Below are 56,215 nucleotides of genomic sequence, written 5' to 3' on the forward strand. Positions count from 1 at the left end.
TGATCCCGCGCGGGAGACCGGCGGTGGGGGCGGCCGGGGGCGGGATCAGGAACGGGCGGGGGAGGGGGTGGGGAGGGACGGGTGTGACCCCGCACCGGAGGGAGGGACGGACGGAGGGGGAGTGTGACGCGGGATGACGCGGGGTGAAGGCGTGTGACGGACGGGGATCACGGGCGACGGGGGCAGCCCTAGATTCGGGGCACATCCGCACGAGCGAGGGGAGGGCCCGCGGCGATGAGCTTCCTGACGGACTGGCACGAGTGGCATGCGGCGCGCGAGCGCTACGCGGGGTCGGAATACGGGCCGTCCGCGCTGGAGTCCACGAACTGGCTCATCACCGAACCCGCCGCGGTCGACGGCGTACCCGGACTCTGGGCCCTCACCGGGGACGGCGGCATCCGCGGCAGTGAGCTCGGACCGTCGGGGTCGGTCGTCACCCTCCGCGGCACCCAGACCCTGCGCCTCGGGCGGCGCGAGCTGCGTGTGTTCGACCGCAACGGACTGCTGGCGCTCCGCGTCTGGAACCCGGCTCGTCCGCAGCGGGAGTGGTTCACCGCGATCGACGCCTACGCCCCCGACGAGCGATGGCGGATCCCGGCCACGTTCGAGCCCGCGCCGGACGAGCGGATCGTCGTCACGGCGGTCGACGGCGAGGAGCGCGAGACCCCGATCGCCGGACGCCTGCGGTTCGAGCTCGCCGGGGCCCCGCACGAGCTCACGGTCACCCGCAGCGGGAGCGGAGCGCTGAGTGCGGTCTTCGCCGACGGGACGAACGGGCTGGAGACGTACCGGTTCCGGTTCCTCCCCGTCGACGAGCCCGCCGCCGACGGGTCCGCCGTGATCGACTTCAACCGGGCGTACCTGCCGCCGTGCGCCTTCTCCGACCAGTTCATCTGCCCCCTGCCCACACCAGGCAACCGCTACTCCACGCCGATTAGGGCCGGGGAACGCGTCGTCGTGCTCGGCGGCTGACCACGGCGGCAGCGTGCGCCTTAAGCTGGATCCGTGCACGGTGAATACAAGGTTCCTGGGGGCAAGCTCGTCGTCGTCGACCTCGAGGTCGAGAACGACCGGATCGCGCGGTTCCGGCTCGCCGGGGACTTCTTCCTCGAACCGGACTCCGCGCTCGACGACATCAACGCCGCCGTCGAGGGCCTCCCCGCCGAGTCCGACGCCACGGCCATCGCCGCGGCCGTCCGCGGTGCCCTCCCCGAGGGGGCGCAGCTGCTCGGCTTCAGCCCCGAGGCCGTGGGCACCGCCGTGCGTCGCGCTCTGGTCACCGCGCCCGGGTGGCGCGACTTCGACTGGGAGATCGTCCACGAGAAGGCGGTCTCGCCGCGCATGAACCTCGCCCTCGACGAGGTGCTCACCTCCCGCGTCGGCGAGGGGCGTCGGCGTCCGACCCTGCGCATCTGGGAGTGGGACGAGTCGGCCGTCGTCATCGGGTCGTTCCAGTCGTACCGCAATGAGGTCGATCCCGAGGGCGCCGCGAAGCACGGCTTCGACGTCGTCCGCCGCATCTCCGGCGGCGGGGCGATGCTCATGGCGGCGGGACAGATCATCACCTACTCGCTGTACGTGCCGGCCTCGCTCGTGGCGGGCATGACCTTCGCCGACTCCTACGCGTTCCTCGACGACTGGGTGCTGCAGGCGCTCCGGTCGCTCGGCATCGACGCCGTCTACCAGCCGCTCAACGACATCGCGAGCCCGACCGGCAAGATCGGCGGCGCCGCGCAGAAGCGCCTCGCGAACGGAGGTGTGCTGCACCACGCCACCCTCTCCTACGACATCGACGGCCAGATGATGACCGAGGTGCTGCGGATCGGCCGCGAGAAGCTCAGCGACAAGGGGACGACCTCGGCAGCCAAGCGCGTCGACCCGCTGCGGAGCCAGACCGGACTGGAGCGTGCCGAGATCATCGAGCGCTTCAAGGACACGTTCCGCTCGCTCACCTCCGCCGAGGGCGGCGGCATCACGCCGGACGAGTACGCCGATGCCCAGGCGCTGGTGGAGTCGAAGTTCTCGACCGACGCGTGGCTGCACCGGGTTCCGTGAGCCCTGCGACAGGCTCAGGCCCTTCGACAGGCTCAGGGACCCAGGGCCCTTCGACAGGCTCAGGGACCCAAGGGGGCGGCCCAGAGGCCCAGGTCCCGGGGCGGGTGTCGGTGATCGAGGGGGACAACCTCGCGGTCGCGGCGACCCTGCCGTCCGGATCCTTCACGCTCGTCTACCTCGACCCGCCGTTCAACACCGGGCGGGTGCGGGAGCGGCAGGTGGTCACCGTCCGCCGCACGTTCCCACCCCAGGAAGAGCCGGCGGATCCGGACGGGGGCAGCCCCGCATCGGCGGAGCCTGCGGCGGAGGGCCGGAGCCCTGAACGGGCGCCCGGCGAGCCCGAGGTGCGACACGGCTTCCACGGGCACCGGTATGAGCGGGTGCGCGGCATGCTGCGCGCCTACGACGACAGCTTCGACGACTACGGCGCCTTCCTCATGCCGCGGCTGGAGGAGGCCTGGCGGCTGCTCGCCGACAACGGCACCCTGTACCTGCACCTGGATTACCGCGAGGCGCACTACGCGAAGGTCATGCTCGACGCGGTGTTCGGCCGGGACTGCTTCCTCAACGAGCTCATCTGGGCGTACGACTACGGCGCGAAGTCCCGGCGGCGGTGGCCCACCAAGCACGACACGATCCTGGTGTACGTGAAGAACCCGCGGACGTACGTGTTCAACTCCGACGACGTCGACCGGGAGCCGTACATGGCGCCGGGACTGGTGACCGCGGAGAAGGCCGCGCGCGGCAAGCTCCCGACGGACGTGTGGTGGCACACGATCGTCCCGACCACGGGGCGCGAGAAGACGGGGTATCCGACGCAGAAGCCGGAGGGCATCCTGCGGCGCATCGTGACCGCGTCGAGCCGGCCGGGCGACCGGGTGCTCGATCTCTTCGCGGGCAGCGGCACGACCGGAGCCGTGGCCTCTGCACTCGGGCGGGAGGCGGTGCTCGTCGACGACAACCCGGAGGCGGTGCGGGTCATGGCCGCGCGCATCCCGCACGCGGAGGTCCGCCGGGCCTGAGCGGGCCTGGTCGGCAGCGGCCGTCAGATCCCGATCGAGACCTTCCGCAGGGTCTCACTCACCGTCCAGACCGTCCGTATGCCGGCCGTGAGCCGCATCACGGACCCGGGGCCGAGCTCCACCGGAGGGAGCGCGGGCGCGGTGAACGTCACGGTCGCGCGACCGGAGAGGACGACGAACACCTCGTCCTCCTCGACGTCCACCGCGGTGCCCGGCGTCATCTCCCAGACGCCGATCTCGATCCCGCCTGCGTCGTCGAGCACCGTGTATGCCGTGCTCGGCGCGCCGTCGCGGACGTCTTCGTCGGGCAGCGGGGTGTGCGTGAGCGCGAGGCGTCCGGCCTCGACGACGGCCCCCGGGGCGAGCGCGGTCACGAGTCGAAGCCCATGCCGAGGGCGTCGAGCGTCTTCAGGAACAGGTTGCGGCGCCCCTCGTTGTGGTCGGCCCTGTCCATCGCGGCGCGGACGAGGTTGATCCCGACGGACGCGGCCGGCTCCGGCGGGAACGGGATCGGCTTCTCGCGCACCATCCGCAGCTGCGTGCGCTCGGTCTCCTCGCCGGCGAGTTTGTCGAGCATGACATCGGCGGCGAACCGGGCGGCGCCGACCCCGAGGCCGGTGAACCCTGTGGCGTAGGCGACCCGGCCGCCGCGGGCGGTGCCGAAGAACGCGCAGAACCGGCTCGACGAGTCGATCGCCCCGGCCCAGCGGTGCGTGAAGCGGAGGCCGGCGAGCTGCGGGAAGGTGGTGAAGAAGTGCGAGGCCAGCCGCCGGTGGCTCTCCATCCGATCCTCGTAGGCGGGGCGCACCTTGCCGCCGAAGTGGTAGACCGCGTCGTAGCCGCCGAACAGGATCCGGTCGTCCGCGGTGAGCCGGTAGTAGTGGAACTGGTTGGCGCTGTCGGCGAGCCCCTGGCGGTTCCGCCAGCCGATGGAGGCGAGCTGCTCGGCCGACAGCGGCTCCGTCATCAGCACGTAGTCGTACACGGGCACCGTCATGAGGCGGTTGCGCTTGAGGAGCGACGGGAACACGTTCGTCGCGAGCGCCACCGCGTCGGCGGTCACCCGGCCGTGCTCCGTGACGAGGGTCACCGGACCCGAGTCCGCGCCCTCGATCCGCCGGACGATGCTGTGCTCGTGGATCTCCACGCCGAGCTCGACGGCCACCCGCGCGAGCTCCAGCCCCAGCTTCGCCGGGTGTACGAGAGCGCAGCCGTCCCGGTCCCACGCGCCGGCGAGGAACGTGGGCGAGTGCACCTCCGCCTGCACCGCCTCCCGGTCGAGGAAGCCCTCCTCCTCGCGCAGCCACTCGACCTGATGCGGCTCGACGGCCACCGCGAGCTGGCCCGTCCGCTCGAACTCGGCATCCATGTCGTACCGCCGCACGGTCTCGGCGATGCCGTCGAGGTTCTCGTGGCCCAGCTCCTCCAGGCGGTCGATCTCCTCGGGCCAGCGGTTCACGCCGTTCTCGTGGCCGTGCGTGAGGCTGGACTCGCAGAAGCCGCCGTTGCGCCCGGACGCCGCCCAGGCCACGCGGGACGCCTCGAGGAGCACCACCCTCCGTTCCGGATCCCGCTCCTTCGCGCGCACGGCTGTCCAGAGTCCGGTGTAGCCGCCGCCGACGACCACGAGGTCCGTATGCACGGTGCCGCGGAGCGGCGGGTGCGCGGGACGCTCGACGTCGTCGAGCCAGAAGACCGACAGGGCCGTGTCGCGCAGGGCGTCGTCGATGACGGACTGCGGAGGACGCCGGCGTTCGAAGACCGTGGTGCCCATGTTCACTCCGATGCGAGGGGAGCGCGTCAGCGCGTTCCCCAGTTGTAGAGGTCTTTGTAGAGGCCGGCGTAGAGCAGGCTCTCCGTCTGGATGATGCCGGGGATGGTGCGGATGCGGGTGGCGATGAGGTCGAGCAAGTGGTCGTCGTCCTCGCACACCGCCTCGACGAGGATGTCGAACGTCCCGAGCGTGACGACGACGTACGCGAGCTCCGGGATCGCCGTGAGTTCCTCCGCGATCGCGCGGGGGTCGCCGGACACCCGGATCCCGATCATCGACATGCGGTGGAAGCCGAGCTGCAGCGGGTCGGTCACGGCGACGATCTGGATCAGGCCCGATTCGGTCAGTCGCTGCACCCGCTGGCGGGCGGCGGCCTCACTGAGCCCGACCTCGCGGGCGATCTCCGCATAGGGACGCCGACCGTCCTCCTGCAGCAGTTCGACGATGCGCTTCGAGATGTCGTCGAGGGCGGGGGGAGGCGTCTTCGGACTCATGTACCGATCGTGACATTCGTATGGGTGCTACGCAACTGAATCCGTCGATCTGTGGACGAAAAGCTACAGATTCCGCGTTCGGATGGCTACCATGGCGCTATGTCCTCACCGTCGACGATGACCGTGCCCCTGCAGAACTTCATCGGCGGTCGCGCCGTCACCGCAGCGGGGAGCGGGCGCCTGCCGCTCATCGATCCGGTGACGGAGGAAGCTTACGGCGAGATCCCGATCTCGGACCGTGCCGACGTGGATGCCGCGTACGCCGCGGCCGCGGAGGCGTTCCCGATCTGGCGGGACACGCCGCCGTCCGCGCGCCAGCTCGCCCTGTTCCGCATCGCCGAGGAGATGGCCGCGCGGGCCGAGGAGTTCGCCGACCTCGAGTCGAAGGACACCGGCAAGCCGCGGGCGACGCTCGTCGCCGACGAGATCCTGCAGTCGGTGGACCAGCTGCGGTTCTTCGCCGGCGCCGCGCGGAGCCTCGAGGGTCGCGCTGCCGCGGAATACCTCCCCGGGCACACCTCCTTCGTGCGGCGGGAGCCGATCGGCGTGATCGGGCAGGTGACGCCGTGGAACTACCCCCTGAACATGGCGGTATGGAAGATCGCTCCCGCCCTCGCCGCCGGGAACACCGTCGTGCTGAAGCCGGCGGAGTCCACGCCGCTCACCACGCTGCTGCTCGCGGAGATCGTCGCGCGACACACCCCCGCCGGCACCCTCAACGTCGTGCTCGGCGACCGCGAGACCGGAGCGGCCCTCGTCGACCATCCGACGCCGCAGATGGTGGCCATCACCGGCTCGGTGCGGGCGGGCATGGCCGTGGCCCGCTCCGCGGCCGACGACGTCAAGCGCGTGCACCTGGAGCTCGGCGGCAAGGCGCCCGCGATCGTCTTCCCTGACGCGTCGATCGAGAAGGCGGTCGAGGGCATCGTCACCGGGGCCTTCTTCAACGCGGGTCAGGACTGCACCGCGGCGACTCGGGTGCTCGTGCACGCGTCGGTGCACGACGAGCTCGTCGCCGCACTGGTGGAGCGGACCCGCACGCACGCGCGGACCGGGGCCCCGGACGAAGAGGGCGTGCTGTACGGGCCGCTGAGCAGCGCGGCCCAGCTCGCGCAGGTGCAGGGCTTCGTCGACCGGCTTCCCGCGCATGCGACGGTCGCGACCGGCGGGGCGCGGCAGGGCGACCGGGGCTACTTCTGGGAGGCGACCGTCGTGACCGGCGTGCAGCAGGACGACGAGGTCGTGCAGGGCGAGATCTTCGGACCGGTGCTGACCGTGCAGCCCTTCGACACCGAGGAGGAGGCGCTCGCGATGGCGAACGACGTGCCGTATGCGCTCGCCGCATCGGTGTGGACGCGGGATCATGCCCGCGCCCTGCGCCTCTCCCGCGACCTCGACTTCGGGTGCGTGTGGATCAACACCCACATCCCGTTCGTGTCGGACATGCCGCACGGTGGTTTCAAGCACTCCGGATACGGGAAGGACCTGTCGCAGTACGGCTTCGACGACTACACCCGGATCAAGCACGTGATGAGCGCGCTGGACTGACGGCGGGACGGCTCAGCGCGGGGCGAGGTGCTTGACGCGGCGGTGCTCGCGGAGCGTGAACTGCGGACGCTGATCGATCTTCGTGGCCCCGTCGAGCTCCCACCCGTGCCGGGCGTAGAAGCCGTCGGCGCGGTCGTTGCCGTCGAGCACCCAGAGGTAGGCGCGGGTGTGGCCGGCGTCGATCATGCGCTGCTCGGCGGCGTCGAGGAGGGCGTGCCCCGCCCCCGTCGACCACGCGGTGGGATCGGCGTAGATGCCGTACAGCTCCGCATCGTCCAGGCCGTCGGGGTCGCGGCCGGAGCCGAACGACGCCCAGCCGACGACGGTGCCGTCGCGCTCGGCCACCAGGGTCCCGAGGCTCGTGGGGAGGGGGTCGGCGAAGATGCGGCGCCACCCGTCGGCCCGTTCCGAGACGGACAACCCGTCCAGCACCTCCTGGTCGATGAGGCCCTCGTAGGCCGCCTGCCACGAGCGCACATGCACTCCGGCCACGGCCTCGGCATCGTCGGCGACGGCGTCTCGGATCACCAGGGGCGTCATCCCTCCACCCTATGCGGACCCCCCCCGACGTCCCTCGGTCCCCTCCCGTCCCTTCCCGTCCCTTCCTCCTCCGACACCCGGGCACACCTGCACGACCCGGGTACGTCTGTGGGGACGAATCCCGAGTTCCGTCGTGCAACCGTGCCCGGGTCGTGCAGCTGTCGCGGGCGTGGACGAGACCCCGGTTGCACGACAGCCTCCGGCCCCGTCCCCCGGCCCCGTCCCTCCGCCCCGTCCCTCCGGTCACACGTACCTCCGGGGTCCGGTCACACCTGCACGACCCGGGTACGTCTGGGGGACCGAAACCCGTGTTCCGTCGTGCAACCGTGCCCGGGGCGTGCAGGCGACGCCGCCGGAGGAGACGGGTCGACGGGTGCGACACGATGTGGCAGGCTGGCGGGCACCGACTCCGCACGAGAATCGACCCCCCAGAGGTTCCGCCGCATGTCACGACCCCTCGCAGGACCGCAGACCCTGCTCCGCACGCTCAACGGCCGCGCGATCCTCGAGCGTCTCGCCCGGAGCGGACCGCAGACTCGGGCCGAGCTCATGGCGGCGACCGGCCTCTCCCGCACGGCCGTGACCCAGGTGCTGCGGATGCTCGACGCCGCGGGAGCCGTCACCGCGGCCGGAGTCGACCGCGACACTCGCGGACCGGCGGCCGGCCGCGTCGCGCTGCACCCGGCCCTCGGCTTCGCGGCAGCGGTCCACGTGGACCATCACGCGGCCCACGTCGTCCTCGTCGACGCGACCGGCGCCGTCAGGGCCGAGCGGCACGGAGCCTTCCCCGCGGGCGAAGACCGCGTCGCGCACATCGCCGCCCTCGTCGCGGCCTGCCGCCGGTCCGTGAAGGGCGCGCTCCACCTCGCCGTCGTCGGAGTGCCCGGCATCGTCGCCGCCGACGGCGCGATCCGCGACGACCAGGGACCGGACGGCGGCGCCTTCCGCTCGGCCCTCGCGACCGCCCTCGACTGCCCGGTCCGCGTCGAGAACGACGTCAACCTCGCCGCCCTCGCCGAGTCGACCACCGGCGTCGGCATCGACCTCGCGAGCTTCGCACTGCTGCTGCTCGATGACGACCTCGGCGCCGGAATCGTGATCGACGGGGCGCTGCACCGCGGGTTCTCCGGCGTGGCGGGCGAGGTCATGTATCTCCCGCAGACGCCGGTGCCCATCGGTGCCCCGGTCGCGGGCGCCACGGTGGTGCGCGACCTCGCCCTCGGCCTCGGACTGGATGTCGACGCGCCGTTCCTCGCCCACCTGGAGGCGGCGCGGCACGGCGACGAGGCGGCGCAGGCCCTCGTCGCCGAGATCGGACGGCGGCTCTTCCTCGCGGCGGGCAGCGTCGCGCTCGTGCTCGATCCCGAGGCCTTCATCCTCGGCGGGGAGGCGGTGCACCCGGCGCTCCTGGACGCGATCGAGCGCGTCGCGGACGAGTTCTCCGCGCAGCTGCCGCTCCGCTTCCTCGCCTCGGCGTTCGGGCCGGAGGCGCCGCTCGTCGGAGCCGTGGGCGAGGCGGCCTCCGCGCTCCGTGCCGATGTCTTCACCCGGATCCTCACCCCCTCCCGCGCAGCCGCCGCCGGCCGCTGACCGCCCGCCCGACAGGACACGCCATGACCGCCTCCTCCGCCCTCGCCGACCGACTCGGACTGCCGTCTGGTGCCAGGGCGGTCATCCTCAACGCCGACGACTTCGGGATGTGCCATGCCGCCAACGCCGCGATCTCCGGTCTCCTCGTGCGCGGCCGGATCGACTCGGCGACGGTGATGGTGCCCTGCGCGTGGTCCCCGGAAGCACTCGCCTTCGCCGCCGCGCACCCGGACCTCGACGTGGGCGTGCACCTCGTGCTCACGAGCGAGTGGCGCCGGTACCGATGGCGCCCGCTCACCGGCGCCTCGACCCTGGTCGATGCCGCCGGCTTCTTCCCCGCCGACGTCGCGACCGTGGAGCAGCACGCCTCCGAAGCGGATGTCGCGGCCGAGATCGCCGCCCAGCTGCAGACCGCGCTCGACGCCGGCGTCGACGTGACCCACCTCGACAACCACATGGGATCCGTCTACGGGCTGCTGACCGGCCGTGACTTCCTGCGCGCCGTCTTCGAGCTCGCCGCCCGGCACGGCCTCCCCTTCCGCCTGCCCCGCGAGATGGAGGGGGCGGACGCCGATCCGATGCTGCAGGCGAAGCTCACCGAGGCCGCGGCGGTGGCCGATGCGTTCGGCGTCGAGATCGTCGACCGGCTGTGGACGCACCCGTTCGAGCTGCGCGGCGAGGGCACCGCCGACGAGGAGTCGTACGAGCAGGTCCGAGACGGCTTCCTCGCGGTGCTGCGCGCCGTCCCGCCCGGGGTCACCGAGATCTACCTGCATCCGATGGCCGACGGCGAGGAGCTGCGCGCCGCGGTGGACTTCGCGGCGGCCAAGCGCGGCTACGAGCTGCGGCTGCTCGACGATCCGCTCGTGCAGCAGACGATCGCCGAGGAGGGCCTGGTCCGCGTCGGCTGGCGCGCGCTGCGGGACCTGCAGCGGGGAGACGCCCGGTGACGGCGCTCGGCGAACGGCTGCGCGACCGCCGTCTCGACGCCGCTCCGTCCCGCGCCCAGACCATCGCCTTCGGGGCCTCAGGGTTCCCGACGCAGCTGATGACGCAGACGTTCTCGGCATTCGTCGTGTACTTCTACGTCTCGCACCTCGCCGTCCCCGCGGGGTGGGTGGCGGCGGCGATGATCGCGCACGGCATCCTCAACGCGGCGCTCAACCCGGTCGTCGGGGCGCTCTCCGACCGGATCCGCACGCCGTGGGGCCGCCGCATCCCGTGGATCGGGCTCGGCATCGTGCCGCTCGTCGTGGCCTTCGCCCTCGTCTGGATGCCGCCCGCGCTCCCGGCGGCCGGGCTCATCGTCTGGTTCCTCGTGGTCGTCGCGGTCTACGACATCGCCTTCGTCGTGGTGGTGCTGAACATCTCCGCGCTGTTCCCGGAGATCTTCCGGACCACGGAGGAGCGCGCCCGCGGGAACGTGCCGCGGCAGATCTTCGCGATCCTCGGCATGGTGCTCGGCACGGCCGGCGCTCCAGCGCTCTACGACGCGATCGGCTGGCCGGGGATGGCGCTCGTGCTGTCTGGTGTCTGTCTCGTGCTGCTCGCCTGGTCGTTCCTCGGCGGGATGATCGAGCGCCGGGTACCGGAGGCCGCCTCCGAGGCGATGCGCTGGCGGGACCAGCTCATCTACACGTTCCGCAACCGCGCCTTCGTGCCGTACGTGCTGGGCTCGCTCTGCGTGCAGACCTCGATCGCCGTGATCCTCGCCGCCGTGCCGTTCTACGTCCGCTACTCGCTGGGGGCGGCCGAAGGCGAGGGGAGCCTCCTGCTCGGCGCCATCTTCGTCACGGCCATCCCGTCGATCGTGCTGTGGAGCGCGGTGGTCCGGCGCACCTCCCCGCGCACGGCCCTGCTGTGGAGCGTCGGGGTGTTCGGGGTCGTGGTGCTCGGCTACCTCATCCCGACGTCCGTGGGGGCGGCGGCTCTCGTCGGCATCGCGGTCGGCGTCGGCGTCGGCGGGCTGCTGCAGCTCCTCGAGGTCGTGCTCGCCCAGATCATCGACGACGATGCGCATCGCACGGGCCACCGCCGCGAGGGCGCCTACTTCGGCGTGAACGGCTTCGTCGTCCGCGGCTCCGTCGTCCTCCAGGCGATCGTCGCCGCGGCCGTGTTGACCGCGACCGGCTTCGACGCCGAGCTCGGCGACGCGCAGCCGGAGGCCGTCGACGGCGGCATCCGGCTCATGCTGGCGGTCATCCCGCTGGCGTTCACCGCCGTCGGGTGGCTGTGCTTCTGGCTCTACCCTCTGCGCACGCGCGACGTCTGAGGTCAGCCGGCGGCGCGGCGGGCCTCCCAGCCCGTGCGCACCATCTCGTCGACCGTGTAGCGCATGGTCCAGTCGAGGTCGCGGGCCGCGAGTTCGCCGGTCGCCACGATCCGATCCGGGTCGCCGGGGCGGCGCGGGCCGATCTCCGGGGTGAAGTCGATGCCGGTGACACGGGCGACCGCATCCATGATCTGCTTCACGCTGAGGCCGTCGCCGGAGCCGAGGTTGTACGCGGGCTCGATCGGAGCGCCCGAGGCCAGGCGCTGCGCTGCGGCGACGTGGGCGGCGGCGATGTCGCCGACATGCACGTAGTCGCGGACGTTCGTGCCGTCAGGGGTGTCGTAGTCGTCGCCGAAGATCTTGGGGGTGCGGCCCTCGATCAGCGCCTCGAAGACGATGGGGAAGAGGTTGTGCGGGCTGACGTCGTAGACCGTCGGGTCGGCCGAGCCCACGACGTTGAAGTACCGCAGCGAGGTGTGGCGCAGCGGGCGGTCGGAGTCGGCGGTGGCGATCGCCTGGTCACGGAGCAGCCATTCGCCGATGAGCTTGGACTCGCCGTACGGGCTCGCGGGCTTCTTGGCGGTGTCCTCGACGACGAGCGACACGTCCGGAGTGCCGAACACGGCCGCCGAAGAGGAGAAGACGATGTTCGCGACGCCCGCCGCCGCCATCGCCTCCAGGATGATCCGCGTGCCCTCGACGTTCTGGGCGTAGGTGTGCAACGGGCGCTGGACCGAGACGCCGGCGTACTTGTAGCCCGCCACGTGGATCACGCCCTCCGCCTCGTGCGTGCGCAGCGTCTCCTCGACGAGGGCGCGGTCGAGGATGCTGCCCTGCACGAACGGCACGCCCTCCGGCACGAAGGAGGCCAGACCGCTGGAGAGGTCGTCCAGCACGACGGGGGAGAGGCCGGCCTCCGCGAGGGCGCGGACGACGTGGGCACCGATGTAGCCGGCGCCGCCGGTGACGATCCAGGACATGCGTTCCTCTCCTGCCGCGGCGGTGGCGGCTCGACCCTTCATTGTGTCAGGCGTCGCGGCGCGGACCTGCGGACGGGCTGACCTCGAACAGGTGCGGGGCGACGAAGCCCTCGGCAGCGAACCGCCCCCGCACCGCGTCGGCGAGGTGGGGCACGGCGTCGCGGTCGACGAGGGCGATCGCTGCGCCCCCGAACCCGCCGCCGGTCATGCGCGCACCCACCGCGCCCGACGTGAGGGCGGTCTCCACGGCGGCGTCGAGCTCGGGCGTCGAGATCTCGAAATCGTCGCGCATGGACGCGTGGGAGGCGACGAGGAGGTCGCCGATGCCGCGCGCGCCCGCGGTGCGCAGGGTCGCGACGGTGTCCTGCACGCGCTGATTCTCCGTGACGATGTGCCGCACGCGGCGGAAGGTCACGTCGTCCATCAGGCTCTCGGCACGGGCGAGGTCGGCCACCGCGACGTCGCGCAGCGCCGGCACGCCGAGGATCGCGGCCCCGCGCTCGCACGCGGCGCGGCGCTCCCGGTAGCCGCCGGTGGAGTGCGCGTGCGTGACACGGGTGTCCATCACGAGCACCGCGAGTCCGGCATCGGCCATGCCCAGCGGCACGACCTCGGCGGCGAGGGAGCGGCAGTCGAGGAAGATCGCGGCGTCGGGCTCGCCGAGCATCGAGGCCATCTGGTCCATGATCCCGGTGGGCGCGCCCACGGCCTCGTTCTCCGCCGTCCGCCCGACGCGGGCGAGGGCCACGGCGTCGAGATCGGTGCGCCAGAGCTCGTTCAGTGCCGCGGCCGTCGCGCCCTCGATCGCGGCGGACGACGAGAGACCGGCACCGACCGGGACGTCGGAGGCGATCGCGATGTTCAGGCCGGAGACCGCGGTCATGCCGGCCGCTGCACGGAGCGCCCAGGCGACGCCCAGCGGGTAGGCGGCCCACTCCGGCACCGCGGGCTCCGTCCCGGGTGGGGTGGGGAAGAGGCGGTCCAGCTCGTCGAGGGCCACTTCCACCGGCTCGTCCGCGAAGGTCGAGGCGACGCGGAGCCGGCCGTCGGCGCGGCGACCGACCGCGGCGACCGTCCGCTGCGGGATGGCGAACGGGAGCACGAAGCCGTCGTTGTAGTCGGTGTGCTCGCCGATGAGGTTCACGCGTCCCGGCGCCGACCAGACGCCGTCCGGGGTGCGCCCGGCGAGGGCGGCGAAGAGCTCGGCGGCGGCGTCGTGTGCGGAGGTCATGCGGAGGCTTCCTGATCGGTGCGGGCGATCGCTTCGCGGAGTCGGGCGGCGCCCTGCTCGGGCGCGACCTCGGCGGCCCACGCCCACATCGCGGCCTCGGAACCTGCGAGGAACTTGAGCTTGTCGGCGGCGCGGCGCGGGCTCGTGAGCTGCAGGTGCAGGCGCACGGTGTCGCGGCCGACGTGGACCGGAGCCTGGTGCCAGGCGGCGATGTACGGCGTCGGGCTGTCATAGAGCGCGTCGACACCGCGGAGGAGGCGGAGGTAGAGCGGGGCGAGCTCGTCGCGCTCCTCCGCCGTGGTCTCGGCGAGGTCCGGCACGTGCCGATGCGGCATGAGGTGCACCTCGAGCGGCCACCGCGCCGCGAAGGGCACGAACGCCGTCCAGTGCTCGCCGCGGAATACCACCCGTTCGGACGCCTGCTCCTCGGCGAGGATGCGGGCGAAGAGGTCGGGCGCGGTGCGGTCGACCGCGTCCAGCACCCGGGCGGTGCGCGGGGTCACGTAGGGGTACGCGTAGATCTGGCCGTGCGGGTGGGGGAGCGTGACGCCGATCGCCTCGCCGCGGTTCTCGAACGGGAAGACCTGCTGGATGCCGGGGAGGGCGGACAGGGCGGCGGTGCGGTCGGCCCAGGCCTCGATCACGGTGCGGGCGCGGGTCACGGTCTGCGTCCCGAAGGAGCCGGAGTGCTCGGGGCTGAAGCACACGACCTCGCAGCGGCCGACCGCGGTACGGGTGCGCCCGAGTCCGAGGGCCGCGAGGTCGTCGAGGCCGCGCGGGGGGTTCGTCGCCCCGGGGGCGGTGCCGACCGGCTCGGCGAGGGCGGGGCCGAACGCGGGGGAGCGGTTCTCGAACACGGCCACGTCGTACCGGGACGGCACCTCGGACGGATTCCCCGGCGTCTGCGGCGCGAGCGGGTCGGCGTCGGCTCCCGGCATCATGACGCGGTTCTGGCGGTTGGCGGCGACGGTGATCCAGTCGCCCGTGAGCACGTCGAGCCGCATGGTCGCGGTGTCCGGCCGCGGGGCCAGGGTGCGGGCGTCGACCGACCGCTCGGCACCGAGAGTGGTGTCCGGGTCGTCGTAGTAGATGAGGTCGCGGCCGTCGGCGAGGGTGGTCGGGCGCTTGACGACACCGGCGCCGAGACGCTCCGTGGGGACCTCCGGGGATGCGGGCGTGTTCACGTCAACATGGTAGGCACGGCCGCGTGCTAACGTCAACACGACGGAGTTGTGAACGGAGGTTCCCGTGGCCGAGAAGCCCACGACGGCCGCGCGCGTGTCCATGGCCACCGTCGCGGCGCGCGCCGGCGTCTCGGGGCAGACCGTCTCCCGCGTCGTCAACGGCAGCCCCCGGGTCGACCCGCAGACCCGGGCGCGGGTCGAAGCCGCCATGGCCGAGCTCGGCTACCGACCGCACCGGGCGGCGCGGGCTCTGCGCACCGGGCGCAGCCACACCCTCGGCCTCGTCGTGACCACTCTGGCCACGGTCGGCAACTCCCGGATGCTGCAGGCCACGGCCGAAGCGGCGGCGGATCGTGGATACGCGCTCACCGTCGTCACGGCCGCGGACGGCGTGGAGGCCGCGTTCGCCCGGCTCGCCGATCAGGGCGTGGACGGGGCTCTCGTGCTGAACGAGGCCTCCGCGCTCGTCCCCGCCGCGACCCTGCCGCCGGAGCTGCACCTCGTCGTCGTGGATGCCCCCGCCGGCGCCGGAGCGGCCGTGGTGCACAGCGATCATGCCGCGGGAGCGCAGGCCGCCACCCGCCACCTGCTCGATCTCGGGCACGAGACCGTCCACCACCTCGCGGGACCGGCGGGCTCGTTCGCCGCGGCCGAGCGCGAGCGGGGCTGGCGCGAGGCCCTGGCGGATGCCGGCGCCGTGCCACCGCCGGTCGTGCGCGGCGACTGGAGCGCGGAGTCGGGCTTCGCCGCGGGCGCGGCTCTAGGCGCGACCGCGGTGTTCTGCGCCAACGATCAGATGGCGCTCGGGCTGCTGCGGGCGGTGGCGGAGTCCGGGCGCGCGGTTCCGTCGGACGTCAGCGTGGTCGGCTTCGACGACATCCCCGAGGCGGCGAACTTCCTCCCGCCGCTCACGACCGTCCGGCAGGATTTCGCGGCGCTCGCGCAGCGGGCGGTGACAGCGCTCATCGCGGCTGTGGAGGGCGACGGGACGGCGACAGACCGCGCCGCGCCCGTGGTGGTGCCGACGCGGCTCGTGGAGCGGGCGAGCACGGCACACCGCTGACGCTCATCCGCGGGGCAGCTGCTCGTCGGGGCGAAAGGTCGTCGCGGCGCCGTCCGGCCACGACACCGTCGCGTCCCCTTCCTGCAGCTCGAGTTCCGGTGGAAGGGGCGAGCCCCCGAGCAGCACGCCGACCGCGATCCAGGTGTCGGGTCGCACCGGCGCGGAGAGCCACGGGGTGACGGTCTCCGGGCCGAGCGGGGTCACGTCCCGCGCCCGCCGGACCCCCGCGGTCGCGTCGTCGAGGCCGTGGAGGCCCACCACCCGGCTCCGCGTCTCCCCGCCGGGGGTGAGGGCGGCGGTGACGGCCGCGGGGCCGGTCTCGACGACGGTGGCGGCGGACAGGGCCCACCCGCCGATGCGGAGGACGTCGCCGTCGTGGATCGCTCCGTCCGGCCCTGCGCCCGCCCGCACCCGCACGAACCGCACCTCCCACGGTCCGCGCACCGCCGACACCACATCGACCACCGGGCCGACCGTGGTCTCGACGGCCGTGCCGCCTCCGCCGACGTCGAACTCCACGCGGACGCCGTCGTGCCAGTGCACGGGGCCGGAGGAACCGCCGAGCGCCGTGCCGTCCGTCTCCCTCAGCATTCCCGTCAGGAAGCCGGAGCGGTGGCTCGCTCGGCCCCCGCGCACCACGGCGACCGTGCCGTCGAGCGGGTCGCGTGCCCCGGGGCCGGCGAGAACGGGGGCGGTCGCGGTGCTGTACCCGAGCTTCGCGTACAGGGGAGCATCGGGCTGGAACGCACCGGGGGTGCGGTGGTCGGTGCCGTGGTTGACCACGCGCACGATGCCGTCCGCGGTGCCCGTCGCCAGCCACCCCGGGGCCAGGAGGACGCGGGTGAAGGGCCCCCGATCAATCGGCACGGGCTGTTCGACGGCGGTCCAGAACGGATGCGTGGCGGGGAGGGCGAGCGGCAGGAGACCCTTCGCCGCCCAGTACGGGGAGCCGGGGCCGGAGTAGTCCTGGGCGAGCGGGCGCCAGGCGCCGTACCAGCCGAGGGGCAGCACTCCGGTCGCATCCGGCGCACCGCGGGCGGTGAAGTGCCGGACCTGACCGCTCACCGTCCGGCGCAGGAGGCCGGGGTCATGCCGCGAGGTGCCGGAGAACGCCGCGACCCCGGCCGCGGCGGCCGTCGCGAAGCGGTAGGTGAGGCTGCGTCCCTGGATGAGCGGTCCGCCGTCGGCGCCGACGAGGTGCAGCGCGTCGTCGAGGAACGCGTCGAGCCGGCGGCGGTACCGGGCGACCCGGTCCGTGTGCCGCGGCTCCGCGCCGACCATGTCCGCCCAGAGCAGCGGATAGAAGGACAGCGCCCAGCCGGCGTAGTGGTCGAACGACCGGGCGGCGCCGTCGGCGCTCCAACCGTCCTCGCGTTCGAAGCCGTCGAGGAGCGCGAGGTCGGTCGCGCGATCCGCGGCTGAGTACGGCCCACCGACGCTCTCCAGGAACTGCTCGACGAGCACCCGGAACCACGCCCAGTTGTTCGGCGGGTAGCTGCCGCCGACGAACGCCGCGAGGTAGTCCACGGTGTGGGTCCGCGCCGTGTCGTCGAGGCGCGCCCACACCGTGTCGCGCGTGAGGTGCAGGCCCAGCGCGAGCGCCGCCGCCTCGACCTTCGCCTGGTCGACCTCATCGGGGCGCGGCCACCGTTCGGCACCGTCGGGGTCGACGCCCGCAGCGAGGCCCCGGGCGTAGCGGTCGGCCAGCGCCTCCGTGCCGAGCGGGTCGCCGGCGATACGGAACGCGGCCAACAGGAACGTGCGGCTGAACCCCTCGAGCGCATCGACCGCGGAGCCGAAGCCACCGGGGGTGCCGGGGTAGCGGATGCCCGCGCCCGCCGGGCTCGCGTGACGGGCGGCCCCGTCGAGGATGGCATCGGCGACCGTCGTCAGGTGCGCACGCGTCCATCCCGTGTGCGGGGAGAGCGCGCGGTCGTCCGGAGGCAGCGCGAGGAGTGTCATGCGCTGTGCGCGAGGTCGGCGCGGTGCACGGGGTGTCGAGGCGGACGACCGGCCACCCACGCCTCCAGCTCGTCGAGGGCGGCGTCGGCCAGCCGGTGCGCCTCGGTGCCGAGCGAGCCGGCGAGGTGCGGGGTCACCGCGACGTTCGGCAGGTGCAGCAGCGGGTGGTCGGGCGGAAGCGGCTCCGGGTCGGTGACGTCGAGGATCGCATCGAGGCGACCGGCGGCGCACTCCACGAGCAGGGCGTCGTGGTCGAGGAGGGCTCCCCGGGCGGTGTTGAGCACGGTGGCGCCGTCACGCAGGGCGGCGAGCTGCGCGCGGCCGATCATCCGCCGGGTCGCGGGCAGAGCGGGGGCGTGCAGGGAGAGCAGATCGACGGCGGGGAGCAGGGCGTCGAGCGGGACGAGCCGGGCACCGGCCGCGGCCACCTCCTCGGCGTCCGCGTACGGGTCGGCGACGAGCACCTCGAGGCCGGGGAAGGGGTGCAGCAGGTCGACGACGCGGCGCCCGATGCGGGAGAACCCGACGATGCCCACCGTGCGGTCGAGGTTGCCGATGCGGCCCCCGACGCGGGGGCCGACGCGCAGGTCGTGCTGTGCGTCGGCGGTACGGAGCGGGAGGAGGGCGCGCTTGCCGGAGAGCAGGATCATCGCGAGCGTGTACTCCGCGACGGGAGCCGCGTTGGCCTCGGCGGCCGAGGTGAGCAGGATGTCACGTTCCCAGAACGCGTCGGACACGAGACCGCGCACGCTCCCTGCCGCATGGAACACCGCGCGCAGCCGGGGGAGCCGATCGAGCAGGGGCGCGTCCAGGACCGGAGCGCCCCAGCCCGTCACCAGGACCTCCACGGCGGCGAGGCGGTCGTCCAGCGTCGGGGCGTCGAGAGCGGGAACGTGCAGCGGACCGCCGGGCGCGGCCAGGGTCTGCAGGCGGGCGCGCCGCGCGTCGTCGAACACGAGGTCCCACGCCTCCGTCGAGAGAGCGGCGAGGACGGCTGGTCGAGGGGTCATGGGTCTCCGGGTATCTCGGGTATGCGCTTGCCGAAGCGCGCGGTTCCAGTGAAGACTGTGCGTTCCAGTGCAGGCAACGTGATCGAACCGAAACCCTGCTGATCGAACACACTCGAACAACGAAGGCGAGAACCGGATGCTGATCCCCCGCGGCACCCTGAGCGATCTGTGGCGCGAGCACGGCGCCGTCGATCGGCCCGTCGTGCCGCCGAGCACCGACCGGGAGGCATGGACGTCCGTGGCGCCCGAACTCCGCGCGACGATCCTGGCGGCGGCGGACGGCGAGCGTCGCACCGCCTGGGCGCAGCCGCTCCTCTCGCAGTGGGCCGCCTACGCCCGCACCGGTGACCGCGCCGGCTGGGAGGGGGCGGTGTTCCGTCGCGACCTCCGGCTCCGTCGCGCCGTCCTGGCCGCTGCCGTCGACCCGGTGGCCGAGCGGCTGGACGAGGTCGCGGACGGCCTGTGGCTCCTGGCCGAGCAGTCGACCTGGTGCTGGCCTGCTCACGACGACGCGTTCGCCCGCGGGCGCCGTGTGCCCGACATCGAGCGCCCCGTCCTCGACCTCGGTGCGGGGGAGGCGGCGGCGCTGGCGGGGTGGGCGGTGCTGGTGCTCGGCGAGGATCTCGACGCGCACGCCCCCGGTCTGGTCGCACGGGTACGGGACGAGACGGTCCGCCGGGTGCTGCGCCCGTTCGTCGACCGCCGCGAGTGGGCATGGGAAGGGTCGGAGGAACGCGTGCACAACTGGGCGCCGTGGATCCACGGCAATCTGCTGCCGGCAGCGCTCGCCTTCGCGGACGAGCCGCTGCGCGCGCGGGTACTCGCCCTCAGTATCGACGGCCTCGATCGCTATCTCGCCCAGCTTCCCGCCGACGGCGGCATCGACGAGGGCTTCGCCTACTGGTGGCAGGGAGCGGGGCGGGCGTTCGATGCGCTCGGCCTCCTCGACGCGCTCACCGCCGGTGCGGTGGCCGCCGCGATCCAGGACGGACGCCTTGCCGGGCTGCGCGAGCTCGCCCTCTTCCCGGAGCGCGTGCAGCTCGGGGAGGGGTGGGTGGCGAGCTTCTCGGATGCAGAGGCGCGCACGGGGGAGGCCCTCCCGTGGTCCGTGCTCCACCGGGCCGCCGTCCTGTGCGGTCTGGAGGCGACGGCCGCGTTCGCCGCGCGGCACCGCCGTCCGGGGCGCGTCATCGGAGACGAGGCCGATGTCGTCGCCGGCCTCGGCCGGACGCTGGCCGAGCTGTTCGACGCCGACTGGCATGCGGCGCGTCCGGGGCCTGCGCCCCTGCCCGGACGCGTCGAGTTCACCTCCCTCGGCGTGGGTCTGCGCCGCGAGCGGAGCGGCGATCCGCGGGGGCTCGCGGTCGTCGTCAAGGGCGGTCGCAACGATGAGAACCACAACCACAACGACCTCGGCGCAGTCGCGATCGCGGTCGACGGCGTCCCGGTCGTGATCGACGTCGGTCGGGCGACGTACACCGCGGCGACCTTCTCGGATGCCCGTTACCGCCTGTGGCACGTCACCAGCGGCTGGCACTCCACGCCGCTGGTCCGCGGGCGCGAGCAACAGCCCGGCGGCGCCTGGCGGGCCGCGGTGCAGGCGCGGAGCGACGGCTGGACCCTCGACCTCGGTACGGCGTTCCCCGGCGGCGACCCGTGGTGGCGGACGGTGCTGCTGCGCGGCGGCGCGGTGACCGTGCGCGACGAGAGTCCGGCCCTCGCCGACCCGGCCACCCGCCTCGTGCTCGTGTGCGCGGGGACGCCCGAGGTGCACGGTGACGGCGTCCTCCTCCCGGGTCCGGATGGGAAGCGGGGTCTGCGCATCGCCCACGATCCGGCGGACGTCGTCGTCGAGAGCAGGGCCGTGGACGATACGCTCCTCGAGCGTTCGTGGGGACCGGTGGTCTCGCGCGTCCTCTTCGCGCCGCTCGACCGACCGGAGCGCTGGGAGCTGCAGGGGAGGGCGGCATGACCGAGGAGCGCCCGACCCCGCGTTTCGGCCTCTCCCGCCGGGAACGGATCCTCGACGAACTGCGCCGCACGGGGGCGGTGCGCGTGGCCGATCTCGCCCGCGACTTCGGGGTGGCGGAGCTCACCATCCGCCGCGACATCACGATGCTGGCGGACCGCGGGCTGCTGACCAGGGTGCACGGCGGAGCGGTGCTGCGGAGCGCGCTGGACACGACCGTCGCGCGGGCGGCTCTCCCCGGGCCGCAGTTCCGCATCGGGATGGTGGTGCCGTCGCTGAGCTACTACTGGCCGCAGGTCGTCGTCGGCGCCCGGAGTGCCGGGGCGGAGGCGGGGGTGCAGCTCGTGCTCCGCGGCGCCAGCTACGCCGCGCAGGACCAACGCCGCCAGATCGCGGCGCTCCTGGAGTCCGGGACGGTGCACGGGCTGATCGTGGCCCCCGAGACGCAGGGTGCCGACGGACACGCGCTGCTCTCCTGGCTGGACACGCTCCCGGTGCCGGTCGTGCTCGTGGAGCGCCGGACCCCGCCCGCTCTCGCCCTCACCCGGATGCAGACCGTGGCGACCGACCACGCGTTCGGGGGCGCGCTCGCCGCCGGGCACCTCGCCGCACTCGGACACCGGCGGGTCGGGATCCTCACCTCTCCCCAGTCACCGACCTCCGCCGGGCTGCGGCAGGGCTGGTCGCGGGCCGTCGCCGAGCTCGGGCTCACGGTGTCGGTGGACCGCGACACGGCCCTGGACCGGATGGAGGGATCGGCGCAGGCGGAGGTGGTTTCGGCGCTGCTCGCCGACATCCGTGAGACGAGGGCGACGGCGCTGCTCGTGCACTCCGACCCGCAGGCGCTCCTGCTCCAGCAGCATCTGCAGGACGCGGGCTGGCGGCTGCCGGACGACCTCTCGCTCATCGCCTACGACGATGAGGTCGCCGAACACGGGTCTCCGCCGCTCACCGCGCTGCGGCCGCCGAAGCAGCACGTCGGGCGCCGTGCGGTCGAGCTCATCCGCGACCGCCTGCGCGAGGGCCCGAACCGGCCCGCGGAGCGCGTGGAGGTGGCTCCGGCGCTGCACGTGCGCGCCAGCACGGCCCCTCCGCGCTAGGGGCGGTTGCGAGGTCGTGCGTCTCATGCCATGATCTCGGAAAGCGCTTACCAAGATTCTCCTGTCAGCGCCGACAGCTTCCACCGAGAGGAACGGACCGAGATGGCACAGGCCCCCACCCGCGAGATCGGGATCATCATGAACGGCGTCTCCGGGCGCATGGGATACCGGCAGCACCTGGTGCGGTCGATCCTCGCGATCCGCGACGAGGGCGGGATCGAGCTCCCGGACGGCACGCGCGTGACCGTGCGGCCGATCCTCGTCGGACGCAGCGAGGCCAAGCTCGCCGAACTGGCCGCGAAGCACGGCATCGAGGACTGGACGACCGACCTCGACGCCGCCCTCGCCGACCCGCGGTGGGAGATCTACGCCGACTTCCTCGTCACGAAGGCCCGGGCGTCCGCGATCCGCAAGGCCATCGCCGCCGGCAAGGCGATTTACACCGAGAAGCCCACCGCCGAGTCGCTGGACGAGGCCCTGGAGCTCGCCCGCCTCGCCCGCGACGCGGGCGTGAAGACCGGCGTCGTCCACGACAAGCTCTACCTCCCCGGGCTGCAGAAGCTCAAGCGCCTCATCGACTCCGGCTTCTTCGGCCGCATCCTCTCCGTCCGCGGCGAGTTCGGCTACTGGGTGTTCGAGGGCGACTGGCAGCCCGCGCAGCGTCCGAGCTGGAACTACCGCACCGAGGACGGCGGCGGCATCATCACCGACATGTTCCCGCACTGGAATTACGTGCTGGAGAACCTCTTCGGCGAGGTCAAGAGCGTCTACGCCCAGGCCGCCGTGCACATCGCCGACCGCTGGGACGAGAAGGGCGAGCACTACACGGCCACGGCCGAGGATGCCGCCTACGGCATCTTCGAACTCGACGGCGGGGCGATCGCCGAGATCAACTCCTCGTGGACCGTGCGGGTGAACCGCGACGAGCTCGTCGAGTTCCAGGTCGACGGCACGCACGGCTCCGCCGTCGTGGGGCTGTTCGGTGCCAAGATCCAGCCGCGCAACGCCACGCCGAAGCCCGTGTGGAACCCCGACCTGGAGGACAGCCACGACTACGACGCCGACTGGCAGCAGGTGCCGACGAACGACGTGTTCCAGAACGGCTTCCGGCAGCAGTGGGAGGAGTACCTCACCTCGTTCGTCCTCGGCACCGACTATCCGTTCGACCTGCTCGCCGGCGCGCGCGGGGTCCAGTTCGCCGAGGCCGGACTCGCGTCCAGCGCCGAGGGGCGCAAGATCGTGCTCGAGCCGCTGACCCTGGACCGGGCATGACCACGCTCCGCCTGCTCGCCGCCGACGGCCGCACCGCCGACACGGAGCTCCGGGAGGCCGACGCCGTCACACGGCCGCAGGGCCCGCTCCGCAGCCGGGTGGCCTACGCCGCCGCGCACGTCGTTCCGAAGGCGTACGCGGACAACACCCCGGGGCAGCCGGCCGACATCGACTGGGACGCGACGCTCGCGTTCCGCCGCAACGTGTACTCGTGGGGACTCGGCGTGGCCGACGCGATGGACACCGCACAGCGCAACATGGGGCTGGATGCGACGGCGGTGCGCGAGCTCATCACCCGCAGTGCGGAGGTCGCCCGCGAGGAGGGCGGCGCGGTCGTCGTCGGGGTCAACACCGACCACATCGAGGAGGCGCGCATCCCGCTCGATCAGGTGATCGCCGCCTACCTCGAGCAGCTGCACTTCGCCGAGGAGCAGGGGGCGGGGCCGGTGCTCATGGCCTCGCGGCACCTGGCCAGGGTCGCGGAGAGCGCGGACGACTACCGCCGCGTGTACCGGGAGGTGCTCTCCCGCGCATCGGTCCCCGTCGTGCTCCACTGGCTCGGCACCGCGTTCGATCCGGAGCTGGCGGGGTACTTCGCGCCCTCGTCCTCCGGGGGGAGCGGCGGTCCCGCGTGGCAGGAGGCCGCCGAGGTGCTGCTCGACATCATCGGCGAGAACCGCGCCGCGGTCGCCGGCGTGAAGATGAGTCTGCTCGACGCGGAGTCCGAGGTCTGGGTCCGCGAGCGGCTGCCGGAGGGCGTGCGCATGTTCACCGGCGACGACTTCCACTACGTCGGCCTCATCGGCGGGGACAGTCTGACCGATGCGGCCGCGCCCGAGGGGTCCGCGTCACGCGGCCACTCGGATGCGCTGCTCGGCGCGTTCGCCGCTCTCGCCCCGGTGGCCTCCGCCGCGATCCAGGCGCTCGACGCGGAAGACCCCGAGCGGTACCTCGCCCTCCTCGGACCGACGGAGGAGCTGAGCCGACAGGTGTTCGCGGCACCGACCTTCTATTACAAGACCGGGGTCGCCTTCCTGTCGTGGCTCAACGGTCATCAGCCGGCGTTCCAGATGGTCGGGGGGCTGCACTCCGCGCGGAGCCTGCCGCACCTCAGCCGCATCGTCGAGCTGGCCAACGGAGCGCTCGCCCTGGAGCGGCCGGAGCTCGCGCGGGAGCGCTGGCACGGCCTGCTCCGGCTGAACGGGGTGGACGCATGACCGCCTCGCGGAGCCTGGCGGCGGAGAGTGAGTCCCGGGCGGCCGGCGTCGGGACCGTGCCGCACCCGCGGCTCTCGATCAACCAGGCCACCGTGAAGCACGCGGATCTCGCGACGGCCCTGCGCGTCACGGCGGCCGCGGGGGTCGAGGCCATCGGCCTGTGGCGGGAACCCGTGCAGGAGGTGGGCCTCGATGTCGCCGCCCGCATGCTGACCGATTCCGGCCTGCGCTTCACGACGCACTGCCGCGGGGGCTTCTTCACGCTGCCCGTCGGTCCGGAGCGCGAAGCCGCGCTCGACGACAACCGCCGGGCGATCGAGGAGGCGGCCACCCTCGCGGCGGCCGGTGCGGAGGGCTCGACCGCAGTGCTGGTCCTCGTGGCCGGGGGTCTGCCCGAGGGGTCGCGCGACCTCCGCGGGGCGCGCGAGCGTGTCCGCGACGCCATCGGCGCCCTCGCGGACGACGCTCGAGCCGCCGGGGTCACCCTCGCGATCGAGCCGCTGCATCCGATGTACGCCTCCGACCGCGCGGTGGTCTCCACCCTCGGTCAGGCGCTCGACATCGCCGCGGACTTCGACCCTGCCGTGGTCGGAGCCGCCGTCGACACGTTCCACATCTGGTGGGATCCTCAGGTGCTCGACCAGATCGCCAGGGCCGGACGCGAGGGCCGCATCGCCACGTATCAGGTGTGCGACTGGAAGACCCCCCTCGCCGCAGACCCCCTCCTCTCTCGGCACTATCCGGGGGACGGTGTGATCGACTTCGCACCCCTCACCCGGGCCGTGCAGGACACGGGCTACGACCGTGACATCGAGGTGGAGATCTTCCACGCCGACGTCTGGGCCGACGACCCGGCTCGTGTGGTCCGCCGCACGGCCGAGGCCTTCGCGACGGCGGTCGCCCCCCACCTGTGAGTCCCGGTGGCCCCCGTCCCCACCGAGGTTCCGGATCGGTTCCGGACATGGTCCGGGTCCGGTCCGGTCATGGTTCCAGATGCACGACCCAGTCCCGGATGCACGACCCGTTCCCGGGTGTCGGTCGTCCCGTCGTGCTCAGGTCGTGCATCCGTCCCGGTCTCGGTCGTCGTATGTCGGATCGACCGGGGACACCTGCACGACTCGGGTCCGTCTGCAGGGTCAGACCTGGGTTCCGGTCGTGCAGGCGGGACGAGGTCGTGCACGTGGGACTCGACACGGGGGACGGAAGGGGCCGGGACGTCCGACCCAGGAGAACGGGAGGACTGAGAGGATGACGGAATGACGGGGATCCGTGCGGGGCTGTGCTCGGTGACGTTCCGTGCCCTGCCGCCGGAGAGGATCGTCGCGCTCGCGGCCGCCGCGGGTCTCGACGTGATCGAGTGGGGCGGAGACGTGCATGTGCCGCCGGGGGATGTCGACCGCGCGGCGGAGGTCGCGCGGATGACCACGGATGCCGGGCTCGCCGTCGCGTCCTACGGGTCGTACTTCCGCGCCGGTCCGGAGGAGTCGCTCACCGCGGTCCTCGACAGTGCTGCGGCCCTGGGTGCTGACCGGGTGCGGGTGTGGGCCGGTGAACACGGCTCGGCGGAGGTCTCCGCGCACGAGCGTGCCCGCGTCGTGACCCGGCTCCGCGCGGCGGCGGTCGAGGCGGCCTCCCGGGGCATCGGGCTCGCCCTGGAGTTCCACGGCGGCACGCTCGCCGACACCGCGCCGGCCACCCTCGAGCTGCTGCACGAGGTCGACCACCCGGTGCTGTCGACGTACTGGCAGCCCACGGTCGGCGCCCCCGTCCCCGTGGCGCTCGAGGCGTTCCGCCGGCTCGGCCCGCACGTCTCCGCCGCTCATGTCTTCTCCTGGTGGCCGCGCACCGAGCGCCACCCGCTCCGCTCGCGGTCCGCCCTGTGGACCCGGTTCTTCGCGGACGCCGCCGCCTCCGCGCACCCGCCGCGCGACGCGCTGCTGGAGTTCGTGCCCGACGACGCCCCTGAGCTGCTCGCCGGGGAAGCCGCCGTCCTCCTCGGGTTCCTCGGGCGGCAGCCGTGAGCGCCCCTCGAAGCGGTTCCGTTCCCGTCGGTAGGCTCGGAGCATGACCCCGTCCGCCACACCGGCAGAGCCGCCGGCCGCGCGTCGCCCCCGTCACGCCCGGGGACCGGCACCCACGCTGCACGACGTCGCGCTCGAGGCCGGAGTGTCCCTGGCGACCGCCTCCCGCGTGCTCAACGGTTCCGAACGCAAGGTCGCGGCGCCCTTCCGGGAGCGGGTGGAGGCGGCCGCCGAAGCCCTCGGCTACACGGCCAACGTCTCCGCGCAGGCGACCGCCCGCGGACGCTCGCCGGTGATCGCGCTCCTCGTCGCGGACATCGCCGACCCCTACTTCGGCCTCATCGCCTCGGGCGTCGCCCGGGGTGCCGACGAGCAGGGGCTCGTCGTGACCGTGGCCATCACCGAGCGCGACCCGGCGCGGGAGGCGCGCATCGTCCGGGCGCTGCGCGGACAGCGTCCGCAGGGCCTCATCCTCGCCGCCTCGCGGACGCAGGAGGAGGGGCAGGCGGAGACCGCTCGCGAGCTCGCCGAGTTCACCCGGCTCGGCGGCCGCGTCGTCGCGTTCGGCGCGGACGGCGACGGCGACCGCCGGGTGGAGATCGACAACCGGGCCGGGGCCGCCGCGCTCGGCCGTCGCATGGCGGAGCTCGGATACCGCTCGGCGGTACTCGTCGGGGCGGCGGAGGGCGTGCGCACCTCGGACGATCGGCTGGCGGGATTCCGCGCCGGATTCGCGGAGGGCGGCGGAGAGGTCGCGCAGACCGTCCGCGGAGACTTCCGTCGGGAGTCCGGGGCGGCGGCGATGACCGAAGCCCTCGCCGCCGGTGTCCCCGAGGGCACCGTGGTGTTCGGCATCAGCGACGTCGTGGCGATCGGCGCGATGGCGGCCATCCGTGCAGCAGGCCGGGAGGTCGGCGCCGACATCGCGGTCTGCGGCTTCGACGACGTGCCCTCGAGCCGCGACGTCACCCCGGCCCTCACCACGGTCTGCGTGCCGCTGAGCGATGCCGGGTACCAGGCCTTCCGCGCGATCGTCGACGAGGACTGGCAGCAGCCGACGCTCCCCCTCGAGGTGGTCGTACGCGCGAGCACCCCGGGGCTCCGGGCATGACCCGGGTCGTCATCGCGCCGGACAGCTTCAAGGGCACGATCACGGCGGCGGAGGCCGCTGCGGCGCTCGCCGACGGCTGGCGGGAGGTCGAGCCGGCCGCGGACATCGTGCTCCGTCCGATGGCCGACGGCGGGGAGGGGACCGTCGCGGCGTTCGCGACGGCCGTACCGGATGCACAGTGGATGCCGGTCACGGTCGACGGTCCGGCGGGTGCTCCCGTCGAGACGTCGTGGCTGCTCCTGCCGAGCACGACCGACGCCCCGGGCGGCACCGGCGTCGTCGACATCGCCTCGACCTCGGGCATCGAGCTCCTCGACGGTCTGCGCCCCGGGGATGCCGACACGACCGGCTTCGGCCAGGCGATCGCCGCGGCCCTCGATCACGGCGTCTCGCGCCTGATCCTCGGCATCGGCTCCAGCGCTTCCACCGACGGTGGCACCGGCATGCTCACCGCCCTCGGGGCACGCTTCCTCGACGCGGACGGCGAACCGGTGGCGCGGGGCGCGCGCGGTCTGGCGGACATCGTCACGGCGGATCTCGGGGCCCTGCGTCACGCGCCGGATGTCCGCGTGCTGACCGATGTCACGAATCCGCTCACCGGCCCGCGCGGCGCGGCAGCGGTGTTCGGCCCGCAGAAGGGCCTCACGGCGCCGGAGGACATCGCCCGCGTCGACGACGCGCTCGCCCATCTCGCCGTCCTCCTGCCCGTCGACCCGGAGCTGCCGGGCACGGGGGCCGCCGGCGGGACGGGCGCCGCTCTCGTCCGCTGGGGCGGGGTCCTCGCCCCGGGGGCGGCCGCGGTAGCCGCGCTCGTCGACCTGCCAGGGGCCATCAGTGGTGCCGAGGTCGTGATCACCGGCGAGGGATCCTACGACGGACAGTCGGGCGACGGGAAGGTGCCGTCGTTCCTCGCCGCGCTCGCGGCGGAGGCGGGGGCGCGACCGCTGCTCGCCGCAGGACGGATCGCGGAGGATGCAAACACGACTCTGTTCACGGAGGCGGTGTCGTTGACCGCGCTGGCGGGGTCGACCACCGCCGCCCTGACCGATCCCGCACGGTGGCTGCGGGACGCGGGCGCGGCTCTCGCCCGGACACGGTGACCGGCCCGGACGTCCCGCCCGCGGCGGCGACGACGGCGGGGACACGGCCATGCGTTGACACGGCAGAACCGTCGGCATAGACTCGCAACACCGAACGGGAATGCGCTTTCCCGAATCCTTCACGAAGATGTCGAGGACCCCATGTCGTCTGCCCCCTCCGCGACCATGACCCTGGCGATCGCCGCCGATCGCCCCGAGCCTCCGGGCATCGTCCGCTGGTGGAGCCGCCACTGGCACCCGCTCGTCTTCGTGCTCGCGGTGCTCGCGCTCTGGTGGGTCTCCACGAGCCTCGGTTGGGTGCCGGCCTTCATCATTCCGTCGCCTGCCGACACCTGGGCCGCCTTCACCGACAACGCCGCCTACCTCGCGCAGAACACCTGGGTCACCACCTACGAGACCGTGATCGGGTTCGTCATCGCGGTCGTCGTCGGCGTCCTCGTCGCGGTGCTCATGGTCTACTCGCGAGGCCTGGAGCAGACGCTCTATCCCGTCATCCTCTTCGCGCAGGTCATCCCGAAGATCGCCATCGCCCCGCTGTTCGTCGTCTGGCTCGGGTTCGGGGCGGAGCCGAAGATCCTCGTGGCGGTGCTCATGGCGTTCTTCCCTGTCGTCATCTCGGGCCTCGCGGGTCTGCGCACCGTCGACCCGGAGATCCTCCAGCTCGCGTCGACCATGGGAGCCAGCCGCTTCAAGACCTTCCTCAAGGTGCGGCTGCCCGCGGCTCTGCCCGAGCTCCTCTCCGGCCTCAAGGTCGCCGCGACCCTCGCGGTCACCGGTGCCGTCGTCGGCGAGTTCGTCGGCGCGAACGAGGGCCTCGGCTACGTGATCCTCCAGGCCAACGGCAACCTCGACACCGCGATGCTCTTCGCCGCGCTCATCATCATGTCGCTGCTCGGCGTCATCCTCTTCGGCATCATCCAGATCGCCGAGCGCTTCCTCATCCCGTGGCACGCCTCCAAGCGCGACGTCGCCGCGGCCACCGTCCGACTCTGACCCCCCCCTCGCCCCCACGAAAGAAGGCACTGATGAAGAAGTCAGGCACCATCCTCAGCTCGATCGCCCTCGCGTCCGCCGCGGTGCTCGCCCTCTCCGGCTGCGGAGGATCGACGGCCCCGGCGAGCTCCGGCGACGGTGACGGCGGCGAGCTCACGCCGGTCACCCTCATGCTCAACTGGTACCCGTACGGCGAGCACGCCGCGTTCTACTACGGCGTCGACCAGGGCATCTTCGAGGAGCACGGCATCGACCTCACGATCAAGGCCGGCCAGGGCTCGACGAAGACCGCGCAGGCCGTCGGGCAGGGGCAGGTCGACTTCGGCTGGGCGGACACCCCCGCCGTCCTCGCGAACATCGACAAGGGCGTCGGCATCAAGAGCGTCGGCGTCTTCCTGCAGACCACGCCGTCGGCCGTGCAGGTCTTCGCCGACTCCGGCATCTCCAGCCCGGAAGACCTCAAGGGCAAGACCATCGCGGTCTCCGCGGGCGACGCCCCGACCACGACCTTCCCGATGTACCTCGAGGCCGTGGGCCTGGAGGAGGGCGATGTGACGCAGCAGAACCTCGACGCCGCGGGCAAGATCGCCGCCATGCTCTCGGGCAAGGTCGACGGCCTCATCGGCTTCGCGCACGACCAGGGACCGACCATCGCCGACAAGAGCGGCAAGGACGTCGAGTACCTGCGCTACTCCGACGCCGGCCTGAACTTCTTCAGCAACGGTCTCATCGCGCCCACCGACACCATCGAGAACGACCCGGAGCTCGTCGAGGCGCTGGTCGCAGCGACCTCCGAGGCCTTCGAGGCCGCGCAGGAGGACCCTGAGGCGGCGGTGGCCGCGATGGAGGGCAAGGACCCGCAGATGCCGTCGCAGGAGGTGCTGCTGCACCAGTGGGAGGAGACCATCGAGCTGCTCCACACCGACGCCACCGAGGGCCAGGCCTCCGGCGCGAACGCCACCGAGGACTGGGAGTCCACGCTGGAGGTGCTGTCCGAGGCCGGGCTCATCTCGGGCGACGGCGACGTGGAGACCTACTTCGACGACGCCTTCACCCCCGGGAAGTGAGACCGATCGTCATGGATACCCACGTTCAGCAGGAACGCGGACCCGCGGCCACGAGCACCGCTCCGGCGCTCGAGGTCTCGGATCTCGCGATCACCTTCGCCTCCAAGCGGCGCCAGGTCACGGCCCTCGAGGGCGTCGACCTGCGCGTCGAGGAGGGGGAGTTCCTCTCCATCGCCGGGCCCTCGGGCTGCGGCAAGTCGACGCTCCTGAAGGCCGTGGCGGGACTCACCGCTCCGAGCCGCGGCAGCATCCGCCTGCGCGGCGACGAGGTCCGCGGTCCGCGGCAGGATATCGGCTACGTGTTCCAGCGGGCGGCGCTTCTGGAATGGCGCAGCGTCCGCGGCAACATCCTCCTGCAGGCCGAGATGCGTGGGATGGACATGCGCAAGGCTCAGGCCCGCGCCGACGAGCTCATCGAGATGACCGGTCTCACCGGCTTCGAGAAATCTCTGCCGCACGAGCTCTCCGGTGGCATGCAGCAGCGGGTGTCGCTGTGTCGTGCGCTGCTGCACGAGCCGCGGGTGCTGCTCATGGATGAGCCCTTCGGTGCCCTCGACGCCCTCACGCGCGAGCGTATGAACGTCGAGCTCAACCGGATCTGGAGCGCCACCGGCACGACCGTGCTGCTCGTGACCCACTCGGTCGCGGAGGCCGTCTACCTCGCCAGTCGCGTCATCGTGATGGGGCCGCGCCCCGGGCGGATCCTGGAGGAGCACCGCGTCGACCTCCCGGCCCGCCGCGGCTACGCCGATGTTCTGGAGACGGAGGAGTTCCACCGCGTCTCCAGCCGCGTCCGCGAGCTCCTCGGCTCCTCCACCGACGCCGACTGACCCGCCCCCGCCCCCGTCCCGCCCCCGCCCCCCGCCCGTCTGCGGGATCAAAACCGCCCCTCCCCAGCGTCCCCCGGGCCCAGTTTCGATCCCGCAGCAGGGGCGGTCGGCGGAGCGGGATCGAAAAGGCCCGTTCGGGACCCCCGACGAGCCCGTTATCGATCCCGCAAGAGGAGTGGCGGACGGTTCGGCGCCGACGGACCGACCCGCGACAACAGGAGGGCCTCATCGCCCGAGCGTGCACGGAAGCCGACGGTCCGGCGCGCGGGATGAAAAAAGCTCCTGCGGAACGCTGACGAGGATCGTTCTTGATCCCGCACCGGGTGGTGCACCGTACGACTGTCCCATTGTCAGGAGGTCCCGGGAGCGGAACCGTCTCCCGGGTGTGGCTGGATCGATAACGTCCGTCCCCAGTGCCTGCCGTGCCCGCTTTCGATCCCGCCCGGGCTTTGCGCGTCCCCTCCCGTCGCTCCCCGGCTAGCGGGATCAAGAAAGCCCCTCTCCAGTCCGTGCCAGGCCCGTTTCCGATCCCGCCACCGGCTTTGCGCCTCGGCTCCCGCCCGGCCCGGGGGTGACGGGATCAACAACGTCCCTCCCCGAGGCCTGGCGGGCCCGTTTCCGATCCCGCCACGGGCTCGTCCGCGCGGCCCCGGGGTGGACTTGATCACCAAGGTCCCTCGCCGGCGCCAAGCCGGGCGGGATCGAAAACTCCCCCCCGGCGGTGGCCGAGGGGAGCGGTTTCGATCCCGGAGTACCCGCGGGACGCGGCGTCGGGGGCGGGAGGATCAGTCGCCGAGGGCGGCGGACACCACGGCGCGGGCCTCGGCCTGCACCTCCGCGAGGTGCTCGGGACCGCGCAGGCTCTCGGCGTAGAGCTTGTAGACGTCCTCGGTTCCGGACGGGCGCGCGGCGAACCACGCGTGCGGAGTCTGCACCTTGAGGCCGCCGATCGCCGCACCGTTGCCGGGGGCGTGCGAGAGCTTCGCGATGATGTCCTCGCCGGCGAGGGTGGTCGCGGTCACCGACTCCGGGGCCAGCTTGCCAAGCGTCGCCTTCTGCTCAGGGGTCGCGGGGGCGTCGATGCGCTGGTAGGCGGAAGCGCCGAAGGCGTCCTCCAGCTCCGCGTAGCGCTGCGACGGGGTCTTGCCGGTCACCGCGAGGATCTCGGCCGCGAGCAGGCAGAGGAGGATGCCGTCCTTGTCGGTCGACCACACGGAGCCGTCGTGGCGCAAGAACGAGGCGCCGGCCGACTCCTCGCCGCCGAACGCCACCGAGCCGTCGAGCAGTCCGGGCACGAACCACTTGAAGCCCACCGGAACCTCCAGCAGACGCCGCCCGAGCGACTCGGCCACGCGATCGATGATCATCGACGACACGAGCGTCTTTCCGACGGCGGCCTCACGCGGCCAGTGCTCCCGGTGCGAGAAGAGGTAGTCGATGGCGACGGCGAGGAAGTGGTTCGGGTTCATGAGCCCGGCGTCGGGGGTGACGATTCCGTGCCGGTCCGCGTCGGCGTCGTTCCCCGTGAGGATGTCGTAGTCGCCCTTCTTCGCCACGAGCGATGCCATGGCCGACGGGGACGACGGGTCCATCCGGATCTTCTCGTCCCAGTCCAGGGTCATGAAGCGCCACGTGGGGTCGACCTCGGGGTTGACCACCGTGAGATCGAGGTCGTGCATCTCGGCGATCAGCGACCAGTACTCCACCGACGCGCCGCCCAGCGGGTCCGCGCCGATGCGCACGCCGGCGCGGCGGATCGCCTCGATGTCGATGATCGACGGGAGGTCGCGCACATAGGCGTCGCGGAAGTCGTATCCGGTGATCGCGTCCCAGTCCACGTCGGCGAAGCGCTCGCGGCGGACCTCGGTCAGGCCGCCGGCGATGAGCTGGTTGGCGCGGTCGGCGATCCAGCCGGTCGCATCGGTGTCGGCGGGACCGCCGTGGGGCGGGTTGTACTTGAAGCCGCCGTCGCGCGGCGGGTTGTGCGAGGGGGTCACGACGATGCCGTCCGCGCGGCCCGGGTCATCGGCGGCGCGGTCGCGGTTGTACGTGAGGATCGCGTGGCTCAGCGCGGGGGTCGGCACCCACGAGTCCCGGGCGTCGACGCGCACGTCCACGCCGTTCGCGAGCAGGACCTCGATGGCGCTGCGCTCCGCCGGGAGGGACAGCGCGTGGGTGTCGCGCCCCAGGAAGAGCGGACCGGTGATGCCCTGCGCGGCGCGATAGTCGACGATGGCCTGCGTCGTCGCGAGGATGTGGTTCTCGTTGAAGCTCTTCGTGAGCGACGAGCCGCGGTGCCCGCTGGTGCCGAACACGACCCGCTCGCTCGCGACATCCGGATTCGGCACGCGGTCGTAGTAGGCGGCGATCAGCTCGTCGACGTCGATCAGGTCACTTTCCTCCGCGGGGAGGCCGGCACGGCTGCTCATGCTCTCAGTCTGCCCCGTGCAGCCGATACGCGCATCCGCCTTGACACGCGGGAACCCCATGAGTCACCGAGGGATAGGCTGAACGCCGTGACTGCACGCCGCACCTACAGCTATCTCGGACCAGCCGGAACCTTCACGGAGGCGGCGCTCGACCAGGTGGCCGAGGCCAGGGGGCAGGACTGGCGACCGGTGCACAACGTGGGCGAGGCGCTCGCGGACGTCCTCGAAGGGCGGAGCGACGCGGCCATGATCGCGATCGAGAACTCCATCGAGGGCGGGGTCTCGACCACGCAGGACGCGCTGGCGACGCTGCCGGGGCTCCGGATCATCGGCGAGTACCTCGTGCGGGTGAACTTCGTCCTCGTCGCGCCGCGCGGCACCACTCTCGACCAGGTCGAGGTCATCGCCGCGCACCCCGTCGCCTACGCGCAGTGTCACGGCTGGCTCGGCGAACACCTCCCGACCCACTCGCACGTGCCGGCGGCGAGCAACGTGGCCTCGGCCATCGGCGTCCTCGACGGCACCTCGCCCGCGCAGGCCGCGATCGCCGCTCCCGGCATCGTGCAGCACTATGACGTGGATGTGCTCGCCGAGGGTATCGGCGACAACGCGGCGGCCGTGACCCGGTTCGTCCTCGTCACCCGCACCACGCGTTCGCCCGCGCCGACCGGTGCCGACAAGACCTCGCTGATCGTCGAGCTCCCGCATGACCACCCTGGTTCTCTCCTCGAGATGCTGGAGCAGTTCTCGACGCGCGGCATCAACCTCTCTCTCATCGAGTCCCGGCCCATCGGCGACGAGCTCGGCCGGTACCGGTTCGTGATCGACGCGGACGGTCACATCGAGCACGAGCGGATGGCCGACGCGCTGCTCGGGATCCGCCGCTTCAGCCCCCGTGTGGTGTTCCTCGGGTCGTACCCGCGTGCTGACCGGCAGATCGTGCAGTATCCCGACCGCTACTCCGACGAGGTCTTCATCGAGGCCCGCGACTGGCTCCGCGGCATCCTCTCCGGCGAACCCGAGTCCTGACGCCGCCCGCACGCGCGTGCCTCCCGCGCGCGTGCGTCCTGCGTTCGGGATCGATAACGCACGTTCCCGTACCGGCCCGCGCCCGATTTTGATCCGGCATGCCGCGCCCCCAGTTGGCGGGATCGATAACGAACGTTCGCCGAACGATCTGCGCCCGTTCTCCAACCGGCGCACCCCGCCGCCGCGATCCCCGACCGCAGCAGGTCTCGCGGGATCAGAATCGCACCTCGTACCGGCTCGGGAGGTGCTGTTTCGATCCCGCACGACGAGGAGCGGGTCAGTGCTCCTGGAACCGCGGCCAGGCGCTGCCCGGCAGCATACGGGCGTGCAGCGCGCCCTTCGCGGAGGCGAGGCTGGGATAGGTCCCGGCCGCCGCGTCCGCTCCCGCCATGGTCACCACATAGCCGTTCTCATCGTGGCGGATGCTCCCCACCACCCCGTTCGTCCCGTACGCGACCCAGAGTGCGAGTGTCTTGGTGCTCATCGTCGAACCCCTCTCTCTGCCGCCGAGGCTACGCCTCCCTGACAGCCGGAGCCAGCCCCCTCATCGCGGAGAGGACCGAACGCCCATCCATGAGCACGCCTCAACCCCGGATGCCGTGGCGAACCATGAGTGCGCGACGCACACGGGCGGCGAGGGCGGCGCCACCGTCGCGCAGATCGAGCTCGGTGACGCGGATCACGAGCCATCCGTGATCTTCGAGGTCGCGCTGACGCTGGATGTCGATCCGCCATTGGTCACGGTCCGTCCGATGGCCGTCGCCTTCGTACTCGATGGCGATGCGGCATTCGGGGTAGGCGAGGTCGACCCGGGCGAGGAAGCGTCCGTCCACGGAGACGATGTGCTGGATCGCGGGCTCCGGGAGGTCGAAGCTCGTGAGGAGCAGCCGGGTCTCGGTCTCCTTCGGCGACTCGACGCCCGGTCGTGCGAATGCCAGCCCATCGCGTATGCGACCGCACCCGGGGAACCGCCCCCATCGCGTCAGCTGTCGATCGATGCTCTCGATGGTCGCGACCGGCCGGCCCATCCGCAGCCCCGGATAGACATCTGACGATGCGACCAGCGCATCGAGCGCCACGACGATCGGCGTGAACACGAACTCCCGCGCGCAGAGGAACAGTGCGCTGACCGGATCGACCGTCGGAACTCCGTGGATGTGCCATGTGTCCGCCCGTGCCGGGGCGATGCGGCGCCCTCGGACACCGACCGTCCTTGGCGGTGAGGTCCCGGTGTGAACGGCGACGTCGAGGGGCTCATCCGGCGACCATCGGGCGGGCGCGGGAATCCCCCACAGCCGGAGGGCCGTGCGTCCGGCGAATGCCTGGCCTTCACGGAGGCGTGGAAGGTACGCGGCGACTCGATCGTCGAACGTGGCGGGCTCGTTCGCCGACCGCACTCCGGCGAACGGCCGCGCGAGGTCTCGGCTGGAGTATCTCTTCCGCCCGACCCCGATGGCCGCGGCATCACGGACGGCGAAATGAGGGCCGAGGTCAGGTGGGAGAGGGATCCGGTGTCGCATGCGTCCATGCTGTCCGTGCAGGGGCGGCGTCCGGACGGTCGAGCGTCCTCCGCCCGGCTCTTGTGGACAACTCGAATCGACCTGCGATTGTGGTGGAGCTCCTGCTCTCGCGCGGGATCAGAAGTGTCCCTTCAGCGACCGCTGAGGGCACGTTTCCCGTCCCGCATGCCGAGACAGCGAGAGGCTCCTGGACGGAGCGAAAGAGCGTGTTGCGGGACCTGCCGGGGCCCCGGTTCCCGCTCGCACGGGGTGGTGCGACGACGACGGCCGGCGCGCGGGATCAGAAAGGTGCCGCGGGAAGCGCGCAAGGGAGCGTTATCGATCCCGCACCAAGTGACCGATCGGACGCGGGATCAGGAAGGCGCCGCGGGAAGTGCGCAGGGGAGCGATATCTATCCCGCAGGGCCGAAGGAACCGGACGCGGAAGCAACCGGACGCGGGATTAGAAACGCGCCGCCCGGGCCGCGTGGGGGAGCGTTCGTGATCCCGCGACGGAACGCCCCCGTCCCGCGACGGAACTCCCGCGACGGAACACCCCCGCGACGCGACTCACGCCCCCGCGACGAGCTCCAGCGTCTGCGCGCGCCCCGCGGCCGAGTCCTTCGGCTCCGCGTCATAGGCGCCGGCGACGGGGGAGAGCATGACCTCGTCCACCCCGTAGGTCGACGCGAAGGAGCGCACCTCGGCGGCGACGGACTCCCCGGTGCCGACGAACCACCGCGACCGCGCGGCCTCGACCACCTGATCGGTCGCGGCGTCGTGCTCCACGGCGAGGGCCTGCTCGACGGTCTCGAGCGCGACGAGCGGCTGGTTGAGTCGGAGTCGCGCCATCATCCGCAGCTGCGGCAGGGCACGGGCCTCCGCCTCCTCTGCGGTCGGGGCGGCGACGGCGTTCACGGTGAGGAAGGTCCGCGGCTCCGGGTGCTCCTCGCTCGGACGGTAGTTCGTGCGGTAGAGGTCGAGGGCGCGTTCCAGGCCCTGTCCGGAGAAGTGGTTCGCGAACACGTACGGCAGGCCGAGGGAGGCGGCGAGCTGCGCGGAGTAGTCGCTCGACCCCAGCAGCCACACTTCGGGCACCCCGGCCGCGGCGGGGGTTGCCCGCACGGTGTACTCCCCGCCGGAGGTGAAGCGCACCGTGGCGCCGTCGGCGGTGAAGAGCGCCGCGATGTCCTGCACGTGGCGGGGGAACTGCTCCACGTCGCTGGTGGTCCCTGACCCGCGGAGGAGCTGAGTGATCACGGGGTCGCTGCCGGGCGCGCGGCCGAGGCCCAGGTCGATGCGGCCGGGGGCGATGGCCTCGAGGGCGGCGAACTGCTCGGCGACGATCAGGGGCGCGTGGTTCGGCAGCATCACGCCGCCGGAGCCGAGGCGGATGCGCGAGGTGCGCGTGGCCGCGGCCGCGATGAGGACCGGCGGCGTGGTCGATGCGACCGCGGGCATGTTGTGGTGCTCCGCGAACCAGTACCGGCGATAGCCGAGCCGGTCGGCGGTCGCGGCGAGGGAGAGGGAGGCGGTGATGGCCTCGGCACTGGTCTGGCCGGAGCGGACCGGCACGAGGTCGAGGACGGAGAGGGCGACGTCGTTCATCTCCCGATGCAACCTCGGCGGCCGCTCCGGCATTCCCTAGGCGGCGAGGCGCGAGGCGGGGGTGAGCGCGTCGGCGAGCGCGTTCCTGGCGAGGCGATAGCGGATGAGCCAGGCGGCGCTGAAGCTCTGTTCCGGCAGGTCGTGCAGCGCCGCACGGTCGTGGTTCGGCAGTCCCTCCCGCGCGGCTTCGCGCAGGAGGTCGTCGCGGGTCGCGGGGTACTCCATCTCGGCGAGGAAGCGGTCGAGGGTCGGGGAGAGTGCCATGGTTCGTCCTTTCCGTGAGAAGAGGAGGAGAGCGGTGGGGGCGGTGCCGCAGCACCGCCCCCGGGTGATCAGGCGTCGATCGCCTGGCGCTGTTCGCCGGATTCGACGACGATCTTGCGCGGCTTCGCCCGTTCGCTGACGGGGATCACGACCGACAGGACACCGCTCTCGTACGAGGCGCTGATGTTGTCGAGGTCCACTCCGTCGCCGAGCGAGAACTGGCGCAGGAACGATCCGGCGCCGCGCTCACGGGCGAGCCAGCGCACGCCTTCGCGGGTGTCGGCCGTGCGCTGTGCGCGGATCGTGAGCTGCCCGCCGTCGAGGTCGACGTCGATGGAGCCGGGGTCGGCGCCGGGGAGGTCGGCGTGCAGGATGTAGCGGTCCCCGTCGCGGTACAGGTCCACCGGCATCGACCGGGGCGCGCGCACGGAGTCCAGGACGCTCGCGGCGAAGCGGTCGAGCTGGCTGAAGGGATCGAAGGTCAGTGCCATGAGGTGTCTCCTTTCGTGCGGCCCTGCAAGGGCTGAGGTGGCGTGCAGATTATCTGCACCTGAGGTATAGATTTGTTATAGAACACACGCAGGAATCTTCGCAACCCCGATCCGGAGACGAGGACATTCATGACCGCACGCGACTCGCGCACCCCGCTCTACGGCATCGCCGTGGCCGCGCAGCTCGTCGACCTGCCCGAGGCGACGATCCGGCTCTTCGAGAGCAAGGGCCTCCTCGCGCCCGCCCGGAGCGACGGCGGCACGCGCCGGTACAGCGACGACGACATCACCCGCCTGCGCCGCGCGGCCGAGCTCCGCGGCGACGGCATCAACATCGCCGGGATCGCGCGGGTCCTCGACCTGCAGGATGAGAACGCGGGCCTCCGGGAGGCTCTCGATGCGGAGGCGCCGGAACGCGAGCGCTCCCCCCGCGACTGACGCCCGGCGGACAGGGGGTACCGACGACGCCGCTACGCTTTCCGCATGGAAGCCGGGATCTTCTACGTCCTCGTCGGAGCTGTCGCCGTGGCGGCCGTCGCGCGATCGCGGGGGTGGCCGGCCCCGCTGCTCGTGACCGTCGTTGCGCTCGCCGCCTCGTTCCTGCCGTTCGTGCCGGAGCTGGAGATCGACGGGCACCTGCTGCTCGGGCTCGTGCTGCCTCCGCTGCTGTATTCCGCCGCCCTCGACGTGTCGTTCGTCGGGTTCAAGCGCAGCCTGCCGCAGATCCGCCGTCTCGGGATCTGGCTGGTGCTGCTCACCGCGTTCGCCGTCGGGCTCGTGGCCTGGTGGATCCTGCCGTCGCTCACGCTGCCCGGCGCGCTGCTGCTGGGCGCCATCGTCGCCCCGCCGGACGCGGTGTCGGCGGCGGCGATCGGCCGTCGTCTCGGTCTACCTCGCCGCATCATGACGGTGCTGTCCGGGGAGAGCCTCATCAACGACGCGACCTCGCTCACGCTCTACCGGGTGTTCGCGGCCATCCTCGCCGGGGCGACGCTGACCGTCTGGGATGGGATCTGGCAGTTCCTCCTCGCGGTCGGCGTGGGGGTGGGCATCGGGCTGATCTTCGGGATCGTCCTGCATCAGCTGCGCATGCGCATCGGCGACCCGGTGGTTATCGGCACCTTCGGTCTGCTCGCCCCGTTCGGCGCGTACAACATCGCGGAGCACCTGCTCGGCTCCGGCGTCCTGGCGGTCGTGGCCATGGGACTGTTCGTCGGCTTCAACGCCCCGCGCACCGACTACACGACCCGGCAGCAGGAGGCGCCGCTGTGGCTCTCGGCCGACCTGCTGCTGGAGAGCTTCGTGTTCGCCTACATCGGCCTCCAGTTCCCGCGGGTGCTCAGCGATCTCGGCAGCGAGTCGGTGGGGCACATCCTCCTGCTCTCCGGCGCCGTGCTGCTTGTGGTGCTCGTCGTGCGGCCGCTCTACATCTACCCGATCAGCGCGTGGTCGAACTTCCAGGACCGCCGCCGGCTCGCCCGCATGGATCGCGGCATCGCATCCGGGGAGTTCGACGAACGGCGACGGCGGTCCCGGCGGTGGCGCGACCAGAGCACGGATGAGCTGCGGACGCAGATCGTGCGGGAACGCATGGCCGGACTGCGGCTCACGTGGAAGGACAACGCGGTCATCTCGTGGGCCGGCATGCGGGGCGTGGTGACCCTGGCGATCGCGGTGGCCGCCGCCGATCTGGCCGGGCTCGACACCGAGGCCTCGCACGCCATCGTCGTCGTCGCCTTCATCGTCACCGTCGGCACGCTCCTGCTGCAGGGGCTCACCCTGCCGCTGCTCATCCGGCGGCTCGAGATCGCCGGGGATGAGGAGCACGCGGAGGACGTCGCGGCGCTGGAGATGGTCAAGGCCAAGAGCCGCGAGGCCGGCAAGGCGTACCTCGCCGAGAAGCGCCGGGAGTGGGAGCAGAAGCACGGCGAGGTCGACCTCGGCATGTTCGATGCCTTCACCAAGCGCATGACCCGGGTGGAGAAGGACACCGACGACGCACAGCAGGTCGAGGACACCGTCGCCCGCCCCTCCTATGACGACCTCGTCGCGCTGACCAAGGGATGGCTGCAGGTGCGGCGGGAGATCCTCGTCGCGGAGCGGGACGCCGGCGAGCTCGACGAGGAGGTCATGCGGGAGCTGCTGGCCGCGATGGACGCCGAGGAGCTCGCGCTCGACACTCGTGGCGCGACCCGCCCCCTGAGCCGCAACTGACCCCTCCTTTCCGCCGACCCACCCCCTTCTGGTCGACCCACCCGTTTCCGCCCGTGCGTAAAGGGCCGGGGCGCACGCAAAGGGGTGGGTCGGCGGGGAAGGGAGACAAAAAGAGCGCCCCACCTTCGAGAGGAAGGTGGGACGCTCTTGAGGAGACCGGGTCAGCGGGCGCCGGCGGGCTCCGGGGTGGAGGCGGCGGCGGCCTCGGGGGCGTCGTCGCCGGAGTCGTCGGCGAAGGGCAGGCCCTCGCGCGGGGCGTTGTAGAGCTCCTCGTCGAGGATGCCCTCGCGCTTCGCGACGATCGCGGGGACGAGCGCCTGACCGGCGACGTTCACGGCCGTGCGACCCATGTCGAGGATCGGGTCGATCGCGAGCAGCAGGCCGACCCCCTCGAGCGGCAGACCCAGGGTGGACAGCGTCAGCGTGAGCATGACGACCGCGCCCGTGGTGCCGGCGGTGGCGGCGGAACCGACGACCGAGACGATCACGATCAGCAGGTACTGCACGAAGTTCAGCTCGATGCCGAAGAACTGCGCGACGAAGATCGCGGCGATGGCCGGGTAGATCGCGGCGCAGCCGTCCATCTTCGTCGTCGCGCCCAGCGGCACGGCGAACGAGGCGTAGGAGCGGGGCACACCGAGGTTGCGCTCGGTCACGCGCTCCGTGAGGGGCAGCGTGCCGATGGAGGAGCGGCTCACGAAGGCGAGCTGCACCGCCGGCCACACACCCGAGAAGTACTGCTTGATGGAGAGGCCGTGCGTGCGCACCAGGATGGGGTACACGACGAACAGCACGAGCGCGAGGCCGATGTAGACCGCGGCCGCGAACCAGCCGAGCGACGCGAGCTTCTCCCAGCCGTACTTGATGACGGCGGAGCCGATGAGGCCGAACGTGCCGAGCGGAGCGATGCGGATGATCCACCACAGCACGCGCTGGATGACCTTGAGCAGGGACTCGGTGAAGACGAGGAACGGCTCCGCCTTCTTGCCGGCCTTGAGCGCCGCGATGCCGACGACGGCCGCGACCACGATTACCTGGAGGATGTTGAAGCCGACGCTCGAGGTGAACGCGCCCTCGGTGGCTCCGGGGGAGGTGCTGACGGTCAGGCCGAGGAAGTTCTGCGGGATGAGGCCGAGGAGGAAGTTCCACCAGGTGCCGACGGTGTACGGCTCGCCCGGCTCCAGGCCCTCGCCGGCGCGGCTGCCCGGCTGGATCACGAGGCCGAGGACGATGCCGATGATGACCGCGATGAAGGCGGTGATCGCGAACCAGAGGATCGTCTGCCCGGCGAGGCGGGCGGCGTTCTGCACGCGACGGAGGTTCGAGATGCTCGCGACGATCGCGGTGAAGATCAGCGGGACGACGGCCGCGCGGAGCAGCGTGACGTACGAGCTGCCGATCGTGTCGAGGGTCGCCGACAGGGCGGTCGGGTTCTCGGCCGTGGCGCCGAGCTGACGGCCGATCAGACCGGCGGCGATGCCGAGGACGAGGGCGGCGATGATCTGGAAGCCGAACGAGGTCAGCAGCTTCCGGACCGGCCCGCGGGTGTCTGGCGCCTTCTGGGCGCGTGCGGTGGTGCTCATTGAGGTGGGGACTCCAGAATCGCGGCGCGCCGGGTGCACGCCATGAGGCTCAACGCTAGGAGAGCCTGAGAATTCCCTGGGCGGATATGACGAAGGATGACGGCCGCCCTCCCAGGCCGTCACCCTTCGCTGCGTGCCGCCCTCAGGGCGTGACGCAGTCCTGGAGGTTGTCCTGGATGATCTGGGTCGTGAGGGCCTTGTCGGCCTCGTCCCGCTGCTTGTCCTCGCCGTCGGCGATGTAGCCGAGCGTCTCGTCGCTGAGGTCCGAGTTGACCAGGGCTTCGGCCAGGCAGGTGGCGGCGTCGTCGGTCATGGCCTCCTCCTGCGGGGTGCCCTCGAAGACCCTCTGGATGCCGTCGGCGACCTCGTCGACCGAGGGGCGGCTCTCTCCCGCGCAGGCGGCGAGGGAGAAGGCGAGGGCAGCGGCCGGGACGATCGCCAGGAGGCGGAGGCCGCGACGCGAGGGGATGCGGGTGCTGGTCATGCGACGACGCTATCCACTCACAGCCGACTCATAGAAGGGGCTTGCAATCCGGTGCGCGACCGTGCTCGCCCTCCCGCCGACCCACCCCTCTTCGTGCGTCCCGGCCCCCTGCGTGCGTCCGTAAGGGGCCGGGGCGCGCGGAAGGGGGTGGGTCGACAGAAGTCAGCGATCGGCGAGGACGAGGAGGTCGCCGACCTCGCAGTCGAGCGCCTCGCAGATGGCCCGCAGCGTGGAATAGCGGATCGCGCGGGCGCGGTCGTTCTTCAGCACGGACAGGTTCACGATGCTGACGCCGACGGCGGCGCTCAGCTCCGTCAGCGTCATCCCGCGGGCCGCCAGCAGCTCATCGAGACGGCAGTGGATGCCCGTGAACTCGTCGTCGCTCTCCGCCGGGCTCACACCAGGCCCTCCGTCTCGCGTTCCAGGGCGGCCCGTTCCTGCTCCACGCGCATGCCCTGACGGAACACCGCGGCGAGGGCGAGGAGGCCGAGCGCCGCGGCGAACGGCAGCGGGGTGACGGTGAGCCAGTAGGTCTGCGGATACCAGGTGCTGTCCGCGGGCAGGGCCTCCCGCAGTCCGGTGGTGGCGGCGATGCCGCTCAGGAGATCGGAGAGCACGCCCAGCACCCCGAACGCGATCGCACCCCCGACGAGGGCGCGGGTCACGGTGCGGGAGAACGCGCGGCCGCGAAGCGTGTGGAAGCAGATGAGCGCGAGGACCACCGCGGGGATCGTCGTGAGGGCGAGCGTGCTGAGCTGTGCGGCCGCGGCGAGGAGGCGCAGCCCGAGCGACGCGTGGCCCACCGTGAAGTCCGACAGCTCCGTGCCGCTGCAGGTGAGCATGGTCGTCGTGCTGTCGCCGTACTCCGAGCACGGGAGGCTCGGGGGCCAGTCGAGGAGGACCGTCGTCGCACCGTGCAGCTCCGCCCAGTCGACGGTGAACGCCTTGACGAGGATGACCACCGCGCCCAGTGCGGAGAGCGTGATCCACCATCCGGACAGCGTGAGCGCCGCGTCGAGGGCGACCGTGCGGCTGCCACGGCGGCGGCTGTTCCAGACGACGAGGGCGACGACGGCCGCACAGACCGCGAGCGCGATCCCGATGTTGAGCAGAGACGGCCAGACGGCCTCCGAGCCGAACGAGATCATCAGACCAGTCCCTCCGTGTCGCGCTGCAGACGGCGGCCGATGGTGAAGACGCCTGCCACGAGAGCCAGGGCGAACGCCCACCCCACGGGTGCGAGATCGAACTCCATGAGCAGCGTCCACAGCACGTCCTCGACCGCGGGGTCGGTCGCGGCGAGATCCTTCACGATCTCGGCCCGCCCGATGCCGCCGGCGAGCTGCCCGAACAGGGTGCCCGCCATCAGCAGGCAGGCGGCGACGGCGAACATCCACCCGAGGGAGGCGCGGAACGGGCGGGAGCGGATGAGGGAGACGCCGAGCCACCAGACCACCGCGCACAGCGCCACGGTGGCGAGCGCGGGGAGCGCCGTCTCGAGCAGCAGCAGCCAGCGGGCGCTCGTCGGCGGCGCGGTGAGCGTGACGAGGGCGGAGTCGACGGTGGCGCCTTCGACACCGGCCACGCCGTCGAGGGCGGAGAGGTCGACGTCGTGCACCGGCATCGCGACCGTGGGCGAGGGGGAGAACAGGGCACCGGCGGCCTGGGCGACGGCGACGATGGCGCCGATCCCGACGCTGACCGCACCGGTGGCGATGAGCCCGAGCGCGATGCCGTCGGCGAGCGAAGGGCGTCTTTCCGTGGCGAGCATGAGCTCCTCCTGAGAGTCAGGGTTTATCGACTTTCGTTAACATAACGACTGTCGATAAACCCGTCAAGGCCTCGCTATGCCCACGGCGAACACGGGCATACCCGCCATTTCTGGTCGTTACTCTCGATGTACAAGCGCTTCATGCGTCTTCGCCCCGTGCGAATAAGGAGTCAACATGTTCGAGAGATTCACGGACCGAGCCCGTCGAGTGGTCGTCCTCGCCCAAGAAGAGGCGAAGATGCTCAACCACAACTACATCGGCACCGAGCACATCCTGCTCGGCCTCATCCACGAGGGCGAGGGCGTCGCAGCCAAGGCGCTGGAGTCGCTCGGCATCTCCCTCGACGCCGTGCGCGAGCAGGTGCAGGACATCATCGGCCAGGGTCAGCAGCAGCCGACCGGCCACATCCCGTTCACGCCGCGCGCCAAGAAGGTGCTCGAGCTGAGCCTCCGCGAGGCCCTGCAGCTCGGTCACAACTACATCGGCACCGAGCACATCCTCCTCGGCCTCATCCGCGAGGGTGAGGGCGTGGCCGCTCAGGTGCTCGTCAAGCTGGGCGCCGACCTCAACAAGGTGCGGCAGCAGGTCATCCAGCTGCTCTCCGGCGCCCCGGGCCGCGAGCCCGCGTCCGTCGGCGCGCAGTCCAACGACACCCCGTCGGGTGCGCAGGGCGGCTCGCAGGTGCTCGACCAGTTCGGTCGCAACCTCACGCAGGCCGCGCGCGACAACAAGCTCGACCCGGTGATCGGGCGCGAGAAGGAGGCGGAGCGGGTCATGCAGATCCTCTCCCGCCGTTCCAAGAACAACCCCGTCCTGATCGGCGAGCCCGGCGTCGGCAAGACCGCCGTCGTCGAGGGCCTCGCCCAGGCGATCGTCAAGGGCGATGTGCCCGAGACGCTGAAGGACAAGCAGCTCTACTCGCTCGACCTCGGCTCGCTCATCGCCGGTTCCCGCTACCGCGGCGACTTCGAGGAGCGTCTGAAGAAGGTCACCAAGGAGATCCGCACGCGCGGCGACATCATCGTCTTCATCGACGAGATCCACACCCTCGTGGGTGCGGGTGCCGCCGAGGGCGCGATCGACGCGGCCAGCATCCTCAAGCCGCTGCTCGCCCGCGGTGAGCTCCAGACCATCGGTGCCACCACGCTCGACGAGTACCGCAAGCACTTCGAGAAGGACGCCGCGCTCGAGCGCCGCTTCCAGCCGGTGCAGGTGAACGAGCCGACGCTGCCGCACGCGATCAACATCCTCAAGGGTCTGCGCGACCGGTACGAGGCGCACCACAAGGTGCAGATCACCGACGGCGCGATCGTGGCCGCGGCGAACCTCGCCGACCGCTACGTCTCCGACCGCTTCCTCCCGGACAAGGCCATCGACCTGATCGACGAGGCCGGCGCGCGCCTGCGTCTGTCGATCCTGTCCAGCCCGCCCGAGCTGCGCGAGTTCGACGAGAAGATCGCCGCCGTGCGCGAGCAGAAGGAGATCGCCTCCGAGGAGCAGGACTTCGAGAAGGCCGCCTCCCTGCGCGATGAGGAGAAGAGCCTCCTCGCCGAGCGGCTGCGTCTCGAGAAGCAGTGGCGTGCGGGCGACGTCGCGACCCAGGCTGTCGTCGACGAGGGCCTGATCGCCGAGGTGCTCGCTCAGGCGACCGGCATCCCCGTGTTCAAGCTGACGGAGGAGGAGTCCAGCCGACTCGTCTTCATGGAGAAGGCGCTGCACCAGCGCGTCATCGGTCAGGAGGAGGCCATCGCGGCGCTCTCCAAGACCATCCGTCGTCAGCGTGCCGGCCTCAAGGACCCGAAGCGTCCCTCGGGCTCGTTCATCTTCGCCGGCCCCACGGGCGTCGGAAAGACCGAGCTCGCCAAGGCGCTCGCGGAGTTCCTCTTCGACGACGAGGCCGCGCTCATCTCGCTCGACATGAGCGAGTTCGGCGAGAAGCACACCGTCTCGCGGCTGTTCGGTGCCCCTCCCGGGTTCGTCGGCTTCGAAGAGGGTGGCCAGCTCACCGAGAAGGTGCGGCGCAAGCCGTTCAGCGTGGTCCTCTTCGACGAGATCGAGAAGGCGCACCCGGACATCTTCAACTCGCTGCTGCAGATCCTGGAAGAGGGTCGCCTCACCGACGGTCAGGGTCGGATCGTGGACTTCAAGAACACGGTCATCATCATGACCACGAACCTCGGTGCGCGCGACATCGCCGGCGGCCCCGTCGGCTTCCAGATCGAGGGCAACAACGCCACGAGCTACGAGCGGATGAAGGGCAAGGTCAACGAGGAGCTCAAGCGGCACTTCAAGCCCGAGTTCCTCAACCGCGTCGACGACATCATCGTCTTCCCGCAGCTGAGCAAGGACGAGCTGGTGCAGATCGTGGACCTGTTCACGAAGCGCCTCGGCGAGCGTCTGCTCGACCGCGACATGACGATCGAGCTGTCGCAGTCCGCCAAGGAGCGCCTGATCGAGATCGGCTTCGACCCGGCCCTGGGCGCCCGTCCGCTGCGTCGCGCGATGCAGCACGAGATCGAGGACCGTCTGTCGGAGAAGATCCTGCACGGCGAGCTCGACTCGGGCGACCACGTGAAGGTCGATGCGAAGGACGGGGAGTTCCTGTTCGAGCACGGCCCGCGCGGGGAGAAGGTCGCGGTCGGCGTCAACACCGGCGGCGGCGCGATCTCCGGCACGCCCGACCTGGCGATCACCGGCAACGACTGATCCTCGACACGATCACCCGAAGGGGCGGATGCGACAGCATCCGCCCCTTCGTCGTCCCCACTCCGCCCTCGCTCCGGGCACGACTTCGGAGACGACAGGCGACACGCGGGGCGACGCCCCGGGGCGCCGGGGTGTCGCCCGGGATCTCCGAAGCTGTGCCGCGTCTGAGAGCCGACGGGAGCGGCGGGTCCTAGGCTGGTCGGGTGAGCGCGTACATCGTCCGGCCGGCCCGCAGCGCCGACATCGTCAGCATCCGGAACCTGCTCCAGCCGATGGTGGAGCAGCGCATCCTGCTCGGCAAGGATCTCGCCGTGCTCTACGGCGCCGTGCAGGAGTTCGTCGTCGCCGAGGCGGACGGGGAGCTGATCGGCTGCGGGGCTCTGCACGTGATCTGGGAAGACCTCGGCGAGGTGCGCACCCTGCTCGTCCGCGACGACTGGCTCCACCACGGCGTCGGTCGGGCGATCGTCGAGCGGCTCGAGGAGAACGCGCGGTCGCTCGGGCTCACCCGCCTGTTCTGCCTCACGTTCGAGGTCGACTTCTTCGGGCGTCGCGGCTTCACCCCGATCGGGGAGCAGGTCGTCGATCCGGACGTGTACTCGCAGCTCCTGCGCAGCGGCGACGCCGGCGTCGAGGAGTTCCTCGACCTCGCGCATGTGAAGCCGAACACGCTCGGCAACACGCGCATGCTCAAGGTGCTCTGAGCCCCGGACCACCGCCTCGCGCCTCCCAGGCTCGCGGACGGGGATCGCTTAACCTGGAGGCATGCCCCGTCACTCCGCCGCCGTGTACCGTCGTCGGCGTCTGGCGGTACTGCTCGGGCTGATCCTCGTCCTCGCGATCGTCGGCGCGTCCGTCTGGCTCCTCATCGCCCGGCCGTGGGCGTCCACGGGGGCGCAGGAGCCGGCACCCGCACCGACCTCCTCCGCCTCCTCGGGGCCCACACCGTCCGGATCGGCCTCGCCCGCCCCCTCGCCGTCGGCGGATGCCACTCCGGCCGTCGTCCCCTGCGAGGCGAAGGACATCGAGGTCACGGCCGTCACGGATGCGGAGTCCTATCCCGACGGCGCTCTGCCGAAGCTCTCCATCTCCCTGACCAACAAGGGCACGAAGGACTGCACGATCGACGTGGGTTCCACGACCCAGGTGTTCACGATCTCCAGCGGCTCGGACGAGTGGTGGCGCTCGACGGACTGCCAGGAGAACCCCAGCAGCATGATCGCCACGCTCACCGCCGGGTCCACCGTGGTGAGCAAGGAGCCGATCGTCTGGGACCGCACCCGGTCCAGTGTCGAGACCTGCGCACAGGAGAACCGTCAGCGTGCTCCCGGCGGCGGCGCCTCGTATCACGTGGGCGTCTCGATCGGCGGGTTCCCCAGCGCCACGACCACCCAGATCCTCCTGTTCTGAGCGCGCGACGGGCACTTGTGCTGACAGGGCCCGGTCTTTGGGATACCATAGAGGTGACTCTCCCGCTATGCGGCAACATGCCATCCCCAGTGGCGTCGAACTACAGCGTCCCCAGCGCTTCGACACCGCCGCTCGAGAGTCCGAGGGCCCTCTCGAGTACCCCAGTCCCCAATGGAGGACTCGAGAGGGCCCCAATCTTTCCCCGGCGCCGCCGCGCCGCCCCGATGCCTAAGCTGGAGGCATGGCAGTGAAGAAGGCGAAGCCCGGGAAGAGCGCGAAGAAGAAGCCGGCGCCCGAGGACTTCCGGTCCGAGGCTCTGGCGCTCGCCCTCGAGAAGCAGGACGTCGCCGCGGTGGCCCTCGCGCTGCGGCATGGCACCACCGTCGTCCCGCTCATCAAGCCGGGAGCGCGCGACAATCCGCTCGACAGCGGCGAGGTGTGGACCTATCGGGACCCGAACTCGGGTGACCTCGCCCTGCTGCTCTTCAGCGACGCGAAGAACAAGCCCGCCAACCTGCCGCCCGGGGTCGGCATCTACGACGCCGCCTGGCTGCGCGCGTTCCTCTCCGCCCACCCGATCACGACCGTGTTCCTCGACATCGCCGGGCCTCACCCGATGCAGGCCGACCCGGTGGAGCTGCTCAAGGCGCTCGACGCCTGACCCGGGTGCCCCTCCGACTCAGAACGGCGGGATGTCGCGGTCGGGGCGACGGGCGCTGTTCCGCGCCCTGACGTCGCCCAGCGCCGCGCGCAGGGTCTTCGAGCGGTCGTCCACCACCTGCTCGTAGCCGAGCCGGGCGGCCTCGGAGCGCCGCTGCGCCGCCTGCGTCACCGGCCGCACCTCGCCCGCGAGGCTGAGCTCGCCGACGGCGGCGACCGTGCGCGGCACCGAGATCATCTGGATGGACCCGGCGACGGCGATCGCGATGGCGAGATCGGCGGCGGGCTCCGTGAAGCGCACCCCGCCCACCGTGGACACGTAGACGTCGAGGCTGCCGGTGGGCACGCCCGCCCGGCGCTCGAGGATCGCCAGCACCATGGCCACCCGCGAGGAGTCGAGGCCGTGCACGATGCGCCGGGGGTTCGGCGCGTTGCTCGGCACGGTGAGCGCCTGCACCTCGACGGGGAGGGCGCGACGACCCTCGAGGGAGATGGCCACGCAGGTCCCCGGCTCGGAGGCGCCCTGCGACAGGAACAGGCCGGAGGGGTCGGGCACCTCGGCGATGCCGTCTCCGGTCATCTCGAAGCAGCCGACCTCGTCGGTGGGACCGAAGCGGTTCTTGAGGGCACGGATGAAGCGCAGCGAGGTCTGCCGGTCGCCCTCGAAGTGGCACACGACGTCGACGAGGTGCTCCAGCACCCGGGGCCCCGCCACCTGGCCGTCCTTGGTCACATGGCCGACGATGATGATCGGCAGATCGCGCTCCTTCGCCACCCGGATCAGGGTCGCGGCGACCTCCCGCACCTGGCTGGGCTGACCGGCCGCGCCGTCGGTGAGCGACGACGACACGGTCTGCACGGAGTCGACGATGACGAGCTGCGGCTGCACCTCGTCGATGTGGCCGAGGATCGTGGCGAGGTCGGTCTCGCTCGCGAGGTAGAGCTCGTCGTGCAGGGCGCCCGTCCGCTCCGCTCGCAGGCGCACCTGGGCCGGCGACTCCTCGGCGCTGGCGTAGAGCACCCGTCGCCCGCTCCGCGCGGCCTGCGCGGCGACCTCGAGCAGCAGGGTGGACTTGCCGACGCCGGGCTCGCCGCTGAGGAGGATCGCGGCTCCCGGCACGATGCCGCCGCCGAGCACCCGGTCGAACTCGCCGACCCCACTCGTGCGGCGCGGCGCGTCCTGCGTGGTGATCTGCGTGATCGGGCGCGCCGCGCGATCGGCGGTCGGCGCGAGCGCGTTCACACGGCGGAGGATGCCGGTCTGCGCGGCCTGCTCCTGGACCGTGCCCCACTGCTGGCACTCCCCGCAGCGACCGACCCACTTGGCCGTCGTCCACCCGCACTCGGTGCAGACGTACGCGGGGGGAGCGGGTTTCCGGGTGGCCATGCCCCCAGGCTATCGGCGGGATCAGACATCCCTATCGACCAGGCGATTATTCACGGCCCGGTTCCCCCGCCGGCCGCCGGCCCCGGCCGATAATTGAGACATGTCCAACGGCGGGTCCGTCTGCGGGCCGATCTCCAGCTACTCCCGGGTGCGCATCCTGCACCTCCTCTTCGAGGCCGGGCACTCCGGTGCCTCCGGAGAACTCGCGATCGGCGACCTGTGCGAGGCCACCGGCCTGCACCCGAACACGGTGCGCGAGCACCTGCAGCGGCTCATCGAGGGCGGCTACGTCATCCCGACCGTGGAGCACCGCACCACCCGGGGGCGCCCGCGCACGCTGTACCGCGCGGCCACCGGGGCCCCGGACGCCTCCAGCCCGGTCGCACGGAACAAGGCCAAGGCCGCCGCCCGTCGCGGCGACCTGCTCCGGAGCGTCCTCCCCGGCACCGGGACCGCCCTCGGGAAGGACGCCACCTACCAGCTCGACGCCCTCGTCGAGCACCTGGAGGAGAGCGGCTTCGAGCCGGTCGTGGACGACCGCGGTCTGACCGTCGATCTGAGTCCGTGCCCGCACGCGGCCGGCCGGCCGGAGGACCGCCCGATGCTGTGCCAGGTGCATCTCGGGCTGATGCAGGGCATCCTTGCAGAAGCGGGGGGTCCGCTCGAAGCCGAGTGCGTGCGCGAGGCCGCGCAGCCCTCCGAATGCACCGTGCAGCTGCGCGACACCGCCGCGCAGGCGTCGAACAGAACGGGAGTCGCTCATGGAATGGCTTGATCCGCTCGCCCTGGCCCGATGGCAGTTCGGCCTGACGACCGTCTACCACTACCTCTTCGTCCCGCTGACGATCGGCATGGCGCTGGTCGCCGCCATCTTCCAGACCGCGTGGGTGCGTACCGGCAAGGTGCAGTACCTGCACCTCACCCGCTTCTTCGGCAAGATCTTCCTCATCAACTTCGCGATGGGGGTCGTCACCGGCATCGTGCAGGAGTTCCAGTTCGGTATGAACTGGTCGGACTACTCCCGCTTCGTCGGCGACGTCTTCGGCGCCCCGCTCGCCTTCGAGGGCCTGCTGGCGTTCTTCTTCGAGGCGACCTTCATCGGCCTCTGGATCTTCGGCTGGGACAAGCTCCCGCAGAAGATCCACCTGGCCACCATCTGGTGCGTCTCGATCGGCAGCATCCTGTCGGCGTACTTCATCATCGCCGCCAATGCGTTCATGCAGAACCCGGTCGGCTACACGTACAACGAGGTGACCAACCGCGCCGAGCTCACCGACTTCTGGGCGCTGCTGACGAACCCCGTCGCCCTCGCCGCGTTCCCGCACACCATCTTCGGCGCGCTCATGTTCGCCGCGGGTGTCGTCATCTCGGTGTCCGCCTGGCACCTGGCCCGCGGGCAGCACTTCGACACCATGCGCGTCTCGCTGAAGTTCGGCCTCTGGGCGATGATCTTCTCCACCGCGGGCGTCGTGCTCACCGGCGACCAGCTCGGTCTGGCGATGTACGCCGCGCAGCCGATGAAGATGGCCGCCGCCGAGGCGACGTTCAACACAGTCTGCGGCGCCGATGCCTCCTTCAGCATCTTCACGCTGGGCACGCCGGACGGCAGCTCGGAGCTGTTCTCGATCCGGGTGCCGTACCTGCTGTCGCTGCTGTCGACCCACACGCTCGACGCCTGTGTGCACGGCATCAACGACCTGAACGCCGAGTACGCCCAGACGTATGCGAGCACCGGTCTCACCGACTTCGCCCCTGTCCTGTGGATCACCTACTGGTCGTTCCGCTGGATGATCGGCCTCGGCATGGCCGCCGCCCTCGTCGCCGTCGCCGGCCTCTGGGTCACCCGCAAGAAGGCCACCAAGCCGGTCGCGCCGTGGATGTGGAAGGTCGCGATCTGGTCGTTCCCGCTCGCGCTCGCCGCCAACATCATGGGCTGGGTGTTCACCGAGATGGGTCGACAGCCCTGGATCGTGTTCGGTCTGATGTCCACCCGCGACGGCGTCTCGCCCGGCGTGAGCGGACTCGAGGTCCTGATATCGCTGATCGCCTTCACCGCGATCTACGCCGCGCTGGCCGTGGTCGAGGTCCGGCTGATCGTCAAGGCCGCCCAGAAGGGGCCGGACACCGACGAACAGCCCCATGAGGAGACGGCTCAGCTGCCGTCGGTCGTGTACTGAGAGGAACGAGCATCATGGATCTCGCAACGATCTGGTTCTGGGTGGTCGCCTTCCTGTTCGTCGGCTACTTCGTCCTCGACGGGTTCGACTTCGGTGTCGGCATGTCGCTGCCGTTCCTCGGCAAGAACGACGTGTCGCGCCGACAGGTCATCAACACGATCGGTCCCGTGTGGGACCTCAACGAGACGTGGGTCATCGTGGCCGGGGCCTCGCTCTTCGCCTCGTTCCCCGAGTGGTACGCCACGCTGTTCAGCGGGTTCTACCTGCCGCTGCTGCTCATCCTGCTCGCGCTCATCCTCCGCGGCGTCTCGTTCGAGTACCGCCATCAGCGGGAGAGCAGGAAGTGGAAGCAGGGCTTCGACCGGATGATCGTCATCGGCTCGGTCGTCCCGGCACTGCTCTGGGGCGTCGCCTTCGGCAACATCGTGCAGGGGGTGGCGATCGATGAGAACCACATCTACGTCGGCGGCTTCTTCTCGCTGCTCAACCCGTACGCGCTGCTGGTCGGCGTGACGACCCTGCTGCTCTTCTTCCTGCACGGCGTGCTGTTCGTCGCGCTGAAGACGGACGGCCAGGTGCACGAGGACGCGCAGAAGCTCGCGAAGAAGGCCGCCATCCCGACGATCCTCGTCGCCGCCGCGACGGTGATCTGGACGGTCGCGATCGCGATGGGCCGCGAGGCTCCGCTGCTGTGGCTCGTCATCGGAGCCGGTGCGCTCGCGGCGGTCAGCCTGATCGCGGCAGTCGGCTTCTCGCTCGTCCGCCGCGACGGGTGGGCGTTCTTCGCCGGCATGCTCACGGTCATGTTCGCCGTCGTCATGCTGTTCTCCGCCCTGTTCCCGTTCGTGATGCCGTCGACCATCGATCCGGCGTACAGTCTCACGATCGCCAACGCGTCCAGCACTCCGTATACGCTGCAGATCATGAGCTGGACCGCGCTGATCGCCCTCCCGCTGGTCATCGCGTACCAGACCTGGACCTACTGGGTGTTCCGCAAGCGCGTCACCCGCCGGTCGATCGAGGGGGCTCCGGCGCACGCGTGAAACCCGTCGATCCGAGGCTGCTCCGATACGCGGCCGCCGCCCGGGGATTCCTCCTGGCGTCGGCCGCGATCGGCGTCTTCCAGACCGCGGTGACGATCGCCTTCGCGTGGCTCCTCACCGAAGCGGTCGTGGGGGCGATCGCGGGGCGCGACGTCACCGTGACCCTGCTCTGGCTGCTCGGGGCCGCCCTCCTTCGGGGTCTGCTCATCGCCGCCTCCGACGCCGCGGGCACGCAGGCCGCCGCCCGGACCGGGATGCAGCTGCGGGCCGCGCTCGTCGCGGCCGTCGGACGCCTCGGCCCCGGGTGGCTCGCGCAGCGGAATCAGACGCAGATCGCCGTCACCGCCGGTCACGGCCTGGAAGCCCTGGACGCGTACTTCGCGCGGTACATCCCGCAGCTCGTGCTCACCGTCATCGCGACGCCGGTGCTCGTCGCGGTCATGTGGTGGCAGGACTGGCCGAGCGGACTCACCGCCGTCATCACCCTGCCGCTCATCCCGCTCTTCCTCATCCTCATCGGCATCGCGACCCGCACGGTGCAGAAGAAGCAGTGGCAGACGCTGCAGCACCTCGCCGCCCGCTTCGCCGACACGGTGCAGGGGCTGTCGACGCTGCGGCTGTTCGGCCGGGACCGTCGGGCGGCCGACCGCATCGAGGTGACCGCCGACGAGTACCGTCGCGAGACCATGAAGGTGCTGCGGTTCTCGTTCCTGTCGGGGTTCGCGATGGAGCTGCTGTCGTCGCTCGCGGTCGCGCTCATCGCGGTCGCGGTCGGGTTCCGGCTGCTGTCGGGCGATCTGAGCCTGGAGGTCGGGCTCTTCGTGCTGCTGCTCGCCCCGGAGGCCTTCCTCCCCATCCGTCAGGTAGGCGTGCAGTTCCACGCGGCGGCCGAGGGCGTCGCGGCCACGGAAGACGTGTTCGACGTGCTGGATGCGGCGCGCGACCGGGACCGGGGCGGCATGCGCCCGCACGACCTCGGCACGGACGCACGACCGAACCCCGTGGACTCGTCCGGCAGCCGGGTCGACGTCGTGCCGGCGGGGCGGGAACTCGTGGTGGAGGAACTCCGCGTGCGGGACCTCCCGCCGGTGTCGTTCGTCGCGGAGCCCGGGTCGGTGACCCTGATCGAGGGGCCGAGCGGCTCCGGGAAGTCGAGTCTGCTCGCCGCCCTCCGCGGTGCGGTGGACTCCACGGGCACGGCGACCTGGGGCGGACGGGACGTCGCCGAGCTCGCACCGTCCGACTGGCTCGCCTGGGCCGGGCAGACGCCAGGGCTGATGCGCGGCACGGTCGCGGAGAACGTCGCCCTCGGGGATGCCGCTCCCGACCTCGCCCGTGTGCGCCGGGCGCTCGACGCCGCGTGCGCCGAGGGCATCGAGGCCGACCGCGTGCTGGGTGTGCAGGGCGCAGGGCTGTCGGGAGGACAGGCGCAGCGCGTCGCGGTGGCCAGGGCGCTGTACCGTCACGACGGAATGCCGGAGCGGATGCTCGCGCTCGACGAGCCCTCCAGCGCCCTCGACGCTGACACCGAGGAGCGGCTGTGGCGGTCGCTGCGCGCGCGAGCGGATGCCGGCGCCACCGTCCTGCTCGTCTCGCACCGCCGCTCGGTCAGGGACATCGCCGACCGGATCGTGGCGCTGGGGGTGAGCGCATGAACGAGACGACCCGCAGCGACCGGGTCCGGGAGGTGCTCCGGCTCGCGCAGCCACCGTTCCGCCGCTTCCTCCCCGGGCTGATCTGGGGCGTGCTGTCGGCGGCCGCCGCCGTGAGCCTCCTCGCGGTGAGCGGCTGGCTGATCGTGAGCGCGTCGATCGTCGACTCCCTCGTGCCGCTGTCCATCGCGGTCGTCGGGGTGCGGTTCTTCGCCGTGACCAGGGCCGTCACGCGGTACCTCGAGCGGCTGAGCGGTCACGACGCCGCGCTCCGACAGCTCGCCACGACCCGGTCCGACATGGTGCGCCGCCTCATCCCGCTCTCGCCGGCGGGGCTCGGCGCGACGGACCGGGGCCAGGTGCTCGCGGCCCTCGTCGACGACGTCGAGAACCTGCAGAACC

Annotated in this window: 52 protein-coding genes (1 of these 52 cut by a window edge); 31 read left to right on the plus strand and 21 right to left on the minus strand. The window is 71.7% G+C overall.

Annotation, left to right across the window (positions count from 1 at the left end; all coding sequences use genetic code 11):
* Positions 1-234 precede the first annotated feature (234 nt).
* From B7W94_RS08510 to B7W94_RS08520, 3 genes are all read left to right on the plus strand, one after another.
* Complete coding sequence (locus B7W94_RS08510) at positions 235-972, plus strand: DUF1684 domain-containing protein (protein ID WP_062765531.1); 738 nt, start codon at positions 235-237, stop codon at positions 970-972.
* 33 nt (positions 973-1,005) lie between these two features.
* Positions 1,006-2,055 (plus strand): lipoate--protein ligase family protein, encoded by a 1,050-nt coding sequence (locus B7W94_RS08515; protein ID WP_085605923.1) that lies wholly within the window; start codon positions 1,006-1,008, stop codon positions 2,053-2,055.
* Positions 2,056-2,159: 104 nt separating this feature from the next.
* A complete protein-coding gene (locus B7W94_RS08520; RefSeq protein WP_085605925.1) occupies positions 2,160-3,077 on the plus strand; it encodes a DNA-methyltransferase in 918 nt (305 codons plus the stop codon).
* A gap of 23 nt (positions 3,078-3,100) precedes the next feature.
* On the opposite strand, the gene B7W94_RS08525 is transcribed toward B7W94_RS08520, so the two are convergent.
* Genes B7W94_RS08525 through B7W94_RS08535 form a run of 3 tightly spaced genes read right to left on the minus strand, consistent with a single transcriptional unit; the run spans position 3,101 to position 5,345 of the window.
* Positions 3,101-3,451 carry a cupin domain-containing protein gene (locus B7W94_RS08525; protein ID WP_085605927.1) on the minus strand — a complete coding sequence of 117 codons (351 nt, stop codon included), beginning with the start codon at positions 3,449-3,451 and terminating at the stop codon, positions 3,101-3,103.
* Positions 3,448-4,851: an NAD(P)/FAD-dependent oxidoreductase gene (locus B7W94_RS08530; protein WP_085605929.1), complete on the minus strand. Its 1,404-nt coding sequence runs from the start codon at positions 4,849-4,851 to the stop codon at positions 3,448-3,450. Before B7W94_RS08530 ends, B7W94_RS08525 begins: the two co-directional genes overlap by 4 nt.
* A 26-nt stretch (positions 4,852-4,877) precedes the next feature.
* Positions 4,878-5,345, minus strand: a complete 468-nt coding sequence (locus B7W94_RS08535) for an Lrp/AsnC family transcriptional regulator (RefSeq protein WP_025105441.1) — start codon at positions 5,343-5,345, stop codon at positions 4,878-4,880.
* A gap of 99 nt (positions 5,346-5,444) precedes the next feature.
* On the opposite strand from B7W94_RS08535, the gene B7W94_RS08540 reads away from it, so the two are divergent.
* Positions 5,445-6,893 (plus strand): gamma-aminobutyraldehyde dehydrogenase, encoded by a 1,449-nt coding sequence (locus B7W94_RS08540; RefSeq protein ID WP_085605931.1) that lies wholly within the window; start codon positions 5,445-5,447, stop codon positions 6,891-6,893.
* A 12-nt stretch (positions 6,894-6,905) separates the two neighbouring features.
* Here the strand turns inward: B7W94_RS08540 and B7W94_RS08545 are convergent, their stop codons facing one another.
* Entirely contained in the window at positions 6,906-7,433 is a 528-nt protein-coding gene (locus tag B7W94_RS08545; protein ID WP_025105443.1) for a GNAT family N-acetyltransferase, read from the minus strand.
* A gap of 444 nt (positions 7,434-7,877) precedes the next feature.
* Here B7W94_RS08545 and B7W94_RS08550 point away from each other — a divergent pair, with 444 nt between their 5' ends.
* The 3 genes from B7W94_RS08550 to B7W94_RS08560 are packed head-to-tail and all read left to right on the plus strand — an operon-like array spanning position 7,878 to position 11,295.
* Positions 7,878-9,023, plus strand: a complete 1,146-nt coding sequence (locus B7W94_RS08550; protein ID WP_085605933.1) for an ROK family protein — start codon at positions 7,878-7,880, stop codon at positions 9,021-9,023.
* 23 nt (positions 9,024-9,046) lie between these two features.
* Positions 9,047-9,973, plus strand: coding sequence for a polysaccharide deacetylase family protein (locus B7W94_RS08555; protein WP_025105445.1), 927 nt, complete (start codon positions 9,047-9,049; stop codon positions 9,971-9,973).
* On the plus strand, positions 9,970-11,295 hold the full coding sequence (locus tag B7W94_RS08560; protein WP_085605935.1) for an MFS transporter: 1,326 nt from the start codon (positions 9,970-9,972) through the stop codon (positions 11,293-11,295). The genes B7W94_RS08555 and B7W94_RS08560 overlap by 4 nt, the downstream gene beginning before the upstream one ends.
* Positions 11,296-11,297: 2 nt before the next feature.
* On the opposite strand, the gene galE is transcribed toward B7W94_RS08560, so the two are convergent.
* Genes galE through galT form a run of 3 tightly spaced genes read right to left on the minus strand, consistent with a single transcriptional unit; the run spans position 11,298 to position 14,690 of the window.
* Positions 11,298-12,275: a UDP-glucose 4-epimerase GalE gene (gene galE / locus B7W94_RS08565; protein WP_085605937.1), complete on the minus strand. Its 978-nt coding sequence runs from the start codon at positions 12,273-12,275 to the stop codon at positions 11,298-11,300.
* Between the two features lie 46 nt (positions 12,276-12,321).
* Positions 12,322-13,506 carry a galactokinase gene (galK, locus tag B7W94_RS08570; RefSeq protein WP_085605939.1) on the minus strand — a complete coding sequence of 395 codons (1,185 nt, stop codon included), beginning with the start codon at positions 13,504-13,506 and terminating at the stop codon, positions 12,322-12,324.
* A complete protein-coding gene (gene galT, locus B7W94_RS08575) occupies positions 13,503-14,690 on the minus strand; it encodes a galactose-1-phosphate uridylyltransferase (RefSeq protein WP_025105449.1) in 1,188 nt (395 codons plus the stop codon). The genes galK and galT overlap by 4 nt, the downstream gene beginning before the upstream one ends.
* Positions 14,691-14,790: 100 nt before the next feature.
* On the opposite strand from galT, the gene B7W94_RS08580 reads away from it, so the two are divergent.
* Positions 14,791-15,753, plus strand: coding sequence for a LacI family DNA-binding transcriptional regulator (locus tag B7W94_RS08580; protein ID WP_085605940.1), 963 nt, complete (start codon positions 14,791-14,793; stop codon positions 15,751-15,753).
* Positions 15,754-15,756: 3 nt separating this feature from the next.
* On the opposite strand, the gene B7W94_RS08585 is transcribed toward B7W94_RS08580, so the two are convergent.
* Both B7W94_RS08585 and B7W94_RS08590 read right to left on the minus strand, forming a co-directional pair.
* Complete coding sequence (locus B7W94_RS08585) at positions 15,757-17,715, minus strand: DUF2264 domain-containing protein (RefSeq protein WP_085605942.1); 1,959 nt, start codon at positions 17,713-17,715, stop codon at positions 15,757-15,759.
* Positions 17,712-18,725 carry a hydroxyacid dehydrogenase gene (locus tag B7W94_RS08590; RefSeq protein ID WP_139833299.1) on the minus strand — a complete coding sequence of 338 codons (1,014 nt, stop codon included), beginning with the start codon at positions 18,723-18,725 and terminating at the stop codon, positions 17,712-17,714. Before B7W94_RS08590 ends, B7W94_RS08585 begins: the two co-directional genes overlap by 4 nt.
* A gap of 136 nt (positions 18,726-18,861) precedes the next feature.
* Here B7W94_RS08590 and B7W94_RS08595 point away from each other — a divergent pair, with 136 nt between their 5' ends.
* The 11 genes from B7W94_RS08595 (at position 18,862) to B7W94_RS08645 (ending at position 31,405) form a co-directional block, all read left to right on the plus strand.
* A complete protein-coding gene (locus tag B7W94_RS08595) occupies positions 18,862-20,697 on the plus strand; it encodes a heparinase II/III family protein (RefSeq protein WP_085605944.1) in 1,836 nt (611 codons plus the stop codon).
* Entirely contained in the window at positions 20,694-21,794 is a 1,101-nt protein-coding gene (locus B7W94_RS08600) for a substrate-binding domain-containing protein (RefSeq protein WP_085605946.1), read from the plus strand. The genes B7W94_RS08595 and B7W94_RS08600 overlap by 4 nt, the downstream gene beginning before the upstream one ends.
* Positions 21,795-21,896: 102 nt before the next feature.
* Positions 21,897-23,066 (plus strand): Gfo/Idh/MocA family protein, encoded by a 1,170-nt coding sequence (locus tag B7W94_RS08605; protein ID WP_085605948.1) that lies wholly within the window; start codon positions 21,897-21,899, stop codon positions 23,064-23,066.
* Entirely contained in the window at positions 23,063-24,283 is a 1,221-nt protein-coding gene (locus tag B7W94_RS08610) for a DUF993 family protein (protein ID WP_085605950.1), read from the plus strand. The genes B7W94_RS08605 and B7W94_RS08610 overlap by 4 nt, the downstream gene beginning before the upstream one ends.
* A complete protein-coding gene (locus tag B7W94_RS08615; RefSeq protein WP_085605952.1) occupies positions 24,280-25,197 on the plus strand; it encodes a sugar phosphate isomerase/epimerase family protein in 918 nt (305 codons plus the stop codon). The genes B7W94_RS08610 and B7W94_RS08615 overlap by 4 nt, the downstream gene beginning before the upstream one ends.
* Before the next feature lie 342 nt (positions 25,198-25,539).
* A complete protein-coding gene (locus B7W94_RS08620; protein ID WP_085605954.1) occupies positions 25,540-26,304 on the plus strand; it encodes a sugar phosphate isomerase/epimerase family protein in 765 nt (254 codons plus the stop codon).
* Positions 26,305-26,347: 43 nt separating this feature from the next.
* On the plus strand, positions 26,348-27,415 hold the full coding sequence (locus B7W94_RS08625; protein WP_085605956.1) for a LacI family DNA-binding transcriptional regulator: 1,068 nt from the start codon (positions 26,348-26,350) through the stop codon (positions 27,413-27,415).
* Positions 27,412-28,515 (plus strand): glycerate kinase, encoded by a 1,104-nt coding sequence (locus B7W94_RS08630; RefSeq protein WP_085605958.1) that lies wholly within the window; start codon positions 27,412-27,414, stop codon positions 28,513-28,515. Before B7W94_RS08625 ends, B7W94_RS08630 begins: the two co-directional genes overlap by 4 nt.
* A gap of 141 nt (positions 28,516-28,656) precedes the next feature.
* The gene (locus B7W94_RS08635; RefSeq protein WP_085605959.1) at positions 28,657-29,508 is read left to right on the plus strand and encodes an ABC transporter permease; all 852 of its coding nucleotides are present in this window, start codon (positions 28,657-28,659) and stop codon (positions 29,506-29,508) included.
* 32 nt (positions 29,509-29,540) lie between these two features.
* On the plus strand, positions 29,541-30,575 hold the full coding sequence (locus B7W94_RS08640) for an ABC transporter substrate-binding protein (protein WP_085605961.1): 1,035 nt from the start codon (positions 29,541-29,543) through the stop codon (positions 30,573-30,575).
* A gap of 11 nt (positions 30,576-30,586) precedes the next feature.
* Complete coding sequence (locus B7W94_RS08645; RefSeq protein WP_060922883.1) at positions 30,587-31,405, plus strand: ABC transporter ATP-binding protein; 819 nt, start codon at positions 30,587-30,589, stop codon at positions 31,403-31,405.
* A 785-nt stretch (positions 31,406-32,190) separates the two neighbouring features.
* Here the strand turns inward: B7W94_RS08645 and pgm are convergent.
* Positions 32,191-33,834, minus strand: coding sequence for a phosphoglucomutase (alpha-D-glucose-1,6-bisphosphate-dependent) (pgm, locus tag B7W94_RS08650; protein ID WP_085605963.1), 1,644 nt, complete (start codon positions 33,832-33,834; stop codon positions 32,191-32,193).
* 78 nt (positions 33,835-33,912) lie between these two features.
* Between pgm and pheA the strand changes: the two genes are divergently transcribed.
* Complete coding sequence (pheA, locus tag B7W94_RS08655; protein WP_085605995.1) at positions 33,913-34,863, plus strand: prephenate dehydratase; 951 nt, start codon at positions 33,913-33,915, stop codon at positions 34,861-34,863.
* Positions 34,864-35,140: 277 nt separating this feature from the next.
* Here pheA and B7W94_RS08660 read toward each other — a convergent pair whose 3' ends face one another.
* The 5 genes from B7W94_RS08660 to B7W94_RS08680 all read right to left on the minus strand — a co-directional run bounded on the left by B7W94_RS08660 (position 35,141) and on the right by B7W94_RS08680 (position 38,725).
* A complete protein-coding gene (locus tag B7W94_RS08660) occupies positions 35,141-35,347 on the minus strand; it encodes a hypothetical protein (RefSeq protein WP_025105466.1) in 207 nt (68 codons plus the stop codon).
* A 100-nt stretch (positions 35,348-35,447) separates the two neighbouring features.
* Positions 35,448-35,960, minus strand: coding sequence for a hypothetical protein (locus tag B7W94_RS17960; protein ID WP_139833300.1), 513 nt, complete (start codon positions 35,958-35,960; stop codon positions 35,448-35,450).
* Positions 35,961-36,932: 972 nt separating this feature from the next.
* Positions 36,933-37,970, minus strand: a complete 1,038-nt coding sequence (locus B7W94_RS08670; protein ID WP_085605967.1) for an LLM class flavin-dependent oxidoreductase — start codon at positions 37,968-37,970, stop codon at positions 36,933-36,935.
* 36 nt (positions 37,971-38,006) lie between these two features.
* Entirely contained in the window at positions 38,007-38,234 is a 228-nt protein-coding gene (locus B7W94_RS08675; protein ID WP_025105469.1) for a DUF2795 domain-containing protein, read from the minus strand.
* A 68-nt stretch (positions 38,235-38,302) separates the two neighbouring features.
* Positions 38,303-38,725, minus strand: coding sequence for an Hsp20/alpha crystallin family protein (locus B7W94_RS08680; protein WP_025105470.1), 423 nt, complete (start codon positions 38,723-38,725; stop codon positions 38,303-38,305).
* Between the two features lie 129 nt (positions 38,726-38,854).
* On the opposite strand from B7W94_RS08680, the gene B7W94_RS08685 reads away from it, so the two are divergent.
* Together B7W94_RS08685 and B7W94_RS08690 are read left to right on the plus strand one after the other, a co-directional pair.
* On the plus strand, positions 38,855-39,163 hold the full coding sequence (locus tag B7W94_RS08685; RefSeq protein WP_085605969.1) for a MerR family transcriptional regulator: 309 nt from the start codon (positions 38,855-38,857) through the stop codon (positions 39,161-39,163).
* A gap of 45 nt (positions 39,164-39,208) precedes the next feature.
* On the plus strand, positions 39,209-40,939 hold the full coding sequence (locus B7W94_RS08690; RefSeq protein ID WP_085605971.1) for a cation:proton antiporter: 1,731 nt from the start codon (positions 39,209-39,211) through the stop codon (positions 40,937-40,939).
* Positions 40,940-41,100: 161 nt separating this feature from the next.
* On the opposite strand, the gene B7W94_RS08695 is transcribed toward B7W94_RS08690, so the two are convergent.
* From B7W94_RS08695 to B7W94_RS08715, 5 genes are all read right to left on the minus strand, one after another.
* Complete coding sequence (locus B7W94_RS08695; RefSeq protein WP_172400104.1) at positions 41,101-42,522, minus strand: dicarboxylate/amino acid:cation symporter; 1,422 nt, start codon at positions 42,520-42,522, stop codon at positions 41,101-41,103.
* 142 nt (positions 42,523-42,664) lie between these two features.
* Positions 42,665-43,006: a hypothetical protein gene (locus B7W94_RS08700; RefSeq protein WP_085605973.1), complete on the minus strand. Its 342-nt coding sequence runs from the start codon at positions 43,004-43,006 to the stop codon at positions 42,665-42,667.
* A gap of 162 nt (positions 43,007-43,168) precedes the next feature.
* The gene (locus B7W94_RS08705) at positions 43,169-43,405 is read right to left on the minus strand and encodes a helix-turn-helix domain-containing protein (RefSeq protein ID WP_060922489.1); all 237 of its coding nucleotides are present in this window, start codon (positions 43,403-43,405) and stop codon (positions 43,169-43,171) included.
* On the minus strand, positions 43,402-44,154 hold the full coding sequence (locus B7W94_RS08710) for a hypothetical protein (RefSeq protein WP_085605975.1): 753 nt from the start codon (positions 44,152-44,154) through the stop codon (positions 43,402-43,404). The genes B7W94_RS08705 and B7W94_RS08710 overlap by 4 nt, the downstream gene beginning before the upstream one ends.
* Positions 44,154-44,777, minus strand: coding sequence for a hypothetical protein (locus B7W94_RS08715; RefSeq protein ID WP_085605977.1), 624 nt, complete (start codon positions 44,775-44,777; stop codon positions 44,154-44,156). The genes B7W94_RS08710 and B7W94_RS08715 overlap by 1 nt, the downstream gene beginning before the upstream one ends.
* 175 nt (positions 44,778-44,952) lie before the next feature.
* On the opposite strand from B7W94_RS08715, the gene B7W94_RS08720 reads away from it, so the two are divergent.
* From B7W94_RS08720 to B7W94_RS08735, 4 genes are all read left to right on the plus strand, one after another.
* A complete protein-coding gene (locus B7W94_RS08720; RefSeq protein ID WP_025105479.1) occupies positions 44,953-47,484 on the plus strand; it encodes an ATP-dependent Clp protease ATP-binding subunit in 2,532 nt (843 codons plus the stop codon).
* Positions 47,485-47,687: 203 nt separating this feature from the next.
* Positions 47,688-48,188 carry an amino-acid N-acetyltransferase gene (locus B7W94_RS08725; RefSeq protein ID WP_025105480.1) on the plus strand — a complete coding sequence of 167 codons (501 nt, stop codon included), beginning with the start codon at positions 47,688-47,690 and terminating at the stop codon, positions 48,186-48,188.
* A 61-nt stretch (positions 48,189-48,249) separates the two neighbouring features.
* Entirely contained in the window at positions 48,250-48,894 is a 645-nt protein-coding gene (locus B7W94_RS08730; protein WP_085605978.1) for a hypothetical protein, read from the plus strand.
* 241 nt (positions 48,895-49,135) lie between these two features.
* A complete protein-coding gene (locus B7W94_RS08735; protein ID WP_085605980.1) occupies positions 49,136-49,555 on the plus strand; it encodes a dehydrogenase in 420 nt (139 codons plus the stop codon).
* Positions 49,556-49,573: 18 nt separating this feature from the next.
* Here B7W94_RS08735 and radA read toward each other — a convergent pair whose 3' ends face one another.
* Positions 49,574-50,941 carry a DNA repair protein RadA gene (gene radA / locus B7W94_RS08740; protein WP_085605982.1) on the minus strand — a complete coding sequence of 456 codons (1,368 nt, stop codon included), beginning with the start codon at positions 50,939-50,941 and terminating at the stop codon, positions 49,574-49,576.
* 100 nt (positions 50,942-51,041) lie between these two features.
* Between radA and B7W94_RS08745 the strand changes: the two genes are divergently transcribed.
* The 5 genes in view from B7W94_RS08745 to cydC are tightly spaced (at most 14 nt apart) and all read left to right on the plus strand, a layout consistent with a single transcriptional unit that may run on beyond the window.
* Positions 51,042-51,716: a helix-turn-helix transcriptional regulator gene (locus B7W94_RS08745; RefSeq protein ID WP_085605984.1), complete on the plus strand. Its 675-nt coding sequence runs from the start codon at positions 51,042-51,044 to the stop codon at positions 51,714-51,716.
* Positions 51,703-53,118: a cytochrome ubiquinol oxidase subunit I gene (locus B7W94_RS08750; RefSeq protein WP_025105485.1), complete on the plus strand. Its 1,416-nt coding sequence runs from the start codon at positions 51,703-51,705 to the stop codon at positions 53,116-53,118. The genes B7W94_RS08745 and B7W94_RS08750 overlap by 14 nt, the downstream gene beginning before the upstream one ends.
* A 14-nt stretch (positions 53,119-53,132) precedes the next feature.
* Positions 53,133-54,161: a cytochrome d ubiquinol oxidase subunit II gene (gene cydB / locus B7W94_RS08755; protein WP_025105486.1), complete on the plus strand. Its 1,029-nt coding sequence runs from the start codon at positions 53,133-53,135 to the stop codon at positions 54,159-54,161.
* Complete coding sequence (gene cydD / locus B7W94_RS08760) at positions 54,158-55,816, plus strand: thiol reductant ABC exporter subunit CydD (RefSeq protein ID WP_085605985.1); 1,659 nt, start codon at positions 54,158-54,160, stop codon at positions 55,814-55,816. Before cydB ends, cydD begins: the two co-directional genes overlap by 4 nt.
* Positions 55,813-56,215, plus strand: partial view of a thiol reductant ABC exporter subunit CydC gene (gene cydC / locus B7W94_RS08765; RefSeq protein WP_085605987.1) — the 5' end (the start) only. 1,265 nt of this gene lie beyond the right edge of the window; 403 of the gene's 1,668 nt are visible here — the first part of the coding sequence; it begins with the start codon at positions 55,813-55,815; its stop codon lies off the right edge, out of view. The genes cydD and cydC overlap by 4 nt, the downstream gene beginning before the upstream one ends.

Origin of the sequence: Microbacterium sp. LEMMJ01 (genome assembly GCF_002114135.1) — a bacterium.
Classification (GTDB): domain Bacteria; phylum Actinomycetota; class Actinomycetes; order Actinomycetales; family Microbacteriaceae; genus Microbacterium.

Excerpts from the sequence above, each read along its gene's own strand:
- B7W94_RS08510 (WP_062765531.1), top strand. The coding sequence starts at position 235 with ATGAGCTTCCTGACGGACTGGCACGAGTGGCATGCGGCGCGCGAGCGC.
- B7W94_RS08530 (WP_085605929.1), bottom strand. The coding sequence starts at position 4,851 with ATGGGCACCACGGTCTTCGAACGCCGGCGTCCTCCGCAGTCCGTCATC.
- B7W94_RS08535 (WP_025105441.1), bottom strand. The coding sequence starts at position 5,345 with ATGAGTCCGAAGACGCCTCCCCCCGCCCTCGACGACATCTCGAAGCGC.
- B7W94_RS08540 (WP_085605931.1), top strand. The coding sequence starts at position 5,445 with ATGTCCTCACCGTCGACGATGACCGTGCCCCTGCAGAACTTCATCGGC.
- B7W94_RS08545 (WP_025105443.1), bottom strand. The coding sequence starts at position 7,433 with ATGACGCCCCTGGTGATCCGAGACGCCGTCGCCGACGATGCCGAGGCC.
- B7W94_RS08550 (WP_085605933.1), top strand. The coding sequence starts at position 7,878 with ATGTCACGACCCCTCGCAGGACCGCAGACCCTGCTCCGCACGCTCAAC.
- B7W94_RS08555 (WP_025105445.1), top strand. The coding sequence starts at position 9,047 with ATGACCGCCTCCTCCGCCCTCGCCGACCGACTCGGACTGCCGTCTGGT.
- galE (WP_085605937.1), bottom strand. The coding sequence starts at position 12,275 with ATGTCCTGGATCGTCACCGGCGGCGCCGGCTACATCGGTGCCCACGTC.
- galK (WP_085605939.1), bottom strand. The coding sequence starts at position 13,506 with ATGACCTCCGCACACGACGCCGCCGCCGAGCTCTTCGCCGCCCTCGCC.
- B7W94_RS08580 (WP_085605940.1), top strand. The coding sequence starts at position 14,791 with ATGGCCACCGTCGCGGCGCGCGCCGGCGTCTCGGGGCAGACCGTCTCC.
- B7W94_RS08585 (WP_085605942.1), bottom strand. The coding sequence starts at position 17,715 with ATGACACTCCTCGCGCTGCCTCCGGACGACCGCGCGCTCTCCCCGCAC.
- B7W94_RS08590 (WP_139833299.1), bottom strand. The coding sequence starts at position 18,725 with ATGACCCCTCGACCAGCCGTCCTCGCCGCTCTCTCGACGGAGGCGTGG.
- B7W94_RS08595 (WP_085605944.1), top strand. The coding sequence starts at position 18,862 with ATGCTGATCCCCCGCGGCACCCTGAGCGATCTGTGGCGCGAGCACGGC.
- B7W94_RS08600 (WP_085605946.1), top strand. The coding sequence starts at position 20,694 with ATGACCGAGGAGCGCCCGACCCCGCGTTTCGGCCTCTCCCGCCGGGAA.
- B7W94_RS08605 (WP_085605948.1), top strand. The coding sequence starts at position 21,897 with ATGGCACAGGCCCCCACCCGCGAGATCGGGATCATCATGAACGGCGTC.
- B7W94_RS08610 (WP_085605950.1), top strand. The coding sequence starts at position 23,063 with ATGACCACGCTCCGCCTGCTCGCCGCCGACGGCCGCACCGCCGACACG.
- B7W94_RS08615 (WP_085605952.1), top strand. The coding sequence starts at position 24,280 with ATGACCGCCTCGCGGAGCCTGGCGGCGGAGAGTGAGTCCCGGGCGGCC.
- B7W94_RS08620 (WP_085605954.1), top strand. The coding sequence starts at position 25,540 with ATGACGGGGATCCGTGCGGGGCTGTGCTCGGTGACGTTCCGTGCCCTG.
- B7W94_RS08625 (WP_085605956.1), top strand. The coding sequence starts at position 26,348 with ATGACCCCGTCCGCCACACCGGCAGAGCCGCCGGCCGCGCGTCGCCCC.
- B7W94_RS08630 (WP_085605958.1), top strand. The coding sequence starts at position 27,412 with ATGACCCGGGTCGTCATCGCGCCGGACAGCTTCAAGGGCACGATCACG.
- B7W94_RS08635 (WP_085605959.1), top strand. The coding sequence starts at position 28,657 with ATGTCGTCTGCCCCCTCCGCGACCATGACCCTGGCGATCGCCGCCGAT.
- B7W94_RS08640 (WP_085605961.1), top strand. The coding sequence starts at position 29,541 with ATGAAGAAGTCAGGCACCATCCTCAGCTCGATCGCCCTCGCGTCCGCC.
- B7W94_RS08645 (WP_060922883.1), top strand. The coding sequence starts at position 30,587 with ATGGATACCCACGTTCAGCAGGAACGCGGACCCGCGGCCACGAGCACC.
- pgm (WP_085605963.1), bottom strand. The coding sequence starts at position 33,834 with ATGAGCAGCCGTGCCGGCCTCCCCGCGGAGGAAAGTGACCTGATCGAC.
- B7W94_RS08660 (WP_025105466.1), bottom strand. The coding sequence starts at position 35,347 with ATGAGCACCAAGACACTCGCACTCTGGGTCGCGTACGGGACGAACGGG.
- B7W94_RS08670 (WP_085605967.1), bottom strand. The coding sequence starts at position 37,970 with ATGAACGACGTCGCCCTCTCCGTCCTCGACCTCGTGCCGGTCCGCTCC.
- B7W94_RS08675 (WP_025105469.1), bottom strand. The coding sequence starts at position 38,234 with ATGGCACTCTCCCCGACCCTCGACCGCTTCCTCGCCGAGATGGAGTAC.
- B7W94_RS08680 (WP_025105470.1), bottom strand. The coding sequence starts at position 38,725 with ATGGCACTGACCTTCGATCCCTTCAGCCAGCTCGACCGCTTCGCCGCG.
- B7W94_RS08685 (WP_085605969.1), top strand. The coding sequence starts at position 38,855 with ATGACCGCACGCGACTCGCGCACCCCGCTCTACGGCATCGCCGTGGCC.
- B7W94_RS08690 (WP_085605971.1), top strand. The coding sequence starts at position 39,209 with ATGGAAGCCGGGATCTTCTACGTCCTCGTCGGAGCTGTCGCCGTGGCG.
- B7W94_RS08695 (WP_172400104.1), bottom strand. The coding sequence starts at position 42,522 with ATGAGCACCACCGCACGCGCCCAGAAGGCGCCAGACACCCGCGGGCCG.
- B7W94_RS08700 (WP_085605973.1), bottom strand. The coding sequence starts at position 43,006 with ATGACCAGCACCCGCATCCCCTCGCGTCGCGGCCTCCGCCTCCTGGCG.
- B7W94_RS08710 (WP_085605975.1), bottom strand. The coding sequence starts at position 44,154 with ATGATCTCGTTCGGCTCGGAGGCCGTCTGGCCGTCTCTGCTCAACATC.
- B7W94_RS08715 (WP_085605977.1), bottom strand. The coding sequence starts at position 44,777 with ATGCTCGCCACGGAAAGACGCCCTTCGCTCGCCGACGGCATCGCGCTC.
- B7W94_RS08720 (WP_025105479.1), top strand. The coding sequence starts at position 44,953 with ATGTTCGAGAGATTCACGGACCGAGCCCGTCGAGTGGTCGTCCTCGCC.
- B7W94_RS08730 (WP_085605978.1), top strand. The coding sequence starts at position 48,250 with ATGCCCCGTCACTCCGCCGCCGTGTACCGTCGTCGGCGTCTGGCGGTA.
- B7W94_RS08735 (WP_085605980.1), top strand. The coding sequence starts at position 49,136 with ATGGCAGTGAAGAAGGCGAAGCCCGGGAAGAGCGCGAAGAAGAAGCCG.
- radA (WP_085605982.1), bottom strand. The coding sequence starts at position 50,941 with ATGGCCACCCGGAAACCCGCTCCCCCCGCGTACGTCTGCACCGAGTGC.
- B7W94_RS08745 (WP_085605984.1), top strand. The coding sequence starts at position 51,042 with ATGTCCAACGGCGGGTCCGTCTGCGGGCCGATCTCCAGCTACTCCCGG.
- B7W94_RS08750 (WP_025105485.1), top strand. The coding sequence starts at position 51,703 with ATGGAATGGCTTGATCCGCTCGCCCTGGCCCGATGGCAGTTCGGCCTG.
- cydB (WP_025105486.1), top strand. The coding sequence starts at position 53,133 with ATGGATCTCGCAACGATCTGGTTCTGGGTGGTCGCCTTCCTGTTCGTC.